The sequence below is a fragment of the Methylorubrum zatmanii genome (genome assembly GCF_014845115.1).
Classification (GTDB): domain Bacteria; phylum Pseudomonadota; class Alphaproteobacteria; order Rhizobiales; family Beijerinckiaceae; genus Methylobacterium; species Methylobacterium zatmanii.
Map to the genome: position 1 here is coordinate 1 of NZ_NKUI01000108.1, position 43,555 is coordinate 43,555.

Here is a 43,555-nt window from a genome sequence, read left to right on the forward strand (position 1 = left end):
CCGTGGTGCCCCGGCTCGTCTCCCTCGACCCGGCGGCGAGCAGCATGGTCGGCGAGAAATCGTTGAGCACGAGGGCCGCCGGGTCGAGGGAGACGAGCCGGGGCACCACGGCCGGGTTGAGGTAGAGGTTGCGGACCGAGGAGCGGTGCCAGCGCAGGCCCGGCAGCACCGCGTGCCGATAGAGCCGCGGCGGCGGCATCACCCATTGCCGGGCGCTCTCGCGCGGGGTGCAGGACAGGACATGCAGCGCCCGGCCGAACTCCTGCGCCAGCCGCTCGGCCAAGCGCTCGTAGAGGACATGGGTGTAGGGCGCGAGCGCGCCGGTCACCACGACCACGGGGTGCGCGCCGTCGCGGCCGTCGGACACGCTTTCGGACGGATTCGTGCCGGCTTGCATGTCTGAACGCCCCTGAACGATTCCGGCCCGTGCGAGCCTGTCCGTCCTTACCGGATCGCGGAACAGGCTCGAAGCCTTGTCCTCACGCCCGCCCGAGCCGCCGCGCGATCTCGGCCAGAACAGTCCCCAAGAAACGGTCTACACCGCTCCGGCCCCGCGCCCCGGCCGCCACACGCGCCCCATCAGGGCTTCGAGATCGGAGACCGGCCAGTGCGGCTCGACGACGTGGCGGGGCATCAGGGGCAGATCCGCCGCGCGGGTGGCATGGCCGCGCCGGGTGGTGAAAAAGGTGCAATAGCCGCTCTCCAGGGCGAGGACCGGCTCCCGCTCCGGGTCGAAATCCTGGCCGGCGACGCCCCAGGGACAGGCGAAATGCCGGATCTCCCGGCCGGTGAGCGCGGCGAGGTCGCGGCGCGAGCGGGCGATCTCGTCCGCCGCCTGCGCGTGGCCGAGCCGGCTCATCCGGGGATGCGTGGCGGTGTGGGAGCCGACATCGAACCCCTCGTCGCACCAGGCCGCGATCTCGGCGCGGTTCATGTAGAGGCGCCCGCTGGCGGGGAGGGCGTCCACGCGGTCGAGGCCGGGCGGGAAGTCCGGCGGGGCGTCGATCCAGTCGCTGATGAGGAAGACGATGCCGGGAACGTTCAGCGCCTTGAGAACCGGTCGCGCCACCGCGAAAGTGTTGGCATAGCCGTCGTCGAAGGTGACGAGGAAAGCGCGGTCGCGGCCCCGCCAGCCGGCCGCGAGGCGGTCGGCGGCGCTGTCGGCGTCGATGAAGTCCCCGTGCCGGGCGAGATGGCGCAGTTGCGCGGCGAAATCGTCCTGACGAGCCGCCGGGATCTGGTGGTAGCACAGCGTGTAGAGGCTAGGTTCCGCATAGGACAGGGACTTGAACAAGGCACCGCCCCGGAGGGCGAGCTTGCGCAGAACGGGTGAGTCACGCACCGTCGTCTCGACCCAATCGTACATCCGCACCTCAGCGCCCCTTCAACGGATACCGCAAGAATAGCTGCATCCCCTCGGGATTAATTTCTACCGCTCTTCGCTATCGATCGAACCTACAGCCACAATATTAAATTTCCGCTCCCGGCTCATCCCTTGCGGTCAAGCCTGGAGCGAGGCATGGCCTGTCTCCTGCCGGGATGGCCGGCCTCAAAAGGATACTCGTTTTGGGTCATCTCACGGCCACGGACCTGACCGACGATCCCAATTGGGACGAGAGGGTCTGGCGGCAGCCGGGAGCCAACATCTACGCCGCGCGCCGTTGGGGCGAGTACAAGCGCCGGGTCGGCTGGGAGGTCAGGCGCATCGCCGTCCTCGGCAGCGACGGGCACGCCCTGGCCTATGCGCAGTATCAGCGCCGCCGCTGCGGACTCGGCCATGTCGTCCTGGCCCAGGGTTGCCCGGTCCTGACCCGCGCGGGTGCGCCGCGGGCGGAGGCCGTGTTCCGGGCCTTCCTCGACCATCTCGGCCTCCGGCGCTTCGATCTGCTCGGGGTGAACTACCAGCAGTTCCAGAGGCCGGAGGCGGTGCTGGCCCTGCTCGGCCACGGCTTCGCGCCGATCGTGACCGCGCGCATGCACACGCTGGAACTCGACCTCACACAGGGGCCGGACCGGCTGCGCGACCGGATGGAAGGACGCTGGCGCGACGTGCTGAGAGCGGCCGAGGCCAACCCGGATCTCGACACCGTCTTGCTGACCGAACCCGCCGCGCGGCTCGCCGCCTTCGACACGTTCAGCCGGTTCTATGCCGACCTGAAGCGGCGCAAGGGCTTTCGCAACACCCTCGACACCGCAGCCTATCGCGACCTCGCCGCGGCGGACCCACATCTGCTGTTCCTGGAGGTCCGCGAGCGGGGGGAGCCGATCCTGGTCCGGATCGTCCACCGCGCGGCGGAACGCTGGACCGATTTCTACGTCGCCTCGAACGAGCGGGCCAAGGCGACGGGGGCCGGGCGCCTCGCGGTCTGGCGCCTGATCGAGTGGGCCAGGGAGGAGGGGTGCCGCATCCTCGATCTCGGCGGCATCGATCCGTTCGGCAATCCCGGCGTCTACGAGTTCAAGCGCGGCCTCTGCCGCGATGTCGTCACAGCCAACCCCCTATGGCTCTTCAGCCGGACCCGGCTGCTGCGCCGGGCCGTGACCGGCTTCCTGGCCGCACGGTGAGCAGGACAGACTGGATGCCCGACCCACACGCTGCCGCCCCCTCCCGGCGGGCCGGATTGCGTCAGCGCGCCGCCGGGCTCGTCCGACGCCCGCCGGCCGCGCTCGTCTCGCTGGCCGACCAGGGCGTCGTCAGCGGTTTCGGCTTCGCCAGCGGCATCGTCGCCGCCCGCCTGCTCGGCATCGCCGAATTCGGCCATTTCGCGATGATCCTGATCGTGCTCGCCTTCGCCCAGGCATTGCACAACGCCCTGATCACGGCCCCGATGATGACCCTCGTCGGCGCCCGCAGCGGCGTCTCGCAGGCCTATGCCGCCAGCATCCTCGTGGGCGCCGTCCTGCTCTCGGGGCCGGGCGCGGTCTTCGTGGTGATCGCCCTCATGATCTGCGGGATGTCGGGCGAGACCCTGGTGGCGGCCTGCGCCCTGATGCTGGCGCAGAACCTCCAGTTCACCCTGCGCCGCCTGCGCTTCGCCCAGGGCCGGGGCGTGCAGGCCCTGCTCATGGACTTCGCCCGCGCCGCGAGCTTCCCCCTCGTCGCCGGGGCGATCTGGCTGAACGGCGCGACCATCGACGGCAACGGGTTCGTCTGGCTCCTGGCCGCGACCTCCTTCGCCACCTGTCTGCCGCTCATCGTCTCGGTCGGCCGGCCGATCCTGAGCCGGCCCGGCTCGGTGCAGATCGGCACCGTGCTGCGTCGGCACGTTCCGCTCGGGCGCTGGCTGCTGCCGGTCGTGTTCGTCACCTTCGTTCAGGAACAGCTCGTCTGGCTCGTCGCGGGGGCGACGCTCGGCCTCGAGGCGCTGGGCGGATTGCGGGCGGCGCAATATCTCGTCGGCACCGTGCTGCTGCTGCTCTCCGCGACGGAGAACGTCCTGCCGGTGGTCGCCGCCCGCGCCTATGCCGAGGGCGGCGAGACGGCTTTGCGCGCCTATCTGGCACGGACCGGGATGAAGCTCGGGCTGCCGATCGCCGCGATCCTGGCGGTGCTCTCCATCCCCGGCGAGACGTGGCTGACACTGATCTTCGGGCCGGACTACGCGATCTATGCCAATTGCCTGCGGGTCCTCTCGCTCAGCGTGATGGTGGTGCTGGTCCGCGATCTCACCACCAATTATTTTCGCGCCAAGCAGAATACCCGTGTGGTCTTCGAGTCGCTCTGCCTCAGCATGGTCGTGTCGGTCGCCCTCGCGGCACCGCTGATGGCCTATGCCGGGGTCAGCGGGGCGGCGGCGGCGGTGGGGGCCGGGCACCTGGCCTCCCTGGTCTATCTCGCATGGGCGGCGCGGCGGCACGCGCTGCCGGCGGAAGTCCGGCTCTCGCCCGGCCGGTAGGCTCGGTCACGGGCATTCGTAGACGAAGCGGCGACCGGTCGGAGAGCGGGAGGCCAGCCGGTCCAGCCCCCGCTCCATGTCGCGCCGGCCCGCCGCCCAGCGGTCGCGGATCGAGGAGGGGGAGAAGTCGAAGCTCTTCGCCGCGAGCTGGTCGGCTCCGGCGCGGTGGACGAGATGCAGGAGCGTCGCCACCGGCCCGTTCGGATCGATCCGCTCGCGCAGGGCATAGAGGTGATCCAAACCGGCGATCGTGCGCCGGGACGCGCTGGCGAAGATCAGGTCGTTGGCCCGCTCCAGCACCGCGTCGAGGGAGCGGGGCGGATCGGCCTCCAGGGCGAACAGGTCGAGGGCGATGCAGAGCCGATCGCGTTCCGGCTCGGGGTCGAACAGCGGGTCGAGGGGGAGGTTGTTGGTGTAGCCGGCATCGCAGAGCAGCCGGCCGTCCAGCTCGACCGGCGGGAAGGCCGGCAGCAGGGCGGCGCTCGCCAGGATGTGCCGGGGCTCCAGGGGCTGGCGGGTGTTGTCGAAGCAGACCTCCTCGCCGGTCGCGACATCGACGCAGGCGATGGTGAGCCGCGTCTCGGCCCGGTTCAGCCGCTCGAAATCGACGAGCCGGGCGAGGGTGTCCAGCAGGGGGGCATGGTCGAACAGGGCGACGTCGTTCGGCATCCAGGGCAGCGCCGACCACAGGCCCGGATAGCGGTGGCGGAAGATGTTCGGCCGCCCGTAGACCAGGGTCATCAGGGCGTGCAGGGCGTTGTAGTGCTGGCGCGGCTTGAGGAGATCGAGCGCGGCCGGAGCCGTGGGCAGGGTCGCCTCGTTCCAGAACCGGTGGAGGCGGGACAACCGGTCCTCCGGCGCGTTGCCGACCACGATCGCCGCCGTGATCGCTCCGACCGAGGCGCCCACGACCCAATCCGGCCGGATGCCGCGTTCCTGCAGAACCTCGTAGCCGCCGGCATGGTAGGCACCGAGGGCATTGCCGCCTCCGAAGACGAGGGCGATGTCGCGGGCGGGGGGCGAGGATTCCATTCTCTGTACCGACCTTTGGTGTTGCGGGGCCGAGCGCATGCCCGGTCGGCTTGGGAACCCGGCGAGCCCGGCCTGCGATGCATGGGCGGGTCGTTGTGGCGCCCGTCAGCCTGCGGCCTGTGCTGCGCAGGCGAGGGCGAACAGGGCGAGCCCGACCGCCATCCAGGTGACGTAATCCCCGACCAGACCGCTATGCAGCGCCCGCACCGCGCCGAAGCTCCTGCGTTCGGCCCGGGTGACGGCCCGGGCCGTGCCCCGCACGGCCCGGCGGCGCAGGAGGGCGAGGGCGAGCAGGGCGAGGGTGAGCCCGAGCGGGACGAGAGAGCCGAACTCCGCCTCGGGCAGGGTGAGAGGCGGGAGCGATGGATCGCGCAGGCGGGAAGCCGCCGCGCCGAGGAAGGGGGTCACCGGCCCGGCGGGCATCAGCGCGAGGAGGACGAGGACCAGGGCCGGCGCGGCCATCAGCCAGAGCGGGCGGTCGGCCTTCTCCCGCTCGCGCTCGGTCGGCGCCTGCAGTTCCGGCCCCGGCACGCCGCTGGCCCCCAGGAAGATCCGGGCGGCGGCGCGCAGGACGGCCGCTCCTGTGAGAGCGCTCGCCAGCGTCACCACCGCCTTGGCCGGGACGGCGGCGGAAAGGTCCATCCACTGCGTCGCCCCGTGCATCAGCCCGAACGGCAACCCGCCGAGCAGGAGGCCGCCGACGCCCATGGCGAGCGCGGGCGCCCACAGGCCTCGCCCCTGGCCGTAGAGCACGATCTCGTCGGCCGATTGCCGGAGCGCCAAGAGGATGCCGGCCACCATGAACAGGGCGCCCTTCACCAGCCCGTGGCCGACGACGTAGAGCAGCAACCCGGCCGTGGCGGTGCCGGTCCCGGCGGCGAGCGCGGTGAGCATGATGCCGAGATGGGCGATGGTCGAGAAGGCGAGCAGCCGCTTGAGATGACGCTGGGCGAAGGCCGTCAGCCCGGCGACGAGCGCCGTGGCGAGGCCGAGCCAGAGCAGGAGGCCGCGCACCAGCGCCATCACCTGCGGCTCGCCGGAAAAGACCTGGGCCACCAGCTTGGCGAGGCCGAACAGGGCGAGGCTCACCATCGCATCCGAGAAGATCACCGAGACCGGGCTCGGCGCGACCGCGTGGGCGTCGGCGAGCCAGAGATGGAAGGGCAGGATCGCGGCCTTGGTGAGCAGGGCCGAGGCCACCAGCACGAAGCCGCCGGTCAGGACCGGATCGGAGCCGGTCCGGGCCACCGCCCGCCCCATGGTCGCGAAGTCGAAGGTGCCGGTGCGGGCGTAGAGCAGGCCGGTGCCGGCGAGCATCAGGAAACTCGCCAGCGCGTTGGTGACGGTGAAGGTGAAGGCCCCCTCCAGGGCGCTGCGGCCGAGAGGGTAGGCGGTGAGCGCGAAGGCCGCCACGCTCATCAGCTCGAACCAGACGAACAGGTTGAACAGGTCGCGGGTCAGGCAGAAGCCGACCATCGCCGCGAGAAACAGCAGCATCAGCACCTGAAAATGCGCGTGCTCGGTGTCGAAATAGCCCCAGGCGAAGACGAAGGAGGCGGTGAACAGAAGGCCGCAGAAGGCGGCGAGCGCCGCGCTCGCCGGATCGGCCTGGAAGCCGATGCCGAGGACGATGCCGGGGCGCTGCGCCGCATCCGGCGTCCAGCCGGCGAACCAGTGCCGCACCGGCCCGTCGAGGCTGTGCCGGGCAAGAAACGCGCAGAGCCCGCAGACGGCGAGCGCGGTCAGGATCGCGACGACCTTCGGCAGCCTCGGCGGCAGCCAGTGCGCCAGGGCCAGGAGCAGCGTCGCGACGCCGAGCGGCAGCAGGACCGCGACGGGGAGAAGGGCGTCGGGCGTCATTCGAGGGAGGAGGGCGGTGGGCGCAGGGGGCGCAGAGCCTGCGGATCGAGGGTGCCGCGGCGCTTCTGCACTTGGATCGCGAGGGCCAGGAGCAGCGCCGAGACGGCGGCGCCCACGACGATGTCGGTCAGCACCAGCGCCTGCACCACGGGATCGACGGCGGGCGTGCCGGGCGGGTGGTCGTAGAAGACCGGTGGCCCGGCCCCGCGAACGTAGCCGATCCCCAACAGCAGCACATAGGTCGCCGACTGGCATACGGTCAGGCAGCCGACGAGATGCACGCAATGGCGCGAGGTGGCAATGCCGTAGAGCCCGACGGCGAAGAGCCAGACGGCGACCAGCCAGGGCAGGGCATCCAGCAGGGACAGGGCGCTCATCGCTCCGCCTCATCGGGGAGGGGGTCTTCGGGGAGGGTGTCTTCGGGAACGGGATCGTCGGCGGGCTCCCGCGTCTCCTCCAGGAACTCGACGAGCAGGAGGCCGAAGCTGCCCGTCACCGAGAGCGCCACCGCCGCGTTCACCACCACCATCAGGCCGCCGGAATAGAGATCCTTCGGCTCGCCCAGCGGCAGCAGGTTCTGCAGGGCGGGATGGCCGGCGAGCAGGGGCAGGCCGGCGCAGAGCACGAACAGGACGGCGCCGCCCCCTTCCAGAACGGCGAGAACGGGGGGCGGGATCAGCGCCCGCCAGCCCTCGTAGCCCTCGCCGAGATAGAGCAGCAACAGGCCTGAGGCGACGATCACGCCGCCCTGGAAGCCGCCGCCGGGCGTCGTCATGCCGTGGAGGGCGACAGAGAGGCCGAAAAGCAGGGTGAGCGTCGCGGCGATACGGCAGACCAGCACCGTGGCGTCGGCCCGTGGCGTCACCGGCCGGCCGGGCAGGTGGCCGGCACGCTCGCGACCGCTCTCGCCCCGCGCGCCCCGCAACAGCACCGTCGTACCGGTGACGGCGCAGAGCAGCATGCCTTCCTCGCCGAGGGTATCGATCCCGCGCAGGTCGAAATTCACCGCCGCGACCATGTTGGTGACGTGGCGCAGGCCCGGCACCAGGGCGTTCATGGCCTGCCCCAGCTCCGCCTCCGGCGCGCCGAAGGCGGGCAAGGCGAGGGCGATCCGCATGACCGCCGGCATCAGGACCAGGGCCGCGAGCCCGAGCAGGACGAGGCGCTGGCGCGGCGTCATCGGGCCCTCCTCGCTTGGGTCGGTCCAGCGCCGTAGGTCATCGCTTGGCACGGTCCATGGCGATGGCCGCGAGCGTGGCCAGGAACAGCAGGGGCGTGATCGCGGTGCCGACGGCGATCTCCGAGAGCGCGACGTCGGGCGCCTGGAGCGCGAGGAACAGCAGGCCGAGCACGAGGCCGTTGCCGGACAGGGCGAAGACCTGCCGCCGCGGATCGCGGGCCAGCACCACGAGCAGGCCGGACAGGGCGGTGAGCAGCAGGAGCGCGGCAACGAGCCCGGTCATCGCCGCTCCCCGTCGCGGAGATGCAGGGCATGGCCGCTGACGTGGCTCAGCAGCGCCCCGACCAGCACCGTCGCCAGCCAGATCGCGGCGCATTTCAACGCCCGCGGCGAGAGCCCGTCGGTGAGCCAGGCGGCGAGCAGCACGGCGCCGCCCCCGGCGACGTTGACGAAGGTGACGGTGTGCAGCCGCTCCAGAGCCGTGCGCAGCCGCCAGAGGGCGAGCGCGGCGATCCAGACGGAGGCGACCGCCAGCGCGAGGCAGAGCGCGACCGGCACGGTCACAGCCAGCGCTCCTGGAACACCGCGAAGAGCAGCGTGCCGGGCAGCGTCAGCACCGCCAGGGTGAGGGCCAGATCGATCACCGAGGGCTGGTCGAGGGCGAAGCTCAGGGCGACGAGGAGCAAGGTGGCGAGGGACGTCGCGAACTGCACCGCGACGAGCCGGAATCCGAGGGCGCCGCGCCCGCAGGCGAGCACGGCGAGGCCGAAGGGCGGGAGCAGAGCCAGGGTTGCCGCAAGCCAGAGCCCGGTCATACCAGCCAACGCGAATCGGATGCGGGGCCGGGTCGGCCGAGGGCGTGGATCAGGGCCTCGTCGCGGCCGGGATCGGCGCGCAGCACGAAGCTGTCGGGCGCGAGCGAAGCGAGGAGCACGGCACAGGCCCGGCGCCCCGCCTCGGCCGGGTGATCCTCTTGGCCGCGCGGAAAGCCTCTCCGGGCGGCGTGCCCCGGATGTGCCCCGGTGATGGCTGCCCTCAGCAGCACCCGCCCGGTCCGCGCCGTCGCCGGAACGAGACCGGCGAGCGCCCGCCCAGCATGGCGCATCGTTCCGGGCGAACAGGCGAAACGCCGCGCGGCATGCCTGCGGATCCGCACGGCCCAGGCCGTCGCCAAGCCGGCCACAACCGCCCCCGTCACCGCCTCGTGCCAGCCGATCTGCCCGGCCAACAGTAGGAAGAGGGCGAGGAGCCCGAGCCAGACCGCACCCGTCCGCAGGATCATGGATGCTTCCCTTCCGCTCGGACTAACCCGGCTCGGGGCTCGGTGTTCTGACGAAATCTCCTACCGGAAGTTCCGCGCCCGCATCGGCAGCGCCGACCCGCGCGGATCGAACCGGGCGCCCTGGCCGTGTTCGCAGGCGGGCCTCGGGCGACATTCCCTAGAACAAAAAACGAACACACATGAGCCGTAATCCATCGTCCGTTTCAGCGTTGCCGTCGTTATTGAAAATGTGGATTTTATTTCAGGCCGTCGCTCGACCGCCGAGTCGGCCGCGAATGCCTGCACAGAGCCCTGCACGGATCGCGGACTCGACGTGTCCGGCCTCACAAATTGGCATGGCCCACCCAAAAGACGCGACAAATCCGGCGGCTGTTGCCGTTGAATGACAGACGTTTGTCACCACCGTTCTATCGTATCCCGTGCCGGGGACTTTGCCGGAGGATGTCGCGCGGGACCCGAGGACTATGTCCTGCCGACAGGCTCAGAAATGTGCCAGGGCCATAGGTGGCGGGTCATGAGTGACGGGTCATGAGCGACGCACGACCCATTGGGCGGCAGCTGGGCCGCCGGCCCGTCATCCTCGTCGTCGAGGACGAGCCCGACGAGCGCTACCTCGCGGCCGAGCTCTTGGAGGAGAAGGGCTTCGAAGTCGTCGAAGCCGAGACGGCGGAACGCGCCCTCGACATCCTGCGCGAGCGCGGCGACGGGATCGACGTGGTGTTCTCCGACGTACGCACCCCCGGCACGATCGGCGGGTTCGAACTGGCGCGGATCATCGGCGTGACCTGGCCGCGCATCCGCCTGCTGCTGACCTCGGGCGATGCGGGCGACCAGCCGAGCGACCTGCGCGTCACCGCGACCTTCATGCCCAAGCCCTGGCGGGCCCCGGAGATCCTGATGTGGCTAGAGGAAGCCGCCGGGCTGCGGGAGCCGCCGGCGGACAGCCCCTGAACCCTGCAGGGCCCGATACGGCCTCCGTCTGATCGCTTCGCCGACGCGCGCGACGACGGAGCGCGGCGGGACCCGATGCGATCGACGCGAACGGCCTGACAGGCTTGGCCGCAGCCCCTTCCGGCGTCCACGACGCTCCTCATGCCGAGCGGCTGCGGCGGCAGCCTCGAAGCACGCCACGAGGTCTGTCCCACTCTGAGGACCGGCCGTTCAGGACTGCTTCGAGGCCGAGCTTTGGCCCGGCTCGTCAGGATGAGGAGCGATGAGCCGCCTCAGCATCCCACGAAACTCCCGCAGCACGCATACGCCCGGAAAAGCGAGCGATTCACAGCCGGGGAGTTCCGTGAGACGGGCTTCAGGCCGCCGCGACGGTCGCCTTCACGATCCGGTCCGGATCGCGCACGGGCTCACCGCGCTTGATCGTGTCGACCACGTCCATGCCCTCGATCACCTTGCCCCACACCGTGTACTGACGGTCGAGGAAGCGGGCATCGGCGAAGCAGATGAAGAACTGCGAGTTGGCCGAGTGCGGGAAGTTGGTGCGCGCCATCGAGCAGGTGCCGCGCACATGCGGCTCGGCGTTGAACTCGGCGTTGAGGTCGGGCAGCTCCGAGCCGCCGGAGCCGGTGCCGGTCGGGTCGCCGGTCTGGGCCATGAAGCCGTCGATGACCCGGTGGAACGGCACGCCGTCATAGAAGCCCTGGGAGGCCAGCGTCTTGATCCGCTCCACGTGGTTGGGGGCGAGATCGGGGCGCAGCGCGATGACGACGCGGCCCTTGGTGGTCTCCAGGACGATGGTCTCGTTCGTCTCTGCCATGGTGTTAAATTCCCTGTCCTCTGGGTCCGTCGTAGATGAAGCGCAGCGCCAGGGGGCGCCCCGCAATGGCGCCGCCGAGGGCCGGCGTCACCTTGATCGGTGTGCAACGGGCGATCGCATCGAGCGTCGCCCGCACCAGGATGTCGCGGGCCCTCGTGTCGCCCGGCGTCTTGGCGAAGGTGATCTGCGGCGTGCCGATCACCGAGCCGTCCCGGCGCAGCGACAGGCGCGCCGTGATCTCCGCCCGCTCGAACCGCCCCAGGCCCTCCGGCACCTTCCAGCAGGCGGCCAGCGCCGGATAGAGGGCCTTCAGCGTGTCCGCCGGAGGCTGGTCCGCCTCGCTCGCCCGCAGCGGCACATGCTGCGTACCCCGCAAGGTCTGCGGCAGGGTCCGCCCGGGTTCAATGCCCTCGAACGCATCCGCCCCGCCCGGCCGGAGCAGGGCAGCCAGGACCGCGGCGGCGCAGGCCGCGCCGCGCCAGATCCCCAGGGCCGCTATTGGCCACCTCCGGCCAGCGTCATCTTCACGATCTTATCGGGGTTCTGCACGGCGCCGTTATCGGCCTTCGAGCCCTTCTTGATCTTGTCGACCACATCCATGCCGGAGGTGACGACGCCGACCACGGTGTAGTTGTTGTTCAGGAACTCCGCATCGCCGATGCAGATGAAGAACTGCGAGTTGGCCGAGTTCGGATCGCCCGAGCGGGCCATGCCGACCGTGCCGCGCTTGAACGGGGCGGAGGAGAATTCCTTGGGGATGTTGGGCAGGCTGGAGCCGCCGGTGCCGTTGCCCTTCGGGTCGCCGGTCTGGACCATGAAGCCGTCGATCACGCGGTGGAACTTCAGGCCGTCATAGAAGCCCTGGGAGACCAGCGTCTTGATCTGCTTGACGTGCTTCGGGGCAATCTCCGGGCGCAGCTCGATGGTGACCCGTCCGTCCTTGGTGTCGAGATAGACCGTGTTCTCGCCGGCCCATGCGGGGGCCGAGACGGAGAGGGCGGCCGAGAAGGCGGCACCGAGGGCGAGGCCGAAGACGGCGTGGCGGCGATTCATGCGGTGTTGGACTCCGTCGATGGGGTCAGGGTTTTGCGAAGCGGGCCGAGAGACGCGCCGCGACGACCGGCGGCACGAAGGGCGAGACATCCCCGCCCATGGCCGCGATCTGGCGGACGAGTGTCGCGGTGATCGGCCGCACGCCGGTGGAGGCGGGCAGGAACACGGTCTGGACCTCGGGGGCCATCGCGCCGTTCATGCCGGCGAGCTGCATCTCGTAATCGAGATCGGTGCCGTCGCGCAGGCCGCGGATGAACAGGCTGGCGCCGCAGCGCCGGGCGGCCGAAACGGCGAGGTCGTCGAAGGTGACGACGTCGAGAGCAGCGCCCTCCGCCGCCGCGAGCGGTCCGCAGGTCTCGCTCAGCAGGGCCGCGCGCTCCTCGGCCGAGAACAGCGGGGCCTTGCCCGGATGCACGCCGATGGCCAGGACCAGCCGCGGCACGAGGCGGCAGGCCTGCCGCACCACGTCGAGGTGGCCGTTCGTCACCGGATCGAAGGAGCCGGCATAGAGGGCGGTGCGGATCGTCACGGGAACGGCCCTAGAGCATTTTTCCCGCGAACGGAACCGCCACCGACGGAAACGGGCGCCACGACGGGCGCCCGCTCACGGCCGTTCGGCCGCGCCTCGAAGGATCGGACCGGACAGCAACGCCCGGCCAACCTTCTGCTCTCAATAGGAACCGAACTTGAAGTTCAGGCCGGCGCGGGCGATGGCGCCCTCCGTCCGGTACGTGACGTTGTAGCCGACTCCGGGCCCGCCCGTGGTGCCGACGAACAGCGTGCGGCTGCCGAGATCGTAGCGCAGATACTCGCCCTTGAGGGTCACGGCGCTCGAGTTGAAGACGTTCAGGAACGAGTCGGTCGGCAGCGCGTACTCGATGCCGCCGCCATAGGCGTAGCCGGTCTCGACGCCGGAACGGGCGCCGGCATAGGTGACCGGAGCACCGGTCTGGAAGGTCACGCTCTGCGAGACCGTGCCGTAGGCGAAGCCGCCGGTGCCGTAGACCAGCACGCGGTCGAAGGCGTAGCCGATGCGGCCGCGCAGGGTGCCGAGGAAGTCGAGATCGGCGCGGTAGACGTTGGTCAGCACGTTCGGGTTGAAGGCCGGGCGGAAGATCGTCTCGGCGCGGCTGCGCTGCAGGTCCATGTATTGCGCGTCCGCCTCGACGCCGACGACGAGGCCGGTGCCCGGCGTGAGCTGGAAGTTGTAGCCACCCTGACCGCCGACGCTGAAGCCATCCTGCGGCAGGCCGACCGCCGGACGGCGCAGGTCGTTGACGACATTGGCCTGGAGCGCGCCGATGCCGGTCGTGCGCAGGGTGTCGCCCTCGGTATAGGCATAGCCCGCATTGATACCGAGATAGGCGCCGGTCCAGGCGAAGACCGGAATCGGCGTGAAGACCGGCGGCTCGGCCCGGCGCGGCAGGTCGGCGGCCAGCGCCGTTCCCGAGAGGAGGGCGGCCGCGAGACCGGCGAGGATCAGGGAGTTGCGCAAGGCTCAAACCCAAATATTTGAGGAAGTTTGAGCGTTGGTACCAACAGATGGGCGGCAAATATATGGTATTATAGCAACATTGAGGTCAATCAGAGATTCTCCGAAAGCACGATTTCGAATTCGATTTAATCCGATTTGTTTTTAAAAATTGGAACTGGCAATAGTCACATTTGCGACAACGAGATTTGACTCGCCGGTCAGGCATTCAACCGATCATACAGATCGGTCCAATTCGGGTTCATCGCTTCGATCAGGGCGATCTTTCAGGCGCGGCGCCATTTCTTGAGAGATTTCTCGCGGGCGATGGCTTCGTCGATGCGATCATGAACCTTGTACCAGACAAGGCGATTGACGCCGTAGCGCTCCGTGAAACCGGGCACGGCTTTCGTTTGATGCTCCCAGATGCGCCGACTCAGATCCCTCGTGACACCGAGATAGAGCGCACCATCCCGCTTGGCATTCCAAGAGATAGACGGCGCAGATCACCTCATCTCCCCGTCATTCCGGGGCCGCGGAGCGGAGCCCGGACCCCACCCGTGATGCGGGGCCGCCCTCTGGCGCGAGGCCAGTCGTGGATTTCCGGGTTCGCTTGTCGGCGCCCCGGAATGACGGGGCGCCGGGTCAGTCCATCCGTCAGACGACCTCGTCGCCGTTCTCTTCCTCGCCCTCGATATGCTCCACCGAGACGACGCGCTCGGCCTTGTCGGTGTTGAACACCGTCACGCCCTGCGAGGCGCGGCCGACGATGCGGATGTCGTCCACCGGCACGCGGATGAGCTGGCCGGCATTGGTGACCAGCATGATCTGATCCGAGGCCTCCACCGGGAAGGACGCGACGAGGTGGCCGTTGCGGGCATTGACCCGCATCGCCGTGATGCCTTTGCCGCCCCGGCCCGAGGTCCGGTACTCGTAGGACGACGAGCGCTTGCCGAAGCCCCGCTCGGAGAGCGTCAGCACGAATTGCTCGGCGGCGCTCATCTCATTGTAGCGTTCGAGCGTGATCGCGGCCTCGGCCGAAACTTCCTCGGCCTCCGCCGCATCGCCTTCGGCCTCGCCATCGCCGATCACCGCGCGGCGCATCTTCAGATAGCCCGCCCGCTCCTCCGGCGTCGCGTCGAAGGCGTTGAGGATCGCCATCGAGATCACCCGGTCCTCGGCGCCGAGCGAGATGCCGCGCACGCCGGTCGAGTCGCGGCCCTTGAACACGCGCACATCCTCGACGGGGAAGCGGATGCACTGGCCGAGCGCCGTGGTCAGCAGCACGTTCTGGTCGGGCCGGCAGATCTCGACATGGACGATGTGATCGCCCGGATCGAGCTTCATCGCAATCTTGCCGTTGCGGTTCACCGTGGTGAAGTCCGACAGCTTGTTGCGGCGGACATTGCCGGAGGCGGTCGCAAACATCACGTCGAGCGTCTCCCAGGACGCCTCGTCCTCGGGCAGCGGCATGATGGTCGAGATGCGCTCGCCCTCGTTCTGCAGGTGCAGGATGTTGACCAGCGCCTTGCCCCGGGCGTTCGGCGCGGCGATCGGCAGACGCCAGACCTTCTCCTTGTAGGCCTGCCCCTGGTCGGAGAAGAACAGCACCGGCGTGTGGGTCGAGGCCACGAACAGGCGGGTGACGAAATCCTCGTCGCGGGTCGCCATGCCGGCCCGGCCCTTGCCGCCGCGCTTCTGCGCCCGGTAGGTCGAGAGAGGCACGCGCTTGACGTAGCCGGCATGGGACACGGTGACGACCATGTCCTCGCGGGCGATCAGATCCTCGTCCTCGACGCTGAAATCGGAATCGATGATCTCGGTCTTGCGCGGGGTGGCGAAGAGCTCGCGCACCTCGGCCAGCTCGCTCTTGACGATGGCCTGGATGCGGGCCCGCGAGCGCAGGATGTCGAGATAATCGGCGATCTCGTCGGCGAGCTTCTTCAGCTCGTCGCCGATCTCGTCGCGGCCGAGGGCGGTGAGGCGCTGCAGGCGCAGGTCGAGGATGGCGCGGGCCTGGGTCTCGGACAGGCGGTAGGTGCCGTCATCGGCGACCCGGTGGCGCGGATCGTCCACCAGCGCGATCAGCGGGGCGATGTCGTGCGCCGGCCAGTCGCGGGCCATCAGCGCCTCGCGGGCGGTGTTCGGGTCCGGCGAGGTGCGGATCAGGCGGATCACCTCGTCGATATTGGCGACCGCGATGGCGAGGCCGCACAACACGTGGGCGCGCTCGCGCGCCTTGTTCAGCAGGAACTTGGTGCGCCGGGAGACGACCTCCTCGCGGAAATCGTTGAAGGCCTGGAGCAGGTCCTTCAGGTTCATCAGCTCGGGGCGCCCGCCGTTGAGCGCCACCATGTTGGCGCCGAACGAGGTCTGGAGCGGGGTGTAGCGGTAGAGCTGGTTCAGCACCACGTCGGCGATGGCGTCGCGCTTCAGCTCGACCACGATGCGCATGCCATCGCGGTCGGACTCGTCGCGCAGATCCGAGATGCCTTCGAGCCGCTTCTCCTTCACCAGCTCGGCGATCTTCTCGATCAGCGTCGCCTTGTTCACCTGATACGGGATCTCGGTGAAGATCAGCGCCTCGCGCTCCTTGCGCAGCTCCTCCACATGCGAGCGGGCGCGCATGATGATCGAGCCGCGGCCGGTATTGTAGGCCTGCCTTGTGCCGGCCCGGCCGAGGATCAGACCGCCTGTCGGGAAGTCGGGGCCGGGAACGATCTCGTTGAGCGCCTCGATGGTCAGGCTCGGATCGTCGATCAGGGCAACGCAGGCATCCACCAGTTCGCCGAGATTGTGCGGCGGGATGTTGGTGGCCATGCCGACCGCGATGCCGCCGGCACCGTTGACCAGCAGGTTCGGGAAGCGCGCCGGAAGAACCTTCGGCTCCTCGCGGGAATCGTCGTAGTTGGGTCCGAAATCGACGGTGTTCTTGTCGATGTCGGTCAGCAGCGCCACCGCCGGCTTGGCGAGGCGCGACTCGGTGTAGCGCATGGCGGCCGGCGGATCGCCGTCGACCGAGCCGAAATTGCCCTGCCCGTCGATGAGCATCAGGCGCATGGAGAAATCCTGCGCCATCCGCACCAAGGCGTCGTAGATCGATTGGTCGCCGTGCGGGTGGTAGAGACCGATCACGTCACCGACGATGCGGGCCGACTTGACGTATTTGCGCTCCGGCAGGTGGCCGGATTCGAAGGCCGAGTAGAGGATGCGCCGATGCACCGGCTTGAGGCCGTCGCGCGCATCGGGCAGCGCGCGGCTCACGATCACGCTCATCGCGTAATCGAGATAGGACCGGCGCATCTCGTCGGTGATGGAGACGGGCTTGATGTCCGTGGCGGGCGGGGGCGTGCCGGCGCCGGGTGCGTCCTTGTCGTCTGCCAACGTCGCTCTCTCGATTGTCTGTTCGTTCCGAAGGGATTTCAGAGATCCCGAGGATCCCCGCTCCCAGCCGTGCCCTCATCCTGAGGTGCCCGCGGAACGCGGGCCTCGAAGGATCCTCCAGGTCGCACGCGATCCCTGGAGGATCCTTCGAGGCCTCCGCTGACGCTCCGGCACCTCAGGATGAGGGGTGAGGATGGGACAGGCCGTGGCCGACCAAAGGCCGTCGTTTCAGTTACTTAAATATGAATTCCGGGCCTCCGGCACAACATCCGAAGCCGGGTGCGCGGCGCTTTGCCAACGCCTCAGGGGGCCCGTGCCAGCAGCGCCTCGGCGGCGGCGAGATCCTCCGGCGCGTTGAGGTTGAGGAAGGGATCGACCGGCTCGACCGGCCAGGAGGCGACGGCCGCCCCGTGCCGCTCGATGAAGCCGCCGACCCGGCGCTCGCCTCGGCCGAGCCAGTGCCGCAGATCGTCGCGAAGGCCGACCGGCCAGAGCGCGCTGGTGAAGTGGCGCCGCTCGGCGGACGCCGCGAGGGCGATCGACCTGCCCTCCGTCACGGCGGCGGAGACCAGCCGCGCCACGTAGTCATGCGGCAGGAACGGTGCATCGCCGGGCACGCTGACGAGATGGGTCACGCCCGGTCGGGCGGAGGCCGCTTCGAGTCCGGCCAGGATGCCGGCGAGCGGACCGGGATGGTCGGTAACGGTGTCGGGCAGGACGGGGCCGGAAAAGACGTCACGGAAGCGCGTGGGATCGCCGTTGGCGCTGAGCGCCAGCCCGGCCGGGCATTGCGGCCCGAACCGCTCGGCGACGCGTTCGAGCAGGGTGCGGCCGGCGAGGACGCGCAGGGGCTTGTCGCCCCCGCCCATCCGCCGCGACAGCCCTCCGGCCAGGATCAGCCCGAGGACTGGGGCCACCGTCACTCGATGACGATCCGGGGCGCCGCCCGGCCGGCGGGCGCGCCGGTGAGGGTGCCCCAGAGTTTCTGCGCGATCTCGCGATAGACCTTGGCCTGCGGCCCATCCGGATCGGTCGCCACCACCGGGCGGCCGGCATCCGAGGTCTCGCGGATCGCCATGGTCAGCGGGATCTCGCCGAGGAAGGGAACCTCGAGCCGCTCGGCCTCGTGGCGGGCGCCGCCATGGCCGAAGATCGCGGAAGCGTGGCCGCAATTCGGGCAGATGAAGGTCGCCATGTTCTCGATCACGCCCAGGATCGGCACCGAGACCTTGCGGAACATGGTCACGCCGCGGCGCGCGTCGATCAGGGCCAGATCCTGCGGCGTCGAGACGATCACCGCGCCCGAGAGCGGGGTGGCCTGGGCCATGGTGAGCTGGGCATCGCCGGTGCCGGGGGGCATGTCGACCACGAGCACGTCGAGTTCGCCCCAGGCCACGTCGCGCAGCATCTGGGTGATCGCCGACTGCACCATCGGCCCGCGCCAGATCATCGCCGATTCCGGCTCGATCAGGAAACCGATCGACATCGCCTTCAGCCCGTAGGCCTGCATCGGCTCCAGCACCTTGCCCTCGATCACCCGCGGCTTGCCGGAGAGGCCCAGGAGCTTGGGCACCGAGGGGCCGTAGATATCGGCATCGAGCAGGCCGACCCGCAGGCCCTGCGCGCTCAGGCCGAGGGCGAGGTTGCAGGCGGTGGTGGACTTGCCGACGCCGCCCTTGCCCGAGGCCACGGCCACGATGTGGCGCACGCCCGGCAGGGCATTGCCCTGGCGCGGCGGGGGAGCACCGGCGGGAGCGCCACCCGCTGAGCGCGGCGCGGCGCTCGGATTCGGCGCGCCCTGCGCCCGCTCCGAGGTGAGGCTGACCAGCACGCTCGACACGCCGGGCAGGGCGAGCACCCGCCCCTCCGCCTCGCGGCGGACCGGCTCGAAAAGTTCGGCCTCGCTCGGATCGATCAGGATCGAGAACATCACCCGGTTGCCCGAATCGATCACGACCTGAGACAACCGCCCGGAGCCAGGCAGGGGAGTGCCGCCACGGTCCACCGTGACGCTCGACAGCGCCTTCAGCACGTCGTCGCGGGTGATCGCCAAAACTTGAACTCCCTCAGGCGCCGGGGCGGGACAGGTCCGCTTTCGTTCATCTAACCGCCCTTACGGGAAACGCCAGCCCGGGGCTGTCGATCCACTCAGCGCCGCATTCCGGGCGGGACGGCGATCAGGTGGCATTCCTCCATCGGCCCGCGCACGGTCGTGCCGTCGCCGCGCCGGTAGACGCCGCGCCGAAGAGGCCGGCAGCCGAGGGGACCGCGCAGCCGCTTCACCCGCTCGATATGGACACTGCCGTAGCGACGATTGGAGAAATCGTGTCCGCCGATGCGGACACCGGGTCCGTAGCGCACCTCCGCCGTCACGGGGCCGAGCCCTGCGAAGAGGAGTACCGCGATCCACGCAACCCTGTGCCCCATCCCGGCCCCTGTCGCTCCGCTGTCCCCACCGCTTCGGAACGCGGCCCTGAACCAAGATCGGCTTCGCTCGTTGTCGAGGCAATCGCCGGGACGCTGAGCGAACGGTCCCGGCTACGCCATTGTCGATACGTCGGAGAATTCCATGCACCAGGGCAACCATCGCGACCACGAGGGCGCGAAGAAGCTCTTCGAGCTGACCAAGGACGTCAAGGTCGCGATGCTGACCACCGCCGATCAGGACGGCACGCTCAACAGCCGCCCGATGTGGAACAACGAGATCGACGAGAACGGCGACATCTGGTTCTTCACCAAGCTGCACAGCCCGAAGACCGCCGAGATCGGCCGCGACAACCAAGTCAACCTCGCCTATTCGGACCCGTCGAGCCAGACCTACGTCTCGATCGCGGGCAAGGCCGAGGTGATCCGCGATCAGGCGCTCATCGACGAGAAGTGGAAGGAGAGCCTCAAGACCTGGTTCCCCAACGGCAAGAACGATCCCGAGGTCGGCCTGATCCGCATCCATCCGCAGCAGGGCGAGTACTGGGACAGCCCGTCGAGCACGATGGTTCACCTCTACGGCTACGTGAAGGCTTCGCTGACCGGTGAGAGCCCGAAGACCGAGACCAAGAAGGTCAATCTGGCCTGATTCCTTCGGGCTCGGCCCGCTCGTCCTTCGAACCCTTTCAGCGGCGCTCCCGTCACCCGGTGACGGGAGCGTTGTCTTGTGGCGGGATCCGGCCGGCCGGCGTTGATCGCCGCCGCAATCCGTCCCAAGCTCGGGCATTCTCCCAAAGACGGATGGCCCATGATCGACCTCGCGAAGCGGGTCTACGACCATAACTTCCGCATCGACCCGATCGTGCGCTCGCTGCTCGATACGGATTTCTACAAGCTGCTGATGGCGCAGATGATTCTCCGCCGTCACCGCGATGTGGGGGTCAGCTTCGCGATCCAGAACCGCACCAAGAGCGTGCGGGTTGCCGACGAGATCGATCTCGGAGAGTTGCGAGAGCAGCTCGACCACGCCCGCACCATCCGCCTGAGCCGGGGCGAATCCACCTGGCTCCGGGGCAACACCTTCTACGGCAAGCGCCAGATCCTCTCCTCGGAATTCATGGCCTGGTTCGAGGAGTTCCGCCTGCCGGATTACGAGCTGGAGGTCCGCGACGGTCAGGTGGCGCTCACCTTCCACGGCCCCTGGATCGAGACGACGATGTGGGAGGTGCCGGCCCTGGCGATCCTCAACGAATTGCGCTCCCGCGCCGTCCTGCGCGATCTCGGCAAGTTCGAGTTGCAGGTGCTCTACGCCCGGGCGATGACGCGGGTGTGGGAGAAGATCGAGCGGCTGAAACGCCTGCCCGACCTCTCCATCGCCGATTTCGGCACCCGCCGGCGCCACGGCTTCCTGTGGCAGGATTGGTGCGTACAGGCGATGAGCGAGGGCCTGGGCGAGAGGGCGTTCCTCGGCACCTCCAATTGCCTGATCGCGATGCGGCGGGAGGTCGAGGCGGTGGGCACCAATGCCCACGAATTGCCGATGGTCTATGCCGCTCTGGCCGGAGACGACGACGCGGCCCTCGCCCAGGCGCCCTACGCGGTGCTCGCGGATTGGCAGCAGGACTATGCCGGCAACCTGCTGGTGGCCCTGCCCGACACCTATGGCACCACCGGCTTCCTCGCCCACGCCCCCGATTGGCTGACCGCCTGGACCGGCATCCGGATCGATTCGAAGGAGCCGATCGAGGGCGGCGAGGAGGCGCTCGCCTTCTGGCGTTCCCGGGGCTGCGACCCGCGCGAAAAACTGGCGATCTTCTCCGACGGGCTCGACATCGACGACATCGAGCGCATCCACGCCCGGTTCCACGGCCGCATGCGGATCGGCTACGGCTGGGGCACCCGCCTGACCAACGACTTCCGGGGTCTCGTTCCGGAGAGGCGGCTCGACCCGATCTCGGTCGTCTGCAAGGTCACCGAGGCGGCGGGACGCCCGACGGTGAAGATCTCCGACAATCCGAGCAAGGCGCAGGGGCCGGAGGCGGAGGTGGAGCGTTACAAGCGGGTGTTCGGCGTGGGCGAGCAGGCCGCCCTGCCGGTGGCGGTGTGAGGGCCGGGGGATGAGCGCGCGCCGCATCGACCTCAACGCCGATCTCGGCGAGGGCTTCGGGCCCTGGCGCATGGGCGACGACGCCGCGCTCCTCGACATCGTCACCTCGGCCAATGTCGCCTGCGGCTTCCACGCGGGCGATCCCGATATCATGGTCGAGACCGCCGCCGCCGCGCTGGCGCGGGGGGTGGCCATCGGCGCCCATCCCGGCTTCCACGACCTGCGCGGCTTCGGCCGCAACCGGATCGAGGAGTGTCCCCGGAGGCTCGAGCGCGACATCGCCTACCAGATCGGCGCACTCCAGGCCTGCGCCGCCCTGGCGGGGGCGCGCGTCACCCACGTCAAGGCGCATGGCGCGCTGGCCAACCTCTCGAACGAGGACGAGACCGTCGCCGCGGCCCTGGCGCGGGCCGTGGCCGGCGTCGACCGCCGGCTGGCCCTCGTGGTGATGCCGGGGCTCGCCGCCGAACGCGCCGGTGAACGCGCCGGCCTCCCTCTGGTGCGGGAGATCTATGCCGACCGCGCCTATGCCGAGGACGGCACCCTCGCGCCCCGGTCGGGCCCCGGCGCCGTGATCCACGACGCGGACGAGGCCGCCGAGCGCGTCGCCCGCATGGTCGGGGAGGAAGCGGTGTTCACGGTGGGCGGACGCCGCATCCCGGTGGCGATCGAGACGGTCTGCGTCCACGGCGACAACCCGGCGGCCCTCGCCATGGCCCGGGCGGTGCGGGCGAGGCTGGAGCGGGCCGGCCTCTCGCTGCGCCCCTTCGCCGGGCAGGGCGCCGAGCCGGAGCGCTAGAAACCGGACGCCACGGCAAAGGTCGAGGGATCGAATTCGACCCGCTCACGGTTTCTTGAGCGTCGGTGCCTCCGGGCACCGGCCCGCAGCGTGGCGTAGAGGGAAGCCCGGCCCGAGATGAAGCACATGTCACCCGGTGAAGGGCTCATGGTGCCGCCGCGCCCGACGCGCGTCCCCGCCGCCGAGACGCCGCGCGGTCCGCTCGCCTCCTCCCTGATCGTGTTCGCGATCATCGTGGCGGGCCTCTATCTCGGCCGCGAGGTGCTCATCCCCATCGCCATCGCGGTGCTGCTGTCCTTCGTGCTCGGCCCGCTCGTGAATTTCCTGAGGCGGCTCCGGCTCGGACGGCTCGTCGCCGTAATGGTCTCGGTGCTGTTCGCCGCAGGCATCATCGCCGCCCTGTCCACCGTGATCGGCGTTCAGGTCGCCGAACTGGCCCAGGACGTGCCCCGCTACCAGCGCACCATCGAGCGCAAGATCGAGGGCCTGCGCACCGGCACCCTCGGCCAGACCATGGACTACATCGCCAACATCAACCGGGCGATCCACCAATCCGGCAACGAGGAGAAGGAGAACGCCGAACGGGCCAAGCGCGAGCAGGCCGCCCGCGACAGCGCCCGCAAGACGGAGCCCGAGCCGCCCAAGCCGATCCTGGTGCAGGTGGAGGAACGGCGCCCGAGCCCGCTCGAACTCGCCACGGCCGTGCTCTCCCCCGTGGCCCAGCCGCTCGCCACCACCGGCATCGTGCTGGTGGTGCTGCTGTTCATCCTGATGCAGCGCGAGGACCTGCGCGACCGCCTGATCCGGCTGGCCGGCTCCAGCGACCTCCATCGCACCACGGTGGCGATGGACGACGCGGCGGGGCGCCTGTCCCGCTACTTCCTCGGCCAGCTCGCCCTCAACTCGGCCTTCGGCATCGTCATCGGTGTCGGGCTCTGGATCATCGGCGTGCCGAGCCCGGTCCTGTGGGGCATCTTCGCCCTGCTGATGCGCTTCATCCCCTATATCGGCGCCTTCCTCTCGGCGGTGCTGCCCATCGCCCTGGCGGCGGCGGTCGATCCGGGCTGGAGCATGGTGGTGGCGACCTTCCTGCTGTTCGCCCTCGTCGAGCCCATCGTCGGCCAGATCATCGAGCCGCTGGTCTACGGCCACTCCACCGGCCTCTCCCCCTTCTCGGTGCTGGTCTCGGCCCTGTTCTGGACCTGGCTGTGGGGGCCGGTCGGGCTGCTGCTCTCGACGCCGCTGACGGTCTGCCTCGTGGTGCTCGGCCGCCATGTCGACCGGCTCGAATTCCTGGACGTGCTGTTCAGCAACCGCCCGGCCCTCACCCCGGTGGAGAATTTCTACCAGCGCATGCTGGCCGACGATCCCGACGAGGCGCAGGAACATGCCGACCTGATCCTGCGGGAATGCTCGCTCTCGGCCTATTACGACGACGTGGTGCTCAAGGGTCTCGAACTCGCCGCCCGCGACGCCGCCCGCGGCGTGCTGACCCCCAGCCAGAAGGACGAGATCCGCGCCTCGATCACCGCCCTGGTGGAGGATCTGGAGGATCGCGAGGACGGCCTGCCCGAGCCGTCCGCCAAATCCGCCCCTGCGGTCCCAGAGGGATCGGAAGGGGAGAGCGCCTGCAAGAACGAGCCGATTCCCGATCCCGACCCCGACGACCTGCCCGAGGCCTGGCGCCGGGACGGGGCGGTGGTCCTCGTCTCCGGCCGCGGCTTCCTCGACGGGGCCGCGACGGCCATCGCCGACCAGCTGTTGCGCAAGCGCGGCTTCGGCACGCGGCAGGTGCCCTTTGCCGAGGTGGCCCGTGCCCGGATCGGTGACTGGAATCCCGGCCCGGCCCAGGCCGTCTGCGTGATCTCCCTGGCCCTGGCCGGCGAGCCCACCCATCTGCGCCGCCTCGTCTCACGCCTGCGCCAGAAGCTCGACACCGCCCCCATCGTCGCCGGCCTGTGGCGCTTCGACGACCCGGTGCTCTCCGACGACGCCCTGCGCGCCAAGCTCGGGGCGGACGATCACGTCACCTCCCTGCGCGACCTGATCGAGACGATCCTCGCCATGGCCCGCCTCGGCGGCCCCGAGGAGCGGAAGCGCCAGGACACCGCCACCCCGCCACGTCAGGCGCTGCCCGAGCCGGCTTGAGCGGAAGTCAGCGACAAAGCCCGCGGCCAGGCTTGACGCCGGGGCTTCCCGGCGGCTTCGTTCGAGGCGTCAACGGGAGGCTGCCCCTCGATGAGCGTCGTCGATCTCGCCCGGTTCATGGAAGACCTCGCCACCCAGTCCGGAGCGGCGATCCTGCCCTTCTTCCGGGCGCATTTCGGCCTGGACGACAAATCCCACGGCACCGGCCGTGCCTTCGACCCCGTCACCGAGGCCGATCGCGCCGCCGAGGCGGTGATGCGGCGGATGATCAAGGACCAGCTGCCGAGTCACGGCATCCTGGGCGAGGAGTTCGGATCGGAGCGGGCCGATGCGGAATGCGTCTGGGTGCTCGATCCCATCGACGGCACCCGTGCCTTCATCAGCGGCCTGCCGACCTGGGGCACCCTGATCGGGCTGACCCATAACGGCGTGGCGGTGCGCGGCCTGATGCACCAGCCCTATCTCGGGGAACGCTTCCTCGGCGACGGCAAGACGGCGAGCATCCGCAACGCCAAGGGCGAGCGCCGCCTGCACAGCCGCCGCTGCGACAGCCTGAAGGATGCCATCCTCGCCACCACCGATCCGCGCCTGTTCGCGGAAGGGGAGGAGGCCGAACGCTTCCGGGCGGTGGAGGACCATGTGAAGATGTCGCGCTACGGCGCCGATTGCTACGCCTATTGCATGCTGGCGGCGGGCCAGATCGACCTCGTGGTCGAGGCCGGCCTCAAGCCCTACGACATCGTCGCGCTGATCCCCATCGTCGAGGGCGCCGGCGGCGTGGTCACCGCCTGGGATGGCGGCCCGGCCACCGGCGGCGGCCGGATCGTCGCGGCGGGGGACCGGCGCCTGCACGAGGCGGCGCTGAAGCGGCTCAACCCGTGAGGGCGTGAACCTTCTCGTCGGCGGCCTGATGGCCGTTGCCGGGAATGAAGGCGTCGAAGGCGGCCCAGAAATCGGCGCGGATCGCGTCGCACTCCGTCAAGATCTCGTGGCGGGCACCCGGCAGGACGATCAGGTGCCCGGTCTTGAGCCGGGCGGCGAAGCGCTCGGTGGCCGGCGTGCTGCACACCGGGTCCGCACCGGCCCCGACGATCAGGCAGGGCGTGCGGATCCGGCGGATCATGGCGGGATCGGCCAGCCGGCGCATCGCCCGGAAGGCGGAGGCGAGCCAGGCGATGCTCGGGTCGCCCACCGCCCCGGCGCCGACCTCGCGGGCGGCCGCCGCGTTGCGGGCGTAGCGCACCGGATCGGTCGAGAGGCGGTTGCCGGCGAAGGGCTTCGTGGCGATCGAGACCGCGCTGCCGAAGGGAATGTAGCAGCGCCCCAATCCCAGCCGGCGCAGGCTGCGCGACAGCAGCGCGGCGCCCGCCGGCCAGCGCACCATGCGGATCGCCAGCATCGGCGCGACCGTGACGAGGCGCCGGAACGGCAGCCAGCCCTCCGCCGAGCCGGTCAGCGCCACCGCTCCGCCCATGGAATGGGCGAGGCCGAAATACGGCTCAGGCATGTGCGGGACCAGCACGGTCTCGGTGATCGCCGTCAAATCGAGCCGGTAATCGTCGAAATGGCGGACATGGCCCTTATGGGCGTCGCGCACCTGCCGCCCGGACTCGCCCTGGCCGCGCCAGTCGAAGGCGACGACGCAGAAGCCGCGGGCGCGCAGGTCCGAGATCGTCTCGAAATACTTCTCGATGAACTCGGCCCGGCCCTGGAGCAGGCAGACCGTTCCCTTCACGCCGCGCGTCGTCGGCTGCCAGGTCGCAGCCCGCAGGGTGACTCCGTCCGCGGTCTCGACGGGGATGAGGCGGGCACCCGGCGGCACCGGGTTGCCGGGAGTGGGTCGCAGCGTCAGCACGGCCGGATCATCCCTGACATCTTTTTCGAAAACCTCACGCAAAATCCTCGCAAGACGGCCCTTGCGCGATTTTTCGGACCCACCAATATCACGGGAGCGCCGGCCGAGACGGAGGCGCGATGGTCCGGCCCCCGGGCGGACCCGAAGACTATGAACATGTTGCTTCTTCTGGAGGATATGTGATGCGTCAGTTCGATCTGGCTCCCCTGTACCGCTCCACCGTCGGCTTCGACCGCCTCTTCGCGGCCCTCGACGGTTTCGTGAGCGCCGAGACCGCCCCGACCTACCCGCCCTACAACATCGAACGCACGGGTGAGAACGTCTACCGCGTCACCGTCGCGGTCGCCGGCTTCACCGAGGCCGACCTGTCGATCGAGGTCAAGGAGAACGCCCTGACCATCAAGGGCGAGCGCAAGGCCGCCGAGGGCAAATCCGCCGAGGTGCTCTACCAGGGCATCGCCGCCCGCGCCTTCGAGCGCCGCTTCCAGCTCGCCGACCACGTCCAGGTGACCGGTGCCGCGCTGGAGAACGGCCTCCTCCATGTCGATCTCGTCCGCGAGGTCCCGGAGGCGAAGAAGCCGCGCCGCATCGAGATCGCCAGCGCCGCCCCGAGCCGGCCGGTGATCGAGGGTTCGGTCCAGCAGGCCGCGTAACCGCTCAGCCGCGAGGCTGTTCCCATGGGGGAGCGCCCCGGCCGCCATGGCCGGGGCGTTTTCATGTCCGCCGCTCAGAAATCCCCGAAGCGATCGCCGGGGCCGGGCTCGTAACAGGTGAAGCCGACGAAACAGCCCGGGGTGTCGCGGGTCGGCACGAAGGCACGCCGGCCGATCTCGGTGGCCTCGCAGAACGAGCGGTCGCGCACGAAGCGGTCGTAGGTCGGCCCGCCGGTGCCGAGCACCGCCGATCCCTGGCGCAGGACCACCGCCCGGGCCTGGGCGCAGGTGAGGTCCGGCGTGGAGGGGCGCTGCGCCGCGGCCGGCACGAGGCCGGCGGCGAGCAGGGCCGCTGCGGGAACGAGAACGCGGCGCATGGAGCGGGTCCGGGCTGTGGGAGGGCTCCTCCTCAACACCGCGGATCACGGATGTATCCCGTCGAGCTCCGGCAGCAGCACCACGCTTTCCTGCTCGTTCGGATCGGTGCGGGCGATGATCGCGGTGCAGGGCTCGGTGGGGCTCGGATTGTAGGGCAGGTGCGGCACGCCGGCCGGGATGTAGAGGTATTCGCCCGGCCGCAATTCGGCGTGATGCTCCAGCCGCTCCCCCCACCACATCCGGGACAGGCCGGAGAGGGCGTAGATCGCGGTCTCGTGGCCCTCGTGTTGTGGGCCTTGGCCCGTGCGCCCGGCGGGATCGTCACGATCTGCAGGTGGAGGCCCTTGGCTCCGACCGACTCCGCCGAGATGCCGGGCGCGTAGGACAGGCCCTGCCGGCCGGTGAAATCCGCGCCGGGGCCGACCACCCGGCAGATGCCTTCCGCTGCCGTCTCGCCCGCTTCCGGCATGGCGCTACAGATCCCCGAAGACGAGCTGTCCCTGCGGCGAGGCCGGGCGCTTCGCCAGGCGCAGCGCCTCCTTGCGGGCGGGCGGCCTCGGGCGTGGCTTCGGATCGGCGCGCATCCGGGCCTTCGCCTTGTCCCGCGCCACGGCCTCGGGGGCGTGGGGGTCGTCGTCGAGCCACTTGCCGCGCTTGATCACCTCGTTGACCCGGCCCTGGTTGACACCGACCTTGAAGGCGATCTCCTGCTGCGTCATGCCGGTGGAAGCGTGCAGCTCCAGGATCGCGCGGGCGAGGTCCGGCGTCATCTTCTGGCCGGTGATGCGCCGGGCGGGGCGCACGGTGCGGGTCTTCCGGTCACGTTCGCGCAGGCGCTCCAGCAGGGCGAGCGCCATATGCATGCCGTGCTCGCGCAGGGCCTCCTCGAATTCCTTCAGCGTCGCCATGGACGGCTCCTCGTCCCGGGGGCGGACATCGGCGGAGAAACGCTTCACCCATGCCTCAGGTTGCCGGCCAGGAGACGCGGAGGCGGCAGGGGGAGCAAGCGGCCGAACCGGCCCGTCCACCGCAAAAGCCGGGCAAAGGCCGGGAATGTCCTGCGCCGGAGCGGCGCAGGGACGCGGCATCCCCCGTGTTGGCAGGCGCTTCGCACGTCGGCTAAACCGCATCGGAGTGTCTCGCGCGGAACCAGCCAAGCCATGATCAGCCCCGTCCTCCCCGTCTCCCGCACCGAGGCGGTGCCGGGCGCGCCCGGCCTCGTCGAGGCCTTGGAGAGCGGATCGGTCCTCGTCTTCCGCGACCTCGACTTCCCCTTCGACGCCTTCGAGCAGCGCTTCGTCGAGCGCCCCTTCGCCGACGGCAAGGCCAAGAACGTCAGCATCCGCGGCGAGTCCGCCGAGTTGAGGGGCGCGGCCGGCAGCGAGGAGGAGCAGGCCCGCCTGCGCGCCCTGCTGGTGCGCTACCGGCGCTTCGCGGAGAGCCTGATCGAGACCTACCTGCCCGCCTATCGCGGCAAGGTTTCGCTCGCCGGCACCTCGTACCGTCCCTTCGACGTCGACAAGCGCAAGCTGAGCTGGCGGCGCGACGACACGCGCATGCATGTCGATGCCTTCCCCTCGAACCCAATCGGCGAGAAGCGCATCCTGCGCATCTTCCGCAACATCAACGCGGAGGGGCAGCCGCGGCACTGGCGGGTCGGCGAGGATTTCGGCTCGATGGCCGAGAAGTTCCTGCCCAAGCTCCCCGGCTATTCCGGCCTGTCGGCGAGCGTGCTGGCGGCGCTCAAGATCACCAAGGCCAAGCGCTCGGAATACGACCACCTGATGCTGCACCTCCACGACGCGCTCAAGCGCGACCTGGATTATCAGGCCAACGCCCCCCAGGCGGACGTGAACTTCCAGCCCGGAGAGACCTGGGTCACCTTCTCGGACCTCGTGATGCACGGCGCCATGGGCGGGCGCTACATGCTGGAACAGACCGCCTATCTCGCCGTCGCCGACCAGGCCGATCCCGAGACGAGCCCGCAGCGGATCCTGGCGCGGAAGCTCGGCCGGCCGCTCAGGCACTGAGCGCGGGCCGCTCCTCCGGGCTTCCGGTAAAATCCCGCCACAGCAGGATCAGCGCGGCCATCACCGCCGGGCCGACGAACAGGCCGAGCAGGCCGAAGGTCTCGACGCCGCCGAGGATGCCGAGCAGCACCCACAGGAAGGGCAGGCGGGTGGTGCCGCCGATCAGCACCGGGCGCACGAAATGGTCGGCGACGAAGGTGACGACGAACCCCGCCGCCACCACGATCGCAGCGGGAACCACCGCGCCGCCCGCCAGCAGCAGCACGGCGGCGAGGCCGAAGGCCAGCGGTGCGCCGAAGGGGATCATCGCCGCGACCGCGGTGATCGCCCCGAACAGCACCGGATGCGGCACGCCGGCGAGCGCGTAGACGATCCCGAGCAGAACGCCCTCACCGAGCCCGACCAGGACGAGCCCGTCGACGGTGCCGTGCACCGAGGCCACCATCTGGCGCGCCACCCGTTCGCCGCGCGGTCCGAACAGGCGATGGCTCGCCCGCAGCGCCTGCGCGATCACGGTGTCGCCCTCCCGGAACAGGAAGAACAGGGTCAGGAGGCAGAAGCCGAACAGCACCACCCGATGTACCAGCCCCGCCCCGAGGCTGCGGGTGAGATCGCGATTCGAGGCGGTGTTGAGCCGCTCGCTCAGCTCATGGGCGAGACCGGCATGGGCGAGATGGGCCTCCCACCACGCGCTCACGGCGGCCGAGCCGTAGGGCAGGTGGGCGACGACATCGGGCACCGGGATGCCGTTGCGCTCGGCCTCGCGGGCATAGGCCAGCAGATCGTGCGCCTCGCGGGAGGCCTCGACCGCCAGCAGCGCGATCGGCAGCAACAGAACGAACGCGACGAGGGCGGTGAACACCGCTGGCCACAGCACGTTGTGGCGGCCCGGCGGGAAGCGCCGCCGCGCCCGGGCGAAGAGCGGCCACAGGGCGATGGCGAGCACCAGCGCCCAGACCAGCGCCCGCAGGAAGCCGGACAGGATGTAGAGCCCGAGCCCCAGAAGCAGGGCCGCCAGCAGGGCGCGGAACAAGGCTTGGCCGCGGGAGGGTGCGGGTTCTGGTCTGTCGATGGGAGGCATCGCCGCATCCTTCCGGCTCCGCCGCTGCGGCGGCCGGGGCAACCTATGGCGATTGCCGCCGCGATCCAGGGGCAGGGCGCGGGTTCCCTTCCGACAACCGGCGGATCCCCTTCGATCGAGCGGATCCCGTATCAGGCGGCGGCGCGGTCGCGCCCCTCGGCCTTGGCGCGGTAGAGCGAGCGGTCGGCCCGCTCGATGGCGGCGGAAAGATCGGTGTCGCCGGGCTCGACCGCGGCGACACCGAGGCTGATCGTCCAGGCCGGCAGATCGGGCGTCAGACGGATCGCTTGGCGGATCTCGTCGGCGAGCCAGCACGCTTCGGCGAGGTTCTTGTCCGGCAACACCATCGCGAATTCGTCACCGCCGAGCCGCACGAGGAATGCACCGGGCTCGGGCAGGAGATCCCGGGCCACGGCGGCGAGGGCGGCGAGCACCCGGTCGCCGACGGCGTGACCGTGCCGGTCGTTGATGGCCTTGAAGTGATCCACGTCGAAGGCGATGACCGCCATACCCTGCCGGTGCGCGGCGCCATCGGTCCCGGCTTCCGGGCAATGGCCCCTGCCGCCCTGGCCGCGTCGGCGATACAGACGATCCAGCAGCCGCCGTTCGGGCCGCAGCACCACCAGCCGTGCGGCGATCACGCCCAGGCCGGCCCGGTTCCAGGCGCCGGTCAGGGGATCGCGCAGGGCCGCCTCGCGCAAACCGGCCTGTGCCCGCTCGCCCGGCATCGCGATGAGGCCGAGATTGAGCACTGCAAGCAGCAACTGGTCGGAGACCAGCGGGATCACCGCCGCCATGTTGACGGCGGCGCGGCCGAAAGCCTCGGCGAGGATCGCCGCGAGGAAGCCGGGGATATAAGCCAGCAGCGCCGCCCCGGCGATGCGCCGCCCGCGCGAAGGCTGGGGTGCCCGGCCGAAGACGAGAGTGCCGCCGACGATGGACATGGCCAGCGCACTGCCGCAGGTTCCGCCGATCCGGCACGGCGCGCTGTCCGGACCGTAGAGGAGCGCGGGCCCGGCATAGCCGACGCCTGAGAACAGGATCGGCAGTAGCAGCCAGGGACTGAACGGCGGAAGGCCGTCGAAGCGGCGCAGGCCGGTCAGGACCATGTGGGTGCTGACCGAGAGCAAGGCATACAGCACACCGTCCTGCAGCGGTGTGTGGGACGACAGGTGGTTGAAGGCGGGAATTGTCGCTGCGTAGATCAGCGAGCCGGCAGCCCAATGCAGGTAGTAGCCTTCCTCGCGCTGCCCGACCCAAAGGCAAACGAACACGCCGAAGAACGCCAAACTCGCGAGCATGCTGCACAGGCCTAGGGTCGGAATATGCGGCAGCGCGAGCATGGTTTCTCGAAAACTGATGTGCTGAATCGAGCTTGTCGGCAATTTGCATTTCAGATCTTAAGAAACCAACTTATGATCGGTGTCCATTCCTATTTCCGGTAGGACACAGCGCCTGTCCCGGAGCGGAGGCCGGGCCGTACCCGGTTCCGGCGGAGGGTTCGGAACGCTCGGCGCAGTCCCATCCACCAGGAACGAATTGCGAACAAAGGCTTGACCTGTTCTGCAGGCGGACGCACTGTTCATGGAACGTTCCAGACCGATTCGCCGGCTGCGGCCCGCGAGCAAGGCAGGAGGCTTCCATGTTCCAGATCGGCTTCGACGACGACTTGCGCGACCGGTCGGAAGCGCCTGCGCCGTCTGCGGCGGCGGATCGTGACTGGCACATCCTCGACGAAGGCCTCGAACATCGGGCGAGCGGTTACTTCATCGCCCGCGAGGAGATCGCCCATCGCCGGAGCGACGGGCTCTGGACTTGGCCGATGCAGCTCGCGGAGAAGGCATGGTGCGCGCCTCTGGCCTTCCGGCGGGTCTTCATGGCCGCGCTCGACCGCTACGGGATCGCGCCGGATCGGGATCTCACTCGCTCCTTCGCCCTCGGTTTCGGCATCCAGGATGCGGGACAGCGGCACAACGATCACTTCGTGGCGCTGGGCGAGCTGGTGCGCCCGCGCATGCCGGAGCGCAAGCGGGCCTCGGCCGGCGAGGGGCGTCGCACGGGCCGCGAGCGTCCGCGTCAAGGCGCCGAGACCCGCCTTCCGGCGCTCGATCTGAGCCGCTCTGCCGGTTGAGGCGGGGAGGTTCGCGCCCACCGCAGGCGATGCGCCGGGTCGCCGTCTCGAACAATCCCGCCAGGGCCGAGCAGAGGCCGCTCATTGGCTCCGGCCGTCGTAGAGCGCGTTCTTCTCGCTCTTCCGATCCGCGCCGCGCCGCGGAGTTCCGGGCTGGGCAGTCGCTCCATCGGGCCCAACGCCCGAGGTTGCCCGCGCTCCACCGCTTCGTGTAAGGGGTCGCGATCTTTTCAGACAGCGCCATCGGGAATCGACGGCGAAGCGGAGCTGCGGACCGGCTCGGGCGCCATGGGGGCGTGCCGCGCGAGGGGGTCGGCGACGCCGGACACGAAATCGAGAAAGCGGCCAGCCTTCTATGTCGAACGAGACCGCCACCTTCGACCGCGTCGCGGACATCATCGCCGAGACGGCGGATATCCCGCGGGACAAGATCACGCCCGAGAGCCACGCCATCGACGATCTCGGCATCGATTCGCTCGCCTTCCTCGACATCGCCTTCGCCGTCGACAAGGCCTTCGGGATCAAGCTGCCGCTGGAGCGGTGGACCCAGGAGGTCAACGAGGGCAAGGTGCCGGCCGAGCAGTATTTCGTGCTGAAGAACCTCTGCGCGCGCATCGATACGCTGGTGGCCGAGAAGGCCGCCAAGGCCTGACGCGGACAATCGGAAAGCGCCTACCGCGATGCGGCTCGAATATTTCGAGATGATCGATTCCGTGGTGCGGCTCGACCGCGCCGCCGGCCGTATCGAGGCCCGGGCCCTGGTGCCCGAGGCGAGCCCGGTCTTCGAGGGGCATTTCCCCGGCCACCCGCTGGTGCCGGGCGTGCTCCTCACCGAGACCATGGCCCAGGCCTCCGGCTACCTCGTGCTCGCCCATCTCGATTTCGCGCAGATGCCCTTCCTCATGGCCGTCGACAAGGCGCGCTTCCGCTCCTTCGTCGGCCCCGGCGCCGCCCTCGACATCGCGGCGAGCCTCGAACATGACGGTTCGGGCTACGCGGTGACGAAGGCGTCCATCCGCCACGAGGGCAAGGCGCTCTGCGATGCGGAGCTCCGGTTCCGCACCATGCCGTTCCCCGCGGGTCTCGACGCTCCGATGCGCGAGCGCGCCCGCCGCATCGGCCTGCTCGACGCAGCGCACCCGTGAGCTACCCGATGAATCGCGACGTCGTCGTTACCGGCATCGGCCTCGTGTCCTGTGCGGGCGAGGGGATCGCGGCGCATCTGGCCGCCTTCGCCTCCGCCGAGCCGCCGCGTACGGATGCGGAGACCTTCGCCCCCTATCCGGTGCACCCGGTCGCCCCGCTCACCCTCGACACGCAGATCCCCAAGAAATCCGATCAGCGGCAGATGGAGCCGTGGCAGAGGCTCGGTGTCTACGCCGCCGGCCTCGCCCTCGACTCCGCCGGGGTGAAGGAGGATGCGGCGTTCAAGTCGGCGCTTCAGCTGATCGTGGCGGCGGGCGGCGGCGAGCGCGACGTCGCCGTCGACGGGGCGATCCTCACCGGTCTGCGCGAGGCCGCCGATCCCGGCGCCTTCCTCAACGAGCGGCTCCTGAACGACCTGCGGCCGACCCTGTTCCTGGCCCAGCTCTCGAACCTGCTCGCGGGCAATATCAGCATCGTCCACGGCGTCACCGGCGCCTCGCGCACCTTCATGGGCGAGGAATCCGCCGGGGTCGACGCCCTGCGCATCGGCCATGCCCGGATCGCCTCGGGCCAAGTCGAGGCCATGATGGTCGGCGGCTCCTACAGTGCCGAGCGGCCCGATGTGATGGTCATCCACGAAATGGGCGGCTTCCTTCTCAAGCCCACCTACCGGCCGGTGCTGGAGCGGGAGGACGAGGACGGCGGCGGCTTCGTCCTGGGAAGCGCGGCGGCGTTTCTGGTGCTGGAGGCGGCCGAACATGCCGCCGCCCGCGGCGCCAAGGCCCTGGCCCGGCTGCTTCCCGTCGCCAACGACCGGGTCGCCCGCGCGCCGGGCAGCGTGACGGAAAGCCTGACGCGGCTGATCGACGAGGCGGGCATCGAGCGGCCGGACGTGGTGCTCTCCGGCGCCACCGGACTGTCCGATCTCGCCCGAGAGGAGATCGCCGGCATCCAGGCCCGCCTGCCCGGCACGGGCATCCGCGCCACCGGCGACATGATCGGCCACCCGATGGAAGTGGCGGCCCCGTTCGGGGCGGCCCTCGCGGCGGCCCTCTGCGCGGTGGGCTCGGCCGGCGAGGTGGCGGTCACCTCCGTCGGCCACCGCCGCGGCGAGGGCGTGATCCGCGTCGTGAAGGCCTGAACCGACCCGGCGGCCCGGCCGGCGCTTCGCGGGCCTGCCGGAACAGACAGTGCGGAAGCAAGAGACGCATCCGTCGTCCCGCCGTCTTCGCCCGCCGGACGCCTCGGAAAGGCGGCTCGCGGCGGGTTCCGGATCGCCGGATGCGCATGCGGAAGAAAGGTGATCTAAGGCTCCGATGCCCGACTCCCGTTCCTCGTCCACCCACGATGCCCAAGGGCGCCCGCTCGTCGCGGTGACGGGCATCGGCATCGTCACCTCCCTCGGCCGCGGCGCGACCGAGAACTGGGACGCGCTGACCGCCGGTCGCTCCGGCATCCGCGCGATCAGCCGCTTCCCCACCGAGGGCCTGCGCACCCGGATCGCCGGCACCGTCGACTTCCTCGACACCGACCCGCTGGTGGCCCCGCTCCTGTCCGAGCGCTTCGCCCGGGTGGCGGCCGAGGAGGCGGTGGCGCAATCGGGCATCGGCGCCGGATTTCCGGGCGGCCTGTTCGTGGCGGTGCCCCCGGTCGAGATGGAATGGCCGCAGCGCCAAGCCCTGGCCGAGGCCGCCGGCGAAGCCGGCGAGGTGACCTACGCGACCCTGCAGCGGGCCGCGGCGAGCCGTCGCTTCGATCCCTGGCACGACCTGTTCATCTTCGGCACGGTGGCCGACCGTCTGGCCGACCGGTTCGGCACCCGCGGCTCGCCGATCTCGCTCTCGACCGCCTGCTCATCGGGGGCGACGGCGATCCAGCTCGGCGTCGAGGCGATCCGCCGGGGCGAGATGGAGGCCGCGCTCTGCATCGGCACCGACGGCTCGGTGAACCCCGAATCGCTGATCCGGTTCTCGCTGCTCTCGGCCCTGTCGACCCAGAACGACCCGCCGGAGGGCGCTTCGAAGCCGTTCTCCAAGAACCGCGACGGCTTCGTGATGGGCGAGGGCGCCGCCGCCCTGGTGCTGGAGAGCGCGGAAGCGGCACGGGCGCGGGGGGCGACGATCCTCGGCTACGTGCTCGGCTGCGGCGAGAAGGGGGACGGTTTCCACCGCACCCGCTCCAGCCCGGACGGCGCCCCGGTGATCGCGGCGATGCGCGCGGCGCTCGACGATGCCGGCCTCGGACCGGAGGCCATCGATCACGTCAACGCCCACGGCACCTCCACGCCGGAAAACGACAAGATGGAGGCGCTGGGCTGCTCGGCGGTGTTCGGTGAGCGGATCGGTCAGCTGCCGATCTCGTCCAACAAGTCGATGATCGGCCATACCCTCACGGCGGCGGGCGCCATCGAGGCGGTAATCTCGCTCCTGACCATCCGGCACGGGCGCATCCCGCCCACCATCAACTACGCCATGCCCGATCCGGCCCTGCTCCTCGACGTGGTGTCCAGCGTCCGCGACATGCGCGTCTCGCGGGTGCTGTCGAACTCCTTCGGCTTCGGCGGCCAGAACACCTGCCTCGTCCTCGGAGACGAGCCGGCATGAGCACCGAAGCGGGTACGGAGCTGAACACGGCGCGGAAATCCGTCCTCGTCGTCGGCGGCGCCTCGGGGCTCGGCGCGGCGACCGTGCGCGCCCTGGCGGCGGCGGGGTACGACGTCACCTTCACCTATCGCTCGTCGTCCGACCGGGCGGAGGCGCTGGCCGCCGAACTGACCGGCGCGCATGGGCAGGGCCGCTTCGCAGCCCGCCCCCTCGACCTGTCGGACCGGACGGCCCTGGACGCCTTCTGCGATGAGATCGAGGGCGAGGGCTTCTACGGCTACGTCCACAATGCCGGCCAATCGGCGGATGCGCTCGCGGCCATGCTCGACCAGGATCGGGCGGAAGCGGCGATGCAGGTGAACTTCTGGTCGCTGACCCGCCTCTCCAAGGCGCTGGTGCGCGGCATGATCCGGGCACGGGAAGGCCGCATCGTCGCCATCGGCTCGGTGGCCGCGCTCCAGGCCAATGCCGGCAACGCCGCCTACGCGGCGACCAAGGGCGCGCTGATCGCCTATTGCCGCACGCTGGCCATCGAATCGGCCAAGCGCGGCGTCACCGTCAACGTGATCGCCCCCGGCTTCATCGATACCGAGATGATGGCCCCCTATGCCAGCCACCGTGCGGGCATCGAGCGCCAGATCCCGCTCGGACGCTTCGCCGCCCCGCAGGAGGTCGCGGCCATGGCCGCCTTCCTGATGGGCGAGGGGGGCGCCTACATCACCGGCACGGTGCTGCCGGTCGATGGCGGTCTCACCGCGATGATGGGCATCCACCGCCCCTGACCCGGCCCGCGAAGATGTCGCCGACGCGCCCCATTCTGGTTCTCGTCCTGATGCTCGCGGCGGGACTGCCCGCGCGGGGCGCCGAGACGTTCCGGGTCGGAGGCCTGCCGCGAGACGACAGCCTGACGATCCGCGAGGCCCCGGATGCGGCGGCGCCGGCCCTCGGGCAGATTCCGGCCGGGCGCAGAGTGCTCGGCTTCGGCTGCACCACCGACACTCCGAGCGGGCTGACATGGTGCCGGGTGAAGTTCGAGCGCGTTCTCGGCTGGGCGCGGCGGCGCTATCTCTCTCCCGAGTGAGGGCGCAGCGGGCTACGGTGCCGGCCGCCGCAGCGTCTCCGCCAGGATGGTGATGACGCGCCGCAGCTCGACCGGCTTCTGCAGCCGCTCCACATCGGAGAATTCCGCCGGGATCACACCCTCGTCGTAGCCGGTGACGAACACGAACGGGATGCCGTTCTCCCGCAGCAGGCCGGCGAGGGTGAAGGATGGCCCGTCGCCGAGATTGATGTCGACCAGGGCCGCCGTCGGCCTGACCTCCGCGAGGGCCTCGCGGGCCGCCTCCTCGCTCGGACAGGGGCCGACGACCTCCGCACCGGCGCTCTGGAGGGCCCGCGCCGTATCGGTGGCGAGGTAGTAATCGTCCTCGACCACGAGGATGCGGTAGCCGCTCAGGTCTGCCTGGCTCGTCATGTCGAGCACTCCTCCACAGACGGTCGCGCGCTGCGGAGCATCCGTTCCCAGGATGCTGGCGCGGTCGCGCAGGGGAAATTCCAGATGGCAGCGGACCCCGTCCGGCCCGATCTCCCACCGGCCCGTCCCGCTCAGCTCGTAAGGCAGCCGGCCCTCGATCAGTTCGCGGCCGAAGCCGCGTCGGGTGACGGGGACCGGATCGGACCCGCTGCTCTCCGCCCAATCGAAGCCCAGCCACGTTTCGTCCCTCTTGGCGAAGGTCCCCCAGCGCACCCGGACACATCCCTCCGGCACGGACAATGCTCCGTATTTGAGGGCATTGGTCGCCAGTTCGTGGACGGCGAGAGTGAGGATCTCCGCGGCCTTGGGCGGCAGCTCGATCTCCGGGCCGGACAGGTCGTACTGGTCCTCGCGCAGGGCCTGGGCGCTGACCTCGTCGTGCACGATGGTGGCGACCTTCACCCCGGCCCCGGCGGAGCGGGTCAGGAGGGCCTGAACGCGGGCCAGCGTCAAAAGCCGCCCCCCGACGAGGGAGGCATATTCGGCCACGGTTTCCGCGCGCTCGCCGGTCCGGGCGACGATCGACCGGGTGACCGCCATGATGTTGCGCACCCGGTGCTGCAACTCGGCCAGCAACACGGCCTGGTGCTCGATCAGGAGCTTGGCCTCGGTGGTGTCGGAGGAGAGGCCGCCGATGCGGCGTACCCGGCCCTGCTCGTCGCGCAGGGGGAAGAGCGTGCTGCGGATCCAGCGGAAGGCGCCGTCATTGGGGCGCATGATGCGGAACTCGTTCACCAGGGATTCGCCGGCCACCGCCCGGGTCAGGCTGTGCAGGGTCCGCTCGCGATCCTCCGGCACCATGAGGGCGCCCCAATGCCGGACCTCGCGCCCAACGAGGGCGCCGGCCTCGACGCCGTAGACCGGCAGAAGCGCCGGACTGACATACTCCACCGACAGGGTCCCCGCATCGCGGATCCAGAGGACATCCGAGGAAGCCTCGGCAAATTGCCGGAACCGTTCCTCGCTCTCGCGCAGGCGCAGCTCCGCCCGCTTGCTGCGCAGGGCGTGCCAGATCGCCGGGACCAGCGCCTCGGCCGCGGCCAGATCCTCCGGCCGGTAGCCGCCTTCGCGGTTGCCGAGCCCGATCATGCCCCGGACGGTCCCACCCTGCTTCAGGGGGACGCCGAGGAAGGCGCGGAGGGGGAGGTCGGCCGGCATCGCTGCGCGGCCGTCGGATGGCGCTACGGGATCGTTGACGATGAAGCCGCGGCCGTCGCGCGACATGCGCCCGTAGAGGCCCTGGATGGCGCGGCCCGGCATCGATCCGCCCGTGCCGTCGCCAGGCAGGAGCCCGGCGAATTGCGCCCGGCTCCGGTCGCTGAAGAACAGGCTGCCGAGGCACCCGGTGGCCTCGTCGATCTCGCCCAGGAAACTGACGGCGCTGCCCGTCAGGTCCTCGGCGACCTCGAGGGAGATGCGCGCCAGTTCCTCCTCCGACGAGACTCCCAGGGTCTCGCCGAAGACGACGTTGATGGCCTGGAGAACGGCGTTGTTGCGCCTCAGGCGGTCCTCGGCATCGTGGCGCTCGGTAACGTCGATCGACACGCCGACGAAACGGTTCTCGCCCAGCGGCCGCCCGGAATTGCTGAGCCAGCGATACTGGCCGTCAGCGCGCAAGAGCCGGGCCTCGCTGGTGAAGGGGCGCCGCTGCTCGTAGGCGGCGTTGTAGGCGGCGAGATAACCCTCGGCATCGTCCGGATGCAGGAAGTTTGCCCAGCCCATCCCTCCGACGGCGTCGAGCCCGGCACCGAAGAAATCGAGGTAGTGATCGTTGGCGAAGATCACGCCGGTGGAATCGACGTCCCAGATCAGCACCGGAGCGGCATCGGCCATCGTCCGCAGCCGCATGTCGGCCTCGCGGGCCGCCCGCTCCGCCCGCGCCCGCTCCATCGCCGCCCAGATGCGCTCGGCCGTCTCGCCGACGAGGGCGGCTTCCGCCTCGGTCCAGGCGCGCGGCGCGCCGCACATGACGCTGAAGGCGCCGACCAGCTCGCCATGCTTGATCAGAGGCACGCCGATCCAGGCCACGAAATCGTTCGCGAGCAGCAGAACCCGCCCCGCCTCGGGTATCTGCGGGGCCGTGGAAACATCCGGGACGACGACCGAAAGCCCCATCTTGTAGAGCGGAACGAGGTAAGCGATGAACGAAAGCGGATAGGTCCCGACATAGGGACGAGCCGCGCTGCGAAGATGCTCGCGCTCGATCACCAGATACCCTTCCGTCTCGTAGATCGCGGCATAATGCGCGCGGTCGACGTCGAGGTGATCGCCGAGCAGCCGGCAGGCCACCGCCTGGATCTCGGTGGGATCGGCGAGGGCGCGCAGGGCGTCGCTCAGCCTGAGCAGGAAAGCTTGCTGCTCCTCGCGTGCGCGCAAGGCCTGCTCGGCCAGCTTGTATTCGTGGATGTCCTCGCTCGTACCGTACCAGCGGACGATGCGCCCATCCGGATCGCGGCGCGGATAGGCCCGCGAGCGCAGCCAGCGGTAGCTGCCGCTCTCCCGCATGCGAACGCGGTGTTGGACGTCGAACACTCTGCCGGTGCGGACACAATCCATCCAGGCCGCGAGCAAGGCGGCGGCGTCGTCCGGGTGCTGCACCGCCCCGCCACTCCTTCCGAGGCCGTCGACCCCGGTCCATTCGCGGAAGCGATGTGACGCGAAGTCGATCGTCCCGTCGGGCATGGCGGTCCAGGACACCTGGGGATTGAAGTCCACCGTGTGGCGAAGGTGCTCCTCGCTCTCGCGCAGGGCCTGCTCGGCCAGCACCCGCTCGGTGGTTTCCATACCGACGGTGTGAAGTCCGGCGATCGCCCCGGTCTCATCGCGAACGGGAATCCAGCTCCCGGTGAACCAGCCGATGGGCTGCTCCTGACGAGAAGGCAATTCGTAGAACTGATCGATGAATTCGATGGAACCTCCCGCAAAGGCCGCCTCGATCAGCGACTGCACATGCGGCTCGGGCCAGACCTCGGTGAAGGGTCGCCCGAGCGCCGCCGGATGCTTGGCTCCCAACACTTCGATATGGGCATCGTTGTAGATGAGATGAAGCAAGGGCCCCCAGGCGAGAACGCTGGGCAGACGCGAGCCGAGAGTCAGTTCCACGGCGGTCTTCAGACTCTGCGGCCACCTTTCCACCGCACCGAGCGGTGTCGCCGCCCAGTCGTGAGCCCGGACGCGCTCGACCATCTCGCCGCTGCCGAAAGGCCAGATCGCCGTTCCATCGTTCATTGCGAGCCCGAAGCACGCCCCATTAGGAATGTCACCCTCAGGTTCTGCAAATGTCTTGTTGCAAAATGAATTGCCCACCCCATGCAATTCCGCCCGCTTCGGTGAGAGCGAGTCGGCCGTCTCTAACGCCGAAGGGCCGAATCGGTTCGGGCGGATTGAGCCGGGCCCGATTTCGACCGATAAGCCCCGCTGCGCGATCCCTGCCGCTCCTCCCACCAGGGCGACGGAGAACGCCGAGCCATGGCACGACAGAGGGCGCCGGTTCCCTCGACCGCAGACGAGACCGACCCTGATGCAAGCCCTCCAGCTCTTCGGCGACCGCGACCTGCGCCTCTCCGAGGTCGAGCCGCCGCCCGCCCCGGGGCCGGGCGAGGTGCAGATCCGGGTGCGCGCGGTCGGGCTGAACTTCATCGACGTCTGGGGCTTTCGCGGCATGGCCTTCGCCAAGCGCAAGCTGCCGTTGACCGTCGGCGCGGAGGCGGCGGGCGAGATCGCGGCGGTCGGCGAGGGGGTCGAGGGCCTGTCCGTCGGCGATGCGGTGGTGCCCTACGGCGCGCTGACCTGCGGGCATTGCCGCGCCTGCCGCGAAGGCCGCGACAACCTCTGCGAAGACGTCTCGGGGGTGATGGGCTTCCATCTCGACGGATTCGCCCGCGAGCGCGTCAACATGCCGGCCCGGCTCGTGGTGAAGGTTCCCGCCGGGGTCGACCATGTCCAGGCCGCCTGCGCCGGGATCGCCTTCGGCACGGTGCAGCACATGCTGTTCGACAATGCGCGGCTCGAGCCGGGGGAATCGATCCTGGTCCATGCCGGCGGTTCCGGCATCGGCACGGCGGCGATCAAGATGGCCAAGGCCATCGGCTGCACCGTCTACACGACGGTGGGCGACGACGCGAAGGGCGAGAAGGCGCGGGCGCTCGGCGCCGACCACGTCGTCAATTACCGTGAGGAGCGGTTCGAGGGCGAGGTGCGCCGGCTGACCAAGCGCAAGGGCGTGGACGTGGTGTTCGAGCATGTCGGCGCCGAGACCTGGAACGGCTCGCTGCTCTGCCTCAAGCGCGGCGGCCGGCTCGTGACCTGTGGCTCGACCTCCGGCGTCTCGGCCCAGATGAACCTGATGCAGCTGTTCCAGCAGCAATACCGCATCACCGGCTCGTTCGGGTGCCGCATCGCCAACATGCGCGAGAGCCTCGACAAGATGGCCGCCGGCATCACCCCCGTGGTCGATACGGTGCTGCCGCTCGCCGATTTCGCGAAAGGGCTGGAACGCCTCGAATCGCGAAAGGTGTTCGGCAAGATCCTCGTCACGCTCTGACGCCGGGTCCCGCGCGCCGGCCCTCAGCGCCGGGGCGTCGGCCGCCAATCCGCCGGTGCCATCTCGAAGCCCGCGAAGTCGAAGCCGGGTGAGACGGTGCAGCCGACGAGCGTCCAGGCGCCGAGGCTGGTCGCCGTCTGCCAATGCCCCGCCGGCACCACGATCTGAGGGCGCTGGCCGCGCAGGAGGTCGGGGCCGAGATGGTGGGCCGAGGCGTCGTGGCCGTTGGGGCTCAGCGTGATCACCATCGGCGCGCCGGCATGCCAGTGCCAGATCTCGGCCGCGTCGACCCGGTGCCAGGCGGAGGTCTCCCCCACCCCCAGCAGGTAGTAGATCGCGGTGCCGACCGAGCGCCCGTCGACGGTGCGGGGATCGCGAAAGGTCTCGCGATAATGGCCCCCTTCCGGGTGGGGCTTCAGCCCGAGCGCGTCGATCACCTGCGCCGCCGTGAGGCTCTCCGTCATGTCTCCGGTCGTTCCCTCTTGCTGTTACAGACACCGACGCCCCGGCCGGGCCCGGCCGACTCTGTTCGAAAAAGCCCCTCAGGGAATCGCCCCCTGCGGCAACTGCACGCCAGGAGGCCGAGGCAGGTCGCCGGTCGCGGCGGGAGGCCGGGGTGCGGGCTTCGACCGGGTCGGCTTCGCACTCGCCTTCGCGGCGGCTTTCTCCGCCTTTTCCGCCTCCGCCGCGACCGCTTCGGGCGTGGGTGCCGTGCGGCGGGCTTTCGGCGGCGGCAAGAGCTTGGCCGAGGGCGCCGTGCCGCATTCGCGGAAGCGCAGCTCGGCCAGGGGCTCCCCGGTCTCGGCATGGATCGGCAGGCTGTCGGGCAGGGCGACGAGGTGGGCGTCCCACTGGATCTTACCGCCGATGGTCCCCTCCAGCGTCGCGGGGGAGCCGCCCCGGCGCAGGGACAGGAGATCCGGCCCGTAGACGGTGGCGACCTTGCCGCCGACCACGACCTGAAGCACCCGCGTGACGTCGGGGGTGAGCGGTCGCAGGGGGTTGTCGAGGGTGATGGCACCGCTGCGAGTCACCCACAGCTCCAGTGCCTTGGCACCGTCGTAGCGAACCGCCTGATCCGGCTCGCAGACGACCGGCGGCGCGGCGAAGCGCGTCACGGCGGGGGAAGGAGCCGAGGAGGGAGCCGGGGAAGGGAGAGCGGCGGGCGTGGGACCGGTAGCGGGAGGGGGCGCGGCC

45 protein-coding genes and 2 pseudogenes are annotated in these 43,555 nt (G+C 70.0%); 18 read left to right on the forward strand and 29 right to left on the reverse strand.

The annotated features are described in order from the left end of the window. Both MZTS_RS13965 and MZTS_RS13970 read right to left on the reverse strand, forming a co-directional pair. Nucleotides 1–367, reverse strand: a pseudogene (locus tag MZTS_RS13965) (glycosyl transferase family 1); the annotation flags it as partial. Between the two features lie 168 nt (nt 368–535). Beyond that, a complete protein-coding gene (locus tag MZTS_RS13970) occupies nt 536–1,366 on the reverse strand; it encodes a polysaccharide deacetylase family protein (RefSeq protein ID WP_192284293.1) in 831 nt (276 codons plus the stop codon). A gap of 200 nt (nt 1,367–1,566) precedes the next feature. Here MZTS_RS13970 and MZTS_RS13975 point away from each other — a divergent pair, with 200 nt between their 5' ends. Together MZTS_RS13975 and MZTS_RS13980 are read left to right on the forward strand one after the other, a co-directional pair. Further along, complete coding sequence (locus tag MZTS_RS13975; RefSeq protein WP_192284294.1) at nt 1,567–2,565, forward strand: lipid II:glycine glycyltransferase FemX; 999 nt, start codon at nt 1,567–1,569, stop codon at nt 2,563–2,565. A gap of 14 nt (nt 2,566–2,579) precedes the next feature. Beyond that, nucleotides 2,580–3,896 carry a lipid II flippase MurJ gene (locus MZTS_RS13980; protein ID WP_192284295.1) on the forward strand — a complete coding sequence of 439 codons (1,317 nt, stop codon included), beginning with the start codon at nt 2,580–2,582 and terminating at the stop codon, nt 3,894–3,896. A gap of 6 nt (nt 3,897–3,902) precedes the next feature. On the opposite strand, the gene MZTS_RS13985 is transcribed toward MZTS_RS13980, so the two are convergent. From MZTS_RS13985 to MZTS_RS14020, 8 genes are all read right to left on the reverse strand, one after another. Beyond that, the gene (locus MZTS_RS13985; protein ID WP_192284296.1) at nt 3,903–4,928 is read right to left on the reverse strand and encodes a patatin-like phospholipase family protein; all 1,026 of its coding nucleotides are present in this window, start codon (nt 4,926–4,928) and stop codon (nt 3,903–3,905) included. Between the two features lie 105 nt (nt 4,929–5,033). Then, a complete protein-coding gene (locus MZTS_RS13990) occupies nt 5,034–6,788 on the reverse strand; it encodes a complex I subunit 5 family protein (protein WP_192284297.1) in 1,755 nt (584 codons plus the stop codon). Beyond that, nucleotides 6,785–7,165: a sodium:proton antiporter gene (locus tag MZTS_RS13995; protein WP_192284298.1), complete on the reverse strand. Its 381-nt coding sequence runs from the start codon at nt 7,163–7,165 to the stop codon at nt 6,785–6,787. Before MZTS_RS13995 ends, MZTS_RS13990 begins: the two co-directional genes overlap by 4 nt. Next, nucleotides 7,162–7,968: an MnhB domain-containing protein gene (locus tag MZTS_RS14000; protein ID WP_192284299.1), complete on the reverse strand. Its 807-nt coding sequence runs from the start codon at nt 7,966–7,968 to the stop codon at nt 7,162–7,164. Before MZTS_RS14000 ends, MZTS_RS13995 begins: the two co-directional genes overlap by 4 nt. A gap of 37 nt (nt 7,969–8,005) precedes the next feature. Next, nucleotides 8,006–8,251, reverse strand: coding sequence for a hydrogenase subunit MbhD domain-containing protein (locus MZTS_RS14005; RefSeq protein ID WP_009865084.1), 246 nt, complete (start codon nt 8,249–8,251; stop codon nt 8,006–8,008). Beyond that, nucleotides 8,248–8,532, reverse strand: coding sequence for a monovalent cation/H(+) antiporter subunit G (locus tag MZTS_RS14010; RefSeq protein WP_192284300.1), 285 nt, complete (start codon nt 8,530–8,532; stop codon nt 8,248–8,250). The genes MZTS_RS14005 and MZTS_RS14010 overlap by 4 nt, the downstream gene beginning before the upstream one ends. Next, a complete protein-coding gene (locus MZTS_RS14015; protein WP_192284329.1) occupies nt 8,529–8,783 on the reverse strand; it encodes a monovalent cation/H+ antiporter complex subunit F in 255 nt (84 codons plus the stop codon). Before MZTS_RS14015 ends, MZTS_RS14010 begins: the two co-directional genes overlap by 4 nt. Continuing rightward, on the reverse strand, nt 8,780–9,250 hold the full coding sequence (locus MZTS_RS14020; protein WP_192284301.1) for a Na+/H+ antiporter subunit E: 471 nt from the start codon (nt 9,248–9,250) through the stop codon (nt 8,780–8,782). Before MZTS_RS14020 ends, MZTS_RS14015 begins: the two co-directional genes overlap by 4 nt. A gap of 528 nt (nt 9,251–9,778) precedes the next feature. On the opposite strand from MZTS_RS14020, the gene MZTS_RS14025 reads away from it, so the two are divergent. Continuing rightward, on the forward strand, nt 9,779–10,201 hold the full coding sequence (locus MZTS_RS14025; protein ID WP_192284302.1) for a response regulator: 423 nt from the start codon (nt 9,779–9,781) through the stop codon (nt 10,199–10,201). A gap of 355 nt (nt 10,202–10,556) precedes the next feature. Here the strand turns inward: MZTS_RS14025 and MZTS_RS14030 are convergent, their stop codons facing one another. The 10 genes from MZTS_RS14030 to MZTS_RS14075 form a co-directional block, all read right to left on the reverse strand. Further along, the gene (locus MZTS_RS14030) at nt 10,557–11,018 is read right to left on the reverse strand and encodes a peptidylprolyl isomerase (RefSeq protein ID WP_192284303.1); all 462 of its coding nucleotides are present in this window, start codon (nt 11,016–11,018) and stop codon (nt 10,557–10,559) included. 4 nt (nt 11,019–11,022) lie between these two features. Then, entirely contained in the window at nt 11,023–11,502 is a 480-nt protein-coding gene (locus tag MZTS_RS14035; protein ID WP_192284330.1) for a hypothetical protein, read from the reverse strand. An 11-nt stretch (nt 11,503–11,513) separates the two neighbouring features. After that, entirely contained in the window at nt 11,514–12,071 is a 558-nt protein-coding gene (locus MZTS_RS14040) for a peptidylprolyl isomerase (protein ID WP_192284304.1), read from the reverse strand. Nucleotides 12,072–12,096: 25 nt separating this feature from the next. Beyond that, on the reverse strand, nt 12,097–12,600 hold the full coding sequence (coaD, locus tag MZTS_RS14045; protein WP_192284305.1) for a pantetheine-phosphate adenylyltransferase: 504 nt from the start codon (nt 12,598–12,600) through the stop codon (nt 12,097–12,099). A 141-nt stretch (nt 12,601–12,741) separates the two neighbouring features. Then, nucleotides 12,742–13,566: an outer membrane protein gene (locus MZTS_RS14050; RefSeq protein WP_192284306.1), complete on the reverse strand. Its 825-nt coding sequence runs from the start codon at nt 13,564–13,566 to the stop codon at nt 12,742–12,744. Between the two features lie 263 nt (nt 13,567–13,829). Then, a complete protein-coding gene (locus tag MZTS_RS14055; protein WP_343068748.1) occupies nt 13,830–14,036 on the reverse strand; it encodes a GIY-YIG nuclease family protein in 207 nt (68 codons plus the stop codon). Between the two features lie 163 nt (nt 14,037–14,199). Continuing rightward, a complete protein-coding gene (gene gyrA / locus MZTS_RS14060; RefSeq protein WP_192284307.1) occupies nt 14,200–16,926 on the reverse strand; it encodes a DNA gyrase subunit A in 2,727 nt (908 codons plus the stop codon). Nucleotides 16,927–17,228: 302 nt separating this feature from the next. Then, on the reverse strand, nt 17,229–17,849 hold the full coding sequence (gene mobA / locus MZTS_RS14065; protein WP_192284308.1) for a molybdenum cofactor guanylyltransferase MobA: 621 nt from the start codon (nt 17,847–17,849) through the stop codon (nt 17,229–17,231). After that, nucleotides 17,846–18,979 carry an Mrp/NBP35 family ATP-binding protein gene (locus MZTS_RS14070; RefSeq protein ID WP_192284309.1) on the reverse strand — a complete coding sequence of 378 codons (1,134 nt, stop codon included), beginning with the start codon at nt 18,977–18,979 and terminating at the stop codon, nt 17,846–17,848. Before MZTS_RS14070 ends, mobA begins: the two co-directional genes overlap by 4 nt. A gap of 95 nt (nt 18,980–19,074) precedes the next feature. After that, the gene (locus tag MZTS_RS14075) at nt 19,075–19,353 is read right to left on the reverse strand and encodes a hypothetical protein (RefSeq protein ID WP_192284310.1); all 279 of its coding nucleotides are present in this window, start codon (nt 19,351–19,353) and stop codon (nt 19,075–19,077) included. A gap of 142 nt (nt 19,354–19,495) precedes the next feature. On the opposite strand from MZTS_RS14075, the gene MZTS_RS14080 reads away from it, so the two are divergent. From MZTS_RS14080 to hisN, 5 genes are all read left to right on the forward strand, one after another. Beyond that, nucleotides 19,496–19,999 carry a pyridoxamine 5'-phosphate oxidase family protein gene (locus tag MZTS_RS14080; protein ID WP_192284311.1) on the forward strand — a complete coding sequence of 168 codons (504 nt, stop codon included), beginning with the start codon at nt 19,496–19,498 and terminating at the stop codon, nt 19,997–19,999. Nucleotides 20,000–20,158: 159 nt separating this feature from the next. Then, nucleotides 20,159–21,457 carry a nicotinate phosphoribosyltransferase gene (locus tag MZTS_RS14085; protein WP_192284312.1) on the forward strand — a complete coding sequence of 433 codons (1,299 nt, stop codon included), beginning with the start codon at nt 20,159–20,161 and terminating at the stop codon, nt 21,455–21,457. Between the two features lie 10 nt (nt 21,458–21,467). After that, complete coding sequence (locus MZTS_RS14090) at nt 21,468–22,256, forward strand: LamB/YcsF family protein (protein ID WP_192284313.1); 789 nt, start codon at nt 21,468–21,470, stop codon at nt 22,254–22,256. A 117-nt stretch (nt 22,257–22,373) separates the two neighbouring features. Then, a complete protein-coding gene (locus tag MZTS_RS14095; protein WP_192284314.1) occupies nt 22,374–24,404 on the forward strand; it encodes an AI-2E family transporter in 2,031 nt (676 codons plus the stop codon). A gap of 90 nt (nt 24,405–24,494) precedes the next feature. Further along, entirely contained in the window at nt 24,495–25,286 is a 792-nt protein-coding gene (gene hisN, locus MZTS_RS14100; RefSeq protein WP_192284315.1) for a histidinol-phosphatase, read from the forward strand. On the opposite strand, the gene MZTS_RS14105 is transcribed toward hisN, so the two are convergent. After that, nucleotides 25,276–26,259: an alpha/beta fold hydrolase gene (locus MZTS_RS14105; RefSeq protein ID WP_192284316.1), complete on the reverse strand. Its 984-nt coding sequence runs from the start codon at nt 26,257–26,259 to the stop codon at nt 25,276–25,278. The two genes, hisN and MZTS_RS14105, sit on opposite strands and share 11 nt — an antisense overlap. 182 nt (nt 26,260–26,441) lie before the next feature. Here MZTS_RS14105 and MZTS_RS14110 point away from each other — a divergent pair, with 182 nt between their 5' ends. Continuing rightward, nucleotides 26,442–26,912, forward strand: a complete 471-nt coding sequence (locus tag MZTS_RS14110) for an Hsp20 family protein (protein WP_192284317.1) — start codon at nt 26,442–26,444, stop codon at nt 26,910–26,912. A 74-nt stretch (nt 26,913–26,986) separates the two neighbouring features. Here the strand turns inward: MZTS_RS14110 and MZTS_RS14115 are convergent, their stop codons facing one another. From MZTS_RS14115 to MZTS_RS14125, 3 genes and pseudogenes are all read right to left on the reverse strand, one after another. Then, on the reverse strand, nt 26,987–27,289 hold the full coding sequence (locus tag MZTS_RS14115; RefSeq protein WP_009863851.1) for a hypothetical protein: 303 nt from the start codon (nt 27,287–27,289) through the stop codon (nt 26,987–26,989). Between the two features lie 45 nt (nt 27,290–27,334). Then, a pseudogene (locus tag MZTS_RS14120) lies at nt 27,335–27,759 on the reverse strand (cupin domain-containing protein). A gap of 4 nt (nt 27,760–27,763) precedes the next feature. Then, the gene (locus MZTS_RS14125; protein WP_192284331.1) at nt 27,764–28,198 is read right to left on the reverse strand and encodes an RNA polymerase subunit sigma-70; all 435 of its coding nucleotides are present in this window, start codon (nt 28,196–28,198) and stop codon (nt 27,764–27,766) included. Nucleotides 28,199–28,450: 252 nt separating this feature from the next. Between MZTS_RS14125 and kdoO the strand changes: the two genes are divergently transcribed. Next, nucleotides 28,451–29,320, forward strand: coding sequence for a Kdo hydroxylase KdoO (gene kdoO, locus MZTS_RS14130; protein WP_192284318.1), 870 nt, complete (start codon nt 28,451–28,453; stop codon nt 29,318–29,320). Here kdoO and MZTS_RS14135 read toward each other — a convergent pair. Next, nucleotides 29,310–30,401 carry an AI-2E family transporter gene (locus tag MZTS_RS14135; protein WP_192284319.1) on the reverse strand — a complete coding sequence of 364 codons (1,092 nt, stop codon included), beginning with the start codon at nt 30,399–30,401 and terminating at the stop codon, nt 29,310–29,312. The two genes, kdoO and MZTS_RS14135, sit on opposite strands and share 11 nt — an antisense overlap. Nucleotides 30,402–30,532: 131 nt before the next feature. Then, entirely contained in the window at nt 30,533–31,744 is a 1,212-nt protein-coding gene (locus MZTS_RS14140) for a GGDEF domain-containing protein (RefSeq protein WP_192284320.1), read from the reverse strand. 299 nt (nt 31,745–32,043) lie between these two features. Between MZTS_RS14140 and MZTS_RS14145 the strand changes: the two genes are divergently transcribed. From MZTS_RS14145 to MZTS_RS14175, 7 genes are all read left to right on the forward strand, one after another. Next, complete coding sequence (locus tag MZTS_RS14145) at nt 32,044–32,532, forward strand: hypothetical protein (RefSeq protein WP_192284321.1); 489 nt, start codon at nt 32,044–32,046, stop codon at nt 32,530–32,532. A 355-nt stretch (nt 32,533–32,887) separates the two neighbouring features. Then, a complete protein-coding gene (locus MZTS_RS14150; RefSeq protein ID WP_192284322.1) occupies nt 32,888–33,184 on the forward strand; it encodes an acyl carrier protein in 297 nt (98 codons plus the stop codon). 28 nt (nt 33,185–33,212) lie between these two features. Next, complete coding sequence (locus MZTS_RS14155) at nt 33,213–33,677, forward strand: 3-hydroxyacyl-ACP dehydratase FabZ family protein (protein WP_009861139.1); 465 nt, start codon at nt 33,213–33,215, stop codon at nt 33,675–33,677. An 8-nt stretch (nt 33,678–33,685) separates the two neighbouring features. Beyond that, on the forward strand, nt 33,686–34,819 hold the full coding sequence (locus MZTS_RS14160) for a beta-ketoacyl-ACP synthase (protein WP_192284323.1): 1,134 nt from the start codon (nt 33,686–33,688) through the stop codon (nt 34,817–34,819). Between the two features lie 175 nt (nt 34,820–34,994). Beyond that, nucleotides 34,995–36,281, forward strand: coding sequence for a beta-ketoacyl-ACP synthase (locus MZTS_RS14165; RefSeq protein ID WP_192284324.1), 1,287 nt, complete (start codon nt 34,995–34,997; stop codon nt 36,279–36,281). Further along, nucleotides 36,278–37,063: an SDR family NAD(P)-dependent oxidoreductase gene (locus MZTS_RS14170; protein ID WP_192284325.1), complete on the forward strand. Its 786-nt coding sequence runs from the start codon at nt 36,278–36,280 to the stop codon at nt 37,061–37,063. Before MZTS_RS14165 ends, MZTS_RS14170 begins: the two co-directional genes overlap by 4 nt. A 14-nt stretch (nt 37,064–37,077) precedes the next feature. Further along, the gene (locus MZTS_RS14175) at nt 37,078–37,362 is read left to right on the forward strand and encodes an SH3 domain-containing protein (protein WP_192284326.1); all 285 of its coding nucleotides are present in this window, start codon (nt 37,078–37,080) and stop codon (nt 37,360–37,362) included. A 12-nt stretch (nt 37,363–37,374) separates the two neighbouring features. Here MZTS_RS14175 and MZTS_RS14180 read toward each other — a convergent pair whose 3' ends face one another. Beyond that, on the reverse strand, nt 37,375–41,043 hold the full coding sequence (locus MZTS_RS14180; protein ID WP_246482115.1) for a PAS domain-containing protein: 3,669 nt from the start codon (nt 41,041–41,043) through the stop codon (nt 37,375–37,377). Nucleotides 41,044–41,335: 292 nt separating this feature from the next. Here MZTS_RS14180 and MZTS_RS14185 point away from each other — a divergent pair, with 292 nt between their 5' ends. Continuing rightward, on the forward strand, nt 41,336–42,358 hold the full coding sequence (locus MZTS_RS14185) for a zinc-binding dehydrogenase (protein ID WP_192284327.1): 1,023 nt from the start codon (nt 41,336–41,338) through the stop codon (nt 42,356–42,358). 23 nt (nt 42,359–42,381) lie between these two features. Here the strand turns inward: MZTS_RS14185 and MZTS_RS14190 are convergent, their stop codons facing one another. Next, the gene (locus MZTS_RS14190; RefSeq protein ID WP_009866080.1) at nt 42,382–42,822 is read right to left on the reverse strand and encodes a cupin domain-containing protein; all 441 of its coding nucleotides are present in this window, start codon (nt 42,820–42,822) and stop codon (nt 42,382–42,384) included. A 78-nt stretch (nt 42,823–42,900) separates the two neighbouring features. Further along, a partial coding sequence (locus MZTS_RS14195; RefSeq protein ID WP_192284328.1) for a hypothetical protein occupies nt 42,901–43,555 on the reverse strand: 655 nt, incomplete at its 5' end.

Bases quoted from the DNA above. Each gene is read 5' to 3' on its own strand.
- MZTS_RS13970 (WP_192284293.1), bottom strand. From the start codon at position 1,366: ATGTACGATTGGGTCGAGACGACGGTGCGTGACTCACCCGTTCTGCGC.
- MZTS_RS14020 (WP_192284301.1), bottom strand. From the start codon at position 9,250: ATGATCCTGCGGACGGGTGCGGTCTGGCTCGGGCTCCTCGCCCTCTTC.
- MZTS_RS14175 (WP_192284326.1), top strand. From the start codon at position 37,078: ATGTCGCCGACGCGCCCCATTCTGGTTCTCGTCCTGATGCTCGCGGCG.
- MZTS_RS14015 (WP_192284329.1), bottom strand. From the start codon at position 8,783: ATGACCGGGCTCTGGCTTGCGGCAACCCTGGCTCTGCTCCCGCCCTTC.
- hisN (WP_192284315.1), top strand. From the start codon at position 24,495: ATGAGCGTCGTCGATCTCGCCCGGTTCATGGAAGACCTCGCCACCCAG.
- MZTS_RS13995 (WP_192284298.1), bottom strand. From the start codon at position 7,165: ATGAGCGCCCTGTCCCTGCTGGATGCCCTGCCCTGGCTGGTCGCCGTC.
- MZTS_RS14185 (WP_192284327.1), top strand. From the start codon at position 41,336: ATGCAAGCCCTCCAGCTCTTCGGCGACCGCGACCTGCGCCTCTCCGAG.
- MZTS_RS14030 (WP_192284303.1), bottom strand. From the start codon at position 11,018: ATGGCAGAGACGAACGAGACCATCGTCCTGGAGACCACCAAGGGCCGC.
- MZTS_RS13990 (WP_192284297.1), bottom strand. From the start codon at position 6,788: ATGACGCCCGACGCCCTTCTCCCCGTCGCGGTCCTGCTGCCGCTCGGC.
- MZTS_RS14085 (WP_192284312.1), top strand. From the start codon at position 20,159: ATGATCGACCTCGCGAAGCGGGTCTACGACCATAACTTCCGCATCGAC.
- MZTS_RS14135 (WP_192284319.1), bottom strand. From the start codon at position 30,401: ATGCCTCCCATCGACAGACCAGAACCCGCACCCTCCCGCGGCCAAGCC.
- MZTS_RS14180 (WP_246482115.1), bottom strand. From the start codon at position 41,043: ATGAACGATGGAACGGCGATCTGGCCTTTCGGCAGCGGCGAGATGGTC.
- MZTS_RS14095 (WP_192284314.1), top strand. From the start codon at position 22,374: ATGAAGCACATGTCACCCGGTGAAGGGCTCATGGTGCCGCCGCGCCCG.
- MZTS_RS14140 (WP_192284320.1), bottom strand. From the start codon at position 31,744: ATGCTCGCGCTGCCGCATATTCCGACCCTAGGCCTGTGCAGCATGCTC.
- MZTS_RS14190 (WP_009866080.1), bottom strand. From the start codon at position 42,822: ATGACGGAGAGCCTCACGGCGGCGCAGGTGATCGACGCGCTCGGGCTG.
- MZTS_RS14145 (WP_192284321.1), top strand. From the start codon at position 32,044: ATGTTCCAGATCGGCTTCGACGACGACTTGCGCGACCGGTCGGAAGCG.
- MZTS_RS13980 (WP_192284295.1), top strand. From the start codon at position 2,580: ATGCCCGACCCACACGCTGCCGCCCCCTCCCGGCGGGCCGGATTGCGT.
- MZTS_RS14110 (WP_192284317.1), top strand. From the start codon at position 26,442: ATGCGTCAGTTCGATCTGGCTCCCCTGTACCGCTCCACCGTCGGCTTC.
- MZTS_RS14040 (WP_192284304.1), bottom strand. From the start codon at position 12,071: ATGAATCGCCGCCACGCCGTCTTCGGCCTCGCCCTCGGTGCCGCCTTC.
- MZTS_RS14150 (WP_192284322.1), top strand. From the start codon at position 32,888: ATGTCGAACGAGACCGCCACCTTCGACCGCGTCGCGGACATCATCGCC.
- kdoO (WP_192284318.1), top strand. From the start codon at position 28,451: ATGATCAGCCCCGTCCTCCCCGTCTCCCGCACCGAGGCGGTGCCGGGC.
- MZTS_RS14160 (WP_192284323.1), top strand. From the start codon at position 33,686: ATGAATCGCGACGTCGTCGTTACCGGCATCGGCCTCGTGTCCTGTGCG.
- MZTS_RS13985 (WP_192284296.1), bottom strand. From the start codon at position 4,928: ATGGAATCCTCGCCCCCCGCCCGCGACATCGCCCTCGTCTTCGGAGGC.
- MZTS_RS14155 (WP_009861139.1), top strand. From the start codon at position 33,213: ATGCGGCTCGAATATTTCGAGATGATCGATTCCGTGGTGCGGCTCGAC.
- MZTS_RS14090 (WP_192284313.1), top strand. From the start codon at position 21,468: ATGAGCGCGCGCCGCATCGACCTCAACGCCGATCTCGGCGAGGGCTTC.
- MZTS_RS14025 (WP_192284302.1), top strand. From the start codon at position 9,779: ATGAGCGACGCACGACCCATTGGGCGGCAGCTGGGCCGCCGGCCCGTC.
- MZTS_RS14125 (WP_192284331.1), bottom strand. From the start codon at position 28,198: ATGGCGACGCTGAAGGAATTCGAGGAGGCCCTGCGCGAGCACGGCATG.
- MZTS_RS14005 (WP_009865084.1), bottom strand. From the start codon at position 8,251: ATGACCGGGCTCGTTGCCGCGCTCCTGCTGCTCACCGCCCTGTCCGGC.
- MZTS_RS14000 (WP_192284299.1), bottom strand. From the start codon at position 7,968: ATGACGCCGCGCCAGCGCCTCGTCCTGCTCGGGCTCGCGGCCCTGGTC.
- MZTS_RS14080 (WP_192284311.1), top strand. From the start codon at position 19,496: ATGCACCAGGGCAACCATCGCGACCACGAGGGCGCGAAGAAGCTCTTC.
- MZTS_RS14170 (WP_192284325.1), top strand. From the start codon at position 36,278: ATGAGCACCGAAGCGGGTACGGAGCTGAACACGGCGCGGAAATCCGTC.
- MZTS_RS14115 (WP_009863851.1), bottom strand. From the start codon at position 27,289: ATGCGCCGCGTTCTCGTTCCCGCAGCGGCCCTGCTCGCCGCCGGCCTC.
- MZTS_RS14165 (WP_192284324.1), top strand. From the start codon at position 34,995: ATGCCCGACTCCCGTTCCTCGTCCACCCACGATGCCCAAGGGCGCCCG.
- MZTS_RS14075 (WP_192284310.1), bottom strand. From the start codon at position 19,353: ATGGGGCACAGGGTTGCGTGGATCGCGGTACTCCTCTTCGCAGGGCTC.